This window comes from Kitasatospora sp. NBC_01266 (assembly GCF_036242395.1).
In the GTDB taxonomy this organism is placed as follows: Bacteria; Actinomycetota; Actinomycetes; order Streptomycetales; family Streptomycetaceae; genus Kitasatospora.
Window position 1 is genome coordinate 1,597,091 of the sequence record NZ_CP108458.1, and the last position, 57,671, is coordinate 1,654,761.

General features: G+C 74.5%; 38 protein-coding genes, 1 pseudogene and 1 riboswitch (2 of these 40 running past the window's edge). Of the genes and pseudogenes, 23 read left to right on the top strand and 16 right to left on the bottom strand.

Going from position 1 to position 57,671, the window contains the following annotated elements; translation table 11 throughout:
- The 3 genes from OG403_RS07090 to OG403_RS07100 form a co-directional block, all read right to left on the bottom strand.
- A protein-coding gene (locus tag OG403_RS07090; protein ID WP_329562350.1) for an MFS transporter crosses the window boundary here: on the bottom strand, positions 1-1,015 show its 5' portion. It extends 404 nt beyond the left edge of the window; 1,015 of the gene's 1,419 nt are visible here — the first part of the coding sequence; the start codon lies at positions 1,013-1,015; its stop codon lies off the left edge, out of view.
- Between the two features lie 128 nt (positions 1,016-1,143).
- Entirely contained in the window at positions 1,144-2,112 is a 969-nt protein-coding gene (locus OG403_RS07095) for a TIGR03619 family F420-dependent LLM class oxidoreductase (RefSeq protein ID WP_329562351.1), read from the bottom strand.
- Positions 2,113-2,117: 5 nt separating this feature from the next.
- A complete protein-coding gene (locus OG403_RS07100) occupies positions 2,118-2,999 on the bottom strand; it encodes a nuclear transport factor 2 family protein (RefSeq protein ID WP_329562352.1) in 882 nt (293 codons plus the stop codon).
- 296 nt (positions 3,000-3,295) lie between these two features.
- Here OG403_RS07100 and OG403_RS07105 point away from each other — a divergent pair, with 296 nt between their 5' ends.
- Positions 3,296-4,195, top strand: coding sequence for an alpha/beta hydrolase (locus OG403_RS07105; protein ID WP_329562353.1), 900 nt, complete (start codon positions 3,296-3,298; stop codon positions 4,193-4,195).
- Positions 4,192-4,641 (top strand): nuclear transport factor 2 family protein, encoded by a 450-nt coding sequence (locus OG403_RS07110; protein WP_329562355.1) that lies wholly within the window; start codon positions 4,192-4,194, stop codon positions 4,639-4,641. The genes OG403_RS07105 and OG403_RS07110 overlap by 4 nt, the downstream gene beginning before the upstream one ends.
- A 117-nt stretch (positions 4,642-4,758) precedes the next feature.
- Here the strand turns inward: OG403_RS07110 and OG403_RS07115 are convergent, their stop codons facing one another.
- Positions 4,759-5,328: a methyltransferase family protein gene (locus tag OG403_RS07115; protein ID WP_329562356.1), complete on the bottom strand. Its 570-nt coding sequence runs from the start codon at positions 5,326-5,328 to the stop codon at positions 4,759-4,761.
- Positions 5,329-6,132: 804 nt separating this feature from the next.
- On the opposite strand from OG403_RS07115, the gene OG403_RS07120 reads away from it, so the two are divergent.
- Positions 6,133-9,282 (top strand): non-ribosomal peptide synthetase, encoded by a 3,150-nt coding sequence (locus OG403_RS07120; protein ID WP_329562358.1) that lies wholly within the window; start codon positions 6,133-6,135, stop codon positions 9,280-9,282.
- The gene (locus tag OG403_RS07125) at positions 9,275-10,543 is read left to right on the top strand and encodes a cytochrome P450 (protein WP_329562360.1); all 1,269 of its coding nucleotides are present in this window, start codon (positions 9,275-9,277) and stop codon (positions 10,541-10,543) included. Before OG403_RS07120 ends, OG403_RS07125 begins: the two co-directional genes overlap by 8 nt.
- A 119-nt stretch (positions 10,544-10,662) precedes the next feature.
- Here the strand turns inward: OG403_RS07125 and OG403_RS07130 are convergent, their stop codons facing one another.
- From OG403_RS07130 to OG403_RS07150, 5 genes are all read right to left on the bottom strand, one after another.
- Positions 10,663-12,615 (bottom strand): hypothetical protein, encoded by a 1,953-nt coding sequence (locus OG403_RS07130; protein WP_329562362.1) that lies wholly within the window; start codon positions 12,613-12,615, stop codon positions 10,663-10,665.
- A complete protein-coding gene (locus OG403_RS07135) occupies positions 12,612-16,265 on the bottom strand; it encodes a DUF5682 family protein (protein WP_329562364.1) in 3,654 nt (1,217 codons plus the stop codon). Before OG403_RS07135 ends, OG403_RS07130 begins: the two co-directional genes overlap by 4 nt.
- Positions 16,262-17,434 carry an ATP-binding protein gene (locus OG403_RS07140; protein WP_329562366.1) on the bottom strand — a complete coding sequence of 391 codons (1,173 nt, stop codon included), beginning with the start codon at positions 17,432-17,434 and terminating at the stop codon, positions 16,262-16,264. The genes OG403_RS07135 and OG403_RS07140 overlap by 4 nt, the downstream gene beginning before the upstream one ends.
- A gap of 56 nt (positions 17,435-17,490) precedes the next feature.
- Complete coding sequence (locus OG403_RS07145) at positions 17,491-22,386, bottom strand: DNA-binding protein (protein ID WP_329572157.1); 4,896 nt, start codon at positions 22,384-22,386, stop codon at positions 17,491-17,493.
- Positions 22,387-22,448: 62 nt separating this feature from the next.
- Positions 22,449-23,315: a DUF4132 domain-containing protein gene (locus OG403_RS07150; protein WP_329562367.1), complete on the bottom strand. Its 867-nt coding sequence runs from the start codon at positions 23,313-23,315 to the stop codon at positions 22,449-22,451.
- 608 nt (positions 23,316-23,923) lie between these two features.
- On the opposite strand from OG403_RS07150, the gene OG403_RS07155 reads away from it, so the two are divergent.
- A complete protein-coding gene (locus tag OG403_RS07155; protein WP_329562369.1) occupies positions 23,924-24,307 on the top strand; it encodes a transglycosylase family protein in 384 nt (127 codons plus the stop codon).
- Between the two features lie 117 nt (positions 24,308-24,424).
- Positions 24,425-24,670: a hypothetical protein gene (locus OG403_RS07160; protein ID WP_329562370.1), complete on the top strand. Its 246-nt coding sequence runs from the start codon at positions 24,425-24,427 to the stop codon at positions 24,668-24,670.
- Positions 24,671-24,782: 112 nt separating this feature from the next.
- Here OG403_RS07160 and OG403_RS07165 read toward each other — a convergent pair whose 3' ends face one another.
- The 3 genes from OG403_RS07165 to OG403_RS07175 form a co-directional block, all read right to left on the bottom strand.
- The gene (locus OG403_RS07165; RefSeq protein ID WP_329562371.1) at positions 24,783-25,463 is read right to left on the bottom strand and encodes a DUF6629 family protein; all 681 of its coding nucleotides are present in this window, start codon (positions 25,461-25,463) and stop codon (positions 24,783-24,785) included.
- An 85-nt stretch (positions 25,464-25,548) separates the two neighbouring features.
- Positions 25,549-25,827, bottom strand: coding sequence for a DUF4873 domain-containing protein (locus OG403_RS07170; RefSeq protein WP_329562372.1), 279 nt, complete (start codon positions 25,825-25,827; stop codon positions 25,549-25,551).
- A 128-nt stretch (positions 25,828-25,955) separates the two neighbouring features.
- Positions 25,956-26,558, bottom strand: coding sequence for a superoxide dismutase (locus tag OG403_RS07175; RefSeq protein WP_329562374.1), 603 nt, complete (start codon positions 26,556-26,558; stop codon positions 25,956-25,958).
- A gap of 290 nt (positions 26,559-26,848) precedes the next feature.
- On the opposite strand from OG403_RS07175, the pseudogene OG403_RS07180 reads away from it, so the two are divergent.
- From OG403_RS07180 to OG403_RS07210, 7 genes and pseudogenes are all read left to right on the top strand, one after another.
- Positions 26,849-27,703 (top strand): annotated as a pseudogene (locus OG403_RS07180) (DUF6508 domain-containing protein); the annotation flags it as partial.
- Positions 27,701-28,747: an ADP-ribosylglycohydrolase family protein gene (locus OG403_RS07185; protein ID WP_329572159.1), complete on the top strand. Its 1,047-nt coding sequence runs from the start codon at positions 27,701-27,703 to the stop codon at positions 28,745-28,747. The pseudogene OG403_RS07180 and the gene OG403_RS07185, both read left to right, overlap by 3 nt.
- Before the next feature lie 98 nt (positions 28,748-28,845).
- Positions 28,846-29,024, top strand: a riboswitch (M-box (ykoK) riboswitch).
- A gap of 268 nt (positions 29,025-29,292) precedes the next feature.
- Positions 29,293-29,631 (top strand): hypothetical protein, encoded by a 339-nt coding sequence (locus OG403_RS07190; protein WP_329562375.1) that lies wholly within the window; start codon positions 29,293-29,295, stop codon positions 29,629-29,631.
- Between the two features lie 1,004 nt (positions 29,632-30,635).
- Entirely contained in the window at positions 30,636-32,804 is a 2,169-nt protein-coding gene (locus tag OG403_RS07195) for a glycoside hydrolase domain-containing protein (RefSeq protein WP_329562377.1), read from the top strand.
- A gap of 248 nt (positions 32,805-33,052) precedes the next feature.
- Positions 33,053-34,600, top strand: a complete 1,548-nt coding sequence (locus OG403_RS07200) for a HEAT repeat domain-containing protein (protein ID WP_329562379.1) — start codon at positions 33,053-33,055, stop codon at positions 34,598-34,600.
- Positions 34,594-35,247 (top strand): hypothetical protein, encoded by a 654-nt coding sequence (locus OG403_RS07205; RefSeq protein ID WP_329562381.1) that lies wholly within the window; start codon positions 34,594-34,596, stop codon positions 35,245-35,247. The genes OG403_RS07200 and OG403_RS07205 overlap by 7 nt, the downstream gene beginning before the upstream one ends.
- 240 nt (positions 35,248-35,487) lie before the next feature.
- Entirely contained in the window at positions 35,488-35,976 is a 489-nt protein-coding gene (locus tag OG403_RS07210; protein ID WP_329562383.1) for a glutathione peroxidase, read from the top strand.
- Between the two features lie 61 nt (positions 35,977-36,037).
- On the opposite strand, the gene OG403_RS07215 is transcribed toward OG403_RS07210, so the two are convergent.
- Complete coding sequence (locus OG403_RS07215; RefSeq protein WP_329562385.1) at positions 36,038-36,916, bottom strand: hypothetical protein; 879 nt, start codon at positions 36,914-36,916, stop codon at positions 36,038-36,040.
- 191 nt (positions 36,917-37,107) lie between these two features.
- Between OG403_RS07215 and OG403_RS07220 the strand changes: the two genes are divergently transcribed.
- Both OG403_RS07220 and OG403_RS07225 read left to right on the top strand, forming a co-directional pair.
- A complete protein-coding gene (locus tag OG403_RS07220) occupies positions 37,108-37,836 on the top strand; it encodes an ABC transporter ATP-binding protein (protein WP_329562387.1) in 729 nt (242 codons plus the stop codon).
- Positions 37,833-39,632 carry a hypothetical protein gene (locus OG403_RS07225; protein ID WP_329562388.1) on the top strand — a complete coding sequence of 600 codons (1,800 nt, stop codon included), beginning with the start codon at positions 37,833-37,835 and terminating at the stop codon, positions 39,630-39,632. The genes OG403_RS07220 and OG403_RS07225 overlap by 4 nt, the downstream gene beginning before the upstream one ends.
- Before the next feature lie 85 nt (positions 39,633-39,717).
- Here OG403_RS07225 and OG403_RS07230 read toward each other — a convergent pair whose 3' ends face one another.
- Positions 39,718-40,029 (bottom strand): cupin domain-containing protein, encoded by a 312-nt coding sequence (locus tag OG403_RS07230; protein ID WP_329562390.1) that lies wholly within the window; start codon positions 40,027-40,029, stop codon positions 39,718-39,720.
- Positions 40,030-40,360: 331 nt separating this feature from the next.
- Between OG403_RS07230 and OG403_RS07235 the strand changes: the two genes are divergently transcribed.
- The 7 genes from OG403_RS07235 (at position 40,361) to OG403_RS07265 (ending at position 53,205) form a co-directional block, all read left to right on the top strand.
- On the top strand, positions 40,361-42,433 hold the full coding sequence (locus OG403_RS07235; RefSeq protein WP_329562391.1) for a S53 family peptidase: 2,073 nt from the start codon (positions 40,361-40,363) through the stop codon (positions 42,431-42,433).
- A gap of 234 nt (positions 42,434-42,667) precedes the next feature.
- Positions 42,668-43,747 (top strand): zinc-binding alcohol dehydrogenase family protein, encoded by a 1,080-nt coding sequence (locus OG403_RS07240; protein WP_329562393.1) that lies wholly within the window; start codon positions 42,668-42,670, stop codon positions 43,745-43,747.
- A gap of 411 nt (positions 43,748-44,158) precedes the next feature.
- Positions 44,159-45,190, top strand: coding sequence for an AIR synthase-related protein (locus OG403_RS07245; RefSeq protein WP_329562394.1), 1,032 nt, complete (start codon positions 44,159-44,161; stop codon positions 45,188-45,190).
- Positions 45,191-45,424: 234 nt separating this feature from the next.
- A complete protein-coding gene (locus OG403_RS07250; protein ID WP_329562395.1) occupies positions 45,425-46,426 on the top strand; it encodes an AfsA-related hotdog domain-containing protein in 1,002 nt (333 codons plus the stop codon).
- A gap of 11 nt (positions 46,427-46,437) precedes the next feature.
- Positions 46,438-49,092, top strand: coding sequence for an AfsR/SARP family transcriptional regulator (locus OG403_RS07255; RefSeq protein ID WP_329562397.1), 2,655 nt, complete (start codon positions 46,438-46,440; stop codon positions 49,090-49,092).
- Positions 49,093-49,186: 94 nt separating this feature from the next.
- Positions 49,187-51,448: a helix-turn-helix transcriptional regulator gene (locus tag OG403_RS07260; RefSeq protein ID WP_329562399.1), complete on the top strand. Its 2,262-nt coding sequence runs from the start codon at positions 49,187-49,189 to the stop codon at positions 51,446-51,448.
- Entirely contained in the window at positions 51,448-53,205 is a 1,758-nt protein-coding gene (locus tag OG403_RS07265; RefSeq protein WP_329562400.1) for an AMP-binding protein, read from the top strand. Before OG403_RS07260 ends, OG403_RS07265 begins: the two co-directional genes overlap by 1 nt.
- Before the next feature lie 72 nt (positions 53,206-53,277).
- Here the strand turns inward: OG403_RS07265 and OG403_RS07270 are convergent, their stop codons facing one another.
- Both OG403_RS07270 and OG403_RS07275 read right to left on the bottom strand, forming a co-directional pair.
- The gene (locus OG403_RS07270) at positions 53,278-54,207 is read right to left on the bottom strand and encodes a polyprenyl synthetase family protein (RefSeq protein ID WP_329562402.1); all 930 of its coding nucleotides are present in this window, start codon (positions 54,205-54,207) and stop codon (positions 53,278-53,280) included.
- A gap of 227 nt (positions 54,208-54,434) precedes the next feature.
- Positions 54,435-57,146 (bottom strand): helix-turn-helix transcriptional regulator, encoded by a 2,712-nt coding sequence (locus tag OG403_RS07275; protein ID WP_329562404.1) that lies wholly within the window; start codon positions 57,144-57,146, stop codon positions 54,435-54,437.
- A 464-nt stretch (positions 57,147-57,610) separates the two neighbouring features.
- Between OG403_RS07275 and OG403_RS07280 the strand changes: the two genes are divergently transcribed.
- Positions 57,611-57,671: the 5' portion of a 4'-phosphopantetheinyl transferase family protein gene (locus OG403_RS07280; protein WP_329562406.1), read on the top strand. It continues 680 nt past the right edge of the window; the window shows 61 of its 741 coding nt (coding positions 1-61); it begins with the start codon at positions 57,611-57,613; the stop codon falls past the right edge of the window.

Here is a 57,671-nt window from a genome sequence, read left to right on the forward strand (position 1 = left end):
TCAGCCGGCCGGCCAGCAGGTTGATCACCGTGGTGAACGCGGTCATCGGCACGAACATCAGGCCGGCTGCCAGCGGCGAAGCCCCGCGCTGCTGCTGGAAGAAGAGCGTGAGCACGAAGACGAAGCCGTAGAAGCCGAAGTTGAGCACGAAACCGGTGCTGGTGGTGACCGCCACCGAGCGGTTGCGGAACAGCGACAGCGGCACGGCCGGGTGCGGCCGGGTGCGCTCGACGGTGACGAACGCGATCGCGCAGACCACGAAGAGCGCCAGCGCCACCAGGGTGCCGGTCGAACCGTAGCCGTGCGCACCGCCGTTGATCACGCCGAAGACCAGCGCCGCCAGCGCGGCCACCGCGGTGACCTGGCCGCCGAGGTCCAGCGAGGCCGGCCGCGGCTGCGACTTGGGCGCCCGCAGCAGGCCGACCAGCGCCGCGATGCCGACCGGCAGGTTGATGAAGAAGATCCAGCGCCAGCCCAGGCCGCTGGTCAGCGCGCCACCCACGGCCGGGCCGGCCGCGATCGCGACACCGCCGCCGGCCGTCCACAGCGCGATGCCCTTGGCCCGGCCGGCGGCGTCCGGGTAGGCCTGGCGGACCAACGAGAGCGAGGCGGGCAGCATGACGGCCGCCGCCGCGCCCTGCACCGCGCGGGCCGCCACCAGGGTGCCCATGGTCGGGGCGAAGCCGCAGAGCGCGGACATCACGGTGAAGAGCGAGAGCCCCACGCCGAAGGCCCGGGTGGCCCCGATCCGGTCGGCCACCGAACCCGCGGAGAGCAGCAGGGCGGCGAACACCAGGGTGTAGGCGTCCACCACCCACTGGAGTCCGGAGACCTGGCCGTTCCACTGGTGACCGATGTCCGGCAGCGCGACGTTGACCACCGTGGTGTCCAGGGTGGTGATGAAGAATCCCAGGCAGGCGACGGCGACCGTGATCCCGGCAGCCGCCGGGCGAGCGGCGACCAGGGGCGGCGCTGTCTCGGTCTGCTGCCTGCCTGACGTGGTACTGCGGTCCATGATGTCCTCTCGGCTGCCGGGATCGGCGGTCATGGTCGTGGTGAGTGCGGGGTGCCCGCCGGCGGCCTGAGGTCAGGCCGACCACGGACCGGCCTGAGCCGGGCCGCGGGCGGTGGGGCGAAGCGGTGTCAGTCCGCCCGGTCGGCCGCCGGGCCGGGAGCGAAGAACTCCAGGGCCTCCTCGACCTCGGCGACGGCGGTCTTGGCGTCGACGTCCGCGCCGACGATGCGCGGGTCGAAGTTGAAGTCGAGGAACACCTCGGTGGCGCCGGCGTCCCGGGCCTGCCGCAGGTCGGCGGCTATCTGTTCGGCGGAGCCGGTGAACAGGGCCCGCGACGAGTCGCCGGCCGCGCCGAGGAAGACGGTGGCCCGCACCACGATCCGGATCTCCTGCGGATCGCGGCCGGCCCGCCGGGCGGCGTCGCGCACCCCGGTGGCGGCGGTGGCGATCTCCTCGGCGCTGATGAAGCCGGGGCTGACCCAGCCCTGGGCGAGCCGGCCGGCCCGCTCGAAGGCGTGCTCGTTCGAGCCGCCGAGCAGCAGCGGGAAGGTGTCCTGCACCGGGCGGGGCCGGACCCGGGTGCGCGGCAGTTCGGTGAACTCGCCCTGGAACTCGGCCTGGTCGTTCTCCCACATGGCCTGGAGCACCTTGACGTACTCCAGGGTGCGGGCCACCCGCCGCTCCATCGGGATGCCGATCGCCCGGTACTCCTCCGCGGACCAGCCCTGGGCAATGCCCGCGTCGATCCGGCCGCCGGACACCCGGTCCAGCTGGATCAACTGCTTGCCGAGGACGGCGGGCGCCAGGAAGGGCGCGTTGATCACCGAGAAGCCGAGCCGGATCCGCTCGGTCACCCCCGCCAGGAAGGCCATCGTGACGATCGGCTCGGCGGCGCCGTGCGCGAACGCGGGCTCGAAGTCCGAGGTCCACTCGGCGTCGCCGCTGTTCAGCGGGAAGAGCAGGCGGCTGAAGGTCCACAGCGAGTGGTAGCCCAACTGCTCGGCGCGGCGGGCGATCCGCGCCTGGTTCTCGGCGGTCGCCCAGGCGCCCGAGGTGGGGACGCCGAAGCCGAGCTGGAGCCCGTCGGGAGCGGTCACCGCGGTCATCCTTCGTCCGAGGTGCGGAACATGGCGTGCCGGGCTTCCTCGGGGATCTGGGCCGCGAAGCGGTAGGTGTCGTAGAGCTCGCGGTAGACCTTGATCTTGCCGTCCACCACCCGGAACAGCCCGTGGTAGTGGTTGGTGTAGTCCTGCCCGTCGGGCTGGATCATCTTGCCGGTGTACTCGATCATCGCCCACTGCGGGTCGGCGAACGGCTGCGAGTCCACCACCGGCAGGTCGATGGACCGGACCGAGGTGACCACCCCGGTGTAGAGCCGGCGCAGCGCCGCGGCGCCCTCCAGCAGGGTCGGGCTACCGGGCGGGGCGAACGGCATCTCCATCCGGACGTCCTCGGCCAGGCAGTCGAAGGCGCCCTCCAGGTCCTTGGCACTGATCCGCTCCAGGAAGCGGCGGCCGACGGCCTGCGCGTCCTGACCGGGGCGGCCGGCCGGCGCGAGCACGGCCGGGTCGCCGCTGGTCCACACGATGGTGGGCAGCACTGCCGCGATCCGCCAGCCGTCGGCGCCGCGCGCCAGGTCGAAGCGGAAGTGGCCGGCGTTCTCCAGCTGCCCTTCGCGCACCGGCGAGACGGCGATGTGCCGGACCCGGAACTGGGCGGTGCAGGTGGCCCGGTCGCCGTCGAGCTCGACCAGATGGTCGGTGATCTGGTGCTGAGTGGACTGCAGCGAGGCCGTCTGGGCGGTCCAGGACGCGATCAGGTCGCGGGCCGGGACCTGCCGACGCTCGCCGTCGGCGGAGGTTCTTGTCGTCACCTGCTCGGTGAATATGCCGGCGAGCCGGTCCCAGTCCCGCTGGTCGTAATACCAGCCGAACTTTGTGCACAGCTCGATGATGTCGAGCCTGGCGTGCAGATCCTCGGTCATCTCTGCCCCCTTTAGTCGATCTCCAGTGCGAACCCGGTGGAGCCACGGGCCAGGGAACCCGCAGACGCCAGGTAAACAGTCACCTCGACTTCAAGTCAAGTAACGAGTCACAGACACCCCCGCCCGATCGCCCCGAGCGCCCCAGCAACCCCAAAACATCCCAGATCAACGCTATGTCCGCGAACTTGACACATCGTCAGATCCGGTGCTTATGCTGAGCTCGGATCCAGGACCGTCCAGACTCGGGGTACACCCGGCCCCGCTCCGCCGTCGAGATCATCCTTGAGGAGACGTTCATGCCGAACAGTGCAATTCCTGAAAAGATCAGCTTCACGAGCCACGGTGCCGAGCTGGTCGGAGACCTCTTCGTCCCGGCCGGCGGCGGCACTCCCGGCCCGGCCGTGGTGGTCACTGGTTCGTGGACCACCGTAAAGGAGCAGATGGCCGGCCGATACGCCCGCGGGCTCGCCGAAAACGGAATCACCGCATTTGCTTTCGATTTCCGCGGCTACGGGGAATCCGGCGGGGCGCCCCGCGATTTCGAGTCCCCCGAGCAGAAGAGCGAGGACATCCGGGCGGCCGTCGGGTACCTGCGCTCGCGGGCCGACGTGGACGGCGACCGGATCGGCGCGCTCGGCGTCTGCGCCGGGGCCGGCTACACGGCGGTGGCCGCCACCCTCGACAGCGACATCCGCTCGCTCGCCCTGGTGGCGCCCTGGCTGCACAACAGCGAGCTGGTGGCCGGCCTCTACGGCGGCCAGCAGCGGATCGGCGAACTCGTCGCGCTGGGCGAGGCGGCCGCCGAGCGGTACCAGGAGACCGGCACGGTCGAGTACGTCCCCGCGGTGAGCACCGAGGACCCGAACGCGGCGATGTACGGGCCGTTCGACTACTACCTCGACCCCGCGCGCGGCGCGATCCCGCAGTGGGGCAACCGGTTCGCGGTGATGGCCTGGCCCGGCTGGCTCACCTTCGACCCGATCGCCGCGGCGCCCGGCGTCTCGGTGCCCACCCTGCTGGTGCACAGCCACGCCGCGGCCATCCCCGAGGGGGCCGAGCGGTTCCACGCCGCGCTGCCCGCCGACAAGGAGCTGCGCTGGCTGCCGGCCGACAGCCAGTTCGACTTCTACGACCGGGAGGACACCGTCACCGCCGCACTCGACGCCGTGGCCGAGCACTTCGGGAAGACCCTGTGAACGCCTGCCAGGACCCGCGCATCGACGTCGTCGAGGCCACGGTCCGGATGTGCGACCACACGGACCGGCGCGAGTGGAAGGAACTCGCCGGGGTGTTCACCGAGCAGGTGACGGTGGACTACACCAGTCTGGTCGGCGGCGAACCGGCCACCGTGCCCCGGGACGGACTGATCGAGTCCTGGCGCCAACTGCTGGAGACCCTGGACGCCACCCAGCACCTGATCTCCAACCACGTGGTCGCCCTCGACGGCGACCAGGCGCACTGCACGGCACAGTTCCAGGCCGTGCACGTCCACCAACTGGCCCCTGGTGGCAGCACGTTCACCCTCGGCGGCCGGTACCGCTTCGCCCTGGCCCGGGAGCGGGAGGAGTGGCGGATCACCTCGGTCGTGATGACCGCGGTCTGGTCCGACGGCAACCGCGCGCTGCTCGGCGGCGGCGTGTAGCGCGACACCCCCACAGGGACCAGGCGCGCCGCTCCCGTCCGCGGACGGGAGCGGCGCGCCTCGGCGTCGACCACCGGACGGCCGCCAGGACGGTCGCCGGTACGGGCAGGACACCAGCTAGTACAGGTAGGGCACCAGCCGCTTGGAGTGGCGGCGGTACTCGACGTAGGCGGGGCCGAGGGTGGCCACCAGCAGCCGCTCCTCGGCGTTGATCCGCCAGGTGTAGGCGGCCGTCAGCAGCGCGGCCACGATCAGCGCCGCCGGCCAGCTGCCCAGGCCGAGCGAGGCGCCCGCCCAGACCAGCAGACTGCCGCAGTAGCCGGGGTGCCGGATCAGCCGGTAGGGGCCCTCCTGGACCACGCGCTGCTCCGCCACGGTGCGCAGGGTGCGGGTGTAGAAGCGGCCCAGGGTGCGCATCCCCCAGGCTCGCAGGGCGAGGCCGGCGACCAGCGTGGCGATGCCCAGCCAGCGGACCGCTGACGGCAGTTGGCCGAACGAGGCGAAGCCGAAGGCCACGTTCACCAGCACCGCCGCGAGGTAGCAGGCCATCAGCAGCCGGGTGGAGCCCTGGTCGCGGGTGTCGGCCCGCCAGCTGCCGGCCGCCGCGTCGTCGCGACGGCGCAGCAGCAGCTCGTAGCCGACCCAGCAGAGGACTCCGAGGTTCGAGAGAAGGTTCGGCAGGGCCACGGGAACGTCCCTTCCAGCGGTGATGTCCGACCAGCATCTCCGAGGCCGGCTCCCGGGGGCGAGCACCCGGGGGTGGAGTCCGGCTCCACCCCCGGGTGGAGCCGGATCAGGTACCGGATCGAGTAGCAGCCGGGTCGCCGGTGTGCAACCTTGGAGTGAAGGGGGCGGACGGATCGATCCGGCGAGAGGAGTGGCCATGTCATCGAAGCGGCGCCGCAAGAAGAAGGGCCGTTGCAAGCACAAGGCCAACCACGGCCGTCGGCCCCAGTGCTGAGTGCCGGGCCCGACCCGACACCCGGGCCCGACCCGACACTCCGACCTCGCGCGCCTCACCGACCTGCTGAACGCTCGCAGGTCAGGCGCGGTCCGACCGACGCGGCAGCGGCGGGTCCACCAACGCGGTGGGCCCGCCGCCGCCGTGTCCGGGGCACCTGTGCGCGTGCCACCGCCGACCTGCCAGAGTGCGTCTGAAACTCTCGGCACCAACAACACGGTTGACGCCCCATCAGCGGCTCCGCCGGGCCGGCCGCCGCCACCCGGCCGAGCCGCGTCCCACCCTCCTCGAACGCCTGTCGCACCGGCACTGGCCTCGACAATGGCACCGCTGTCCACGGTCATCTCAGCTCATGCCGCCGGCCCCGGCGCGCTGCCGCACCGTCCCGCCCCGGCTCCTCGGCAGGCGCCCGAACCCGCGTCCGCGGCGCCGCGTGGCGTCGCTTCCGGTCAGTACGATCGCGTCGTTCCGGAGCGAGGCCTGATCAGCCGGTAGCGGAGTAGGTCCAGGGAGCGAAGGAGTACAGGCCGATGAGCGTGGACAGTGCGGTGCGAACGACCGCGGCAACCGCGGATCCCTACGAGCAGTCACTGGCCGAGCTGTTCGCGATACAGGTTCGACGGCACCCGGACCGGCCGGCGACGGCCGGTCCGCAGGAGCACTACAGCTACGCCGAACTCGGCGCGCTCGCCGAGCAGTTCGCGCGCGGGCTGCGGCACCTCGGAGTGCCGGCCGGCGCGATCCTCGCGGTGGCCGGGCAGCGCGGCGCCCAGGCCTGCGTGGCGCTGCTGGGCGCCGCCTTCGGAGGTGTCGGCTACCTTCCGCTGGACGCCTCGCTGCCGGCCGAGCGGATCGCCGGGATGCTGGCGGACGGCGACGCGGCCGCGGTCGTCCGGCTGCCCGGCACGCGCGCGATCGAGGCTCCCGGCACGCCGGTGCTGGAGTTCGCCGAGGTGCTCGCAGCCGGCCTGCTGAACGCCGAGGCCGAGCTGGTCCTGCCCGGGCCGGCCGAGGCGGCCGCCACCGCGGCCTACGTGATGTTCACCTCCGGCACCACCGGGCGGCCCAAGGCGGTGGCGGTGCCGCAACGCGGCGTGGCCCGACTCGCGATCGACAACGGCTTCCTGGAGATCGGCCCCACCGACCGGGTGCTGCACGCCTCGACGCTCTCCTTCGACGCCTCGGTGCTGGAGATCTGGCCGACCCTGCTGAACGGCGCCTGCCTGGTGCCGGTCGGCTCCGACCTGCTGCTCTCGCCGCCCGCCCTGGACGCCTTCCTGCGGGAGGAGCGGATCACCGTCCTCTTCCTGACCACCAGCATCTTCCACCACATGGCCCGCGAACGGCCGCAGCTGTTCGCCGGGCTGCGCTACGTGATGACCGGCGGCGAGGCGCTACGGCCCGACGCGGCCCGCCGGGTACTCGAGTTGGGCCGGCCCGAGCACCTGGTCAACGCCTACGGACCGACCGAGGCGGCCTGCGTGGCCGCCGCGCACGAGATCACCGAGGTGCCCGAGGACGCGACCGGGGTGCCGATCGGCCTTCCGATCGCCGACACCCACTGCCACGTCCTGCGCGCGGACGGCAGCGTGGCCGACATCGATGAGGAGGGCGAACTCTGCATCGGCGGCGGCGGGTTGGCCGGCGGCTACCTCAACGCACCCGAGCAGAGCACCGAGCGCTTCGTCACGCTGGCCCTGGGACCGGACGCCGTGCCGCACCAGGTCTACCGCAGCGGTGACTTCGCCCGCCGACGGGCCGACGGGGTGCTGGAGTTCTGCGGCCGCCGCGACGACCAGGTCAAGGTCCGGGGCTTCCGGGTCGAGCCGGCCGGGATCCGCACCGCGCTGACCGGCCACCCCGGCGTCGCGGACGCCGCCGTGCTGACCCGCGAGGACGGCACCACCCGCTACCTGACCGCCTACGCGGCGACCGGGGGCGCCCCCGGGCCCACGCCCGGCTCCCAGGAGTTGCTGGCCTACCTGCGCGAACGGCTGCCCGCCTACCAGGTGCCCGCCACCGTCACGGTGCTGGAGCGGCTGCCGCTGACGGCGAGCGGAAAGCTGGACCGCGCCGCCCTGCCGACGCCCGCCCAGGCCCTGGCCGCCGGCGCCCCGACCGCCGCAGCCGGCGCCGACCGCGCCGAGCCCGCCGCACCGGGCTCGGCGGCCGCCACGGTGGCCTCGGCCTGGGCCGCCATCCTGCCCACCGGCCAGGCCGAGCCGACCGACGACTTCTTCGACTCCGGCGGCAACTCCCTGCTGGCCGTCCAGCTCGTCGCCCGGGTCCAGGAGGAGTTGGAGATCGACGACGAGCAGAACTACCTGCTGATCACCCAGTTGCTGAACGAGCCGACGGTCGCCGCCTTCACCGCGTTCGTCGAGCAGATCCTGCACACCGGCGGGACGGCGGCCGACGGCCCCGAGTCGGACGCACCGGCCGGTCCGGTCGACCGCTGGCGTCCCGATCTGCGGTGGGAGGTCCCCCGGATCGCCCACGCGCAGCCGCGCCCGGACTGGCGCACGCCGCGGCAGGTCTTCCTCACCGGCGCCACCGGGTTCCTCGGCGCCTACCTGCTGCGCGAACTGCTGGACCGCACCGACGCCCAGGTCCACGCGCTGGTCCGGGCCCGCGACACCGCGCACGCCCACGAGCGGCTCGCCCAGGCGCAGCGCCGCTACGGGATCGGCACGCCGCTGCCCCTCGACCGGGTGCGCCCGGTGATCGGCGACCTCGCCCGCCCCCGGCTGGGCCTGACCGAGCAGGACTGGGAGCGGCAGGCCGCCGGCGCCGATGTGATCCACCACTGCGGTGCCGAGGTCAACTTCCTCTACCCGTACGAGAAGCTGCGGGTGGCCAACGTGTACGGCACCCAGGAAGTGCTCCGGCTGGCGGCCCGCCGCGCGATCCCGGTGCACCACGTCTCCACCCTGGCCGTGGTGCACGGCATGGGCGCGGCCGGTCTGCGGCACGTCACCGAGGAGACCCCGCTGGAGCATGTCGAGCTGCTCTCGATGGGCTACCCGGAGAGCAAGTGGGTCGCGGAGGGGGTGGTGCGCAGCGCCGCTCGGGCGGGTCTGCCGGTGGCGATCCACCGGCCGTACGACATCTGCGGCGACACCACGAGCCACACCTGGAACAGCGATGCGGCACTCTGCGAACTCTTCCGGCTGATCACCGAGATGGAGCTGGCCCCCGACCTGGACCTCGCGCTGAACCTGGTGCCGGTCGACTTCGTGGCCCGCGCGATCGTCCACCTCTCGCTGCACCGGCCCGCCGAGGGCCAGACCTACCACCAGGTCAACCCGCGCGAGGCACTGCTCGGCGACCTGGTGGAGCGGCTGCGCGCGCACGGCCACCGGATCCGCACCGTCGACTACCCGACCTGGATCGAGGAGATGCTGGCCTACCTGGCCAAGCGGCCCGAGCACCCCTTCACCCCGCTCAAGCAGCTGTACACCAAGCGGATCACCCCGGGTGGCATCACCCTCCAGGAGCTGGCCGCCGCGCGGATCTGCCCGCAGCTGGACCGGTCCCGACTGGAGGCGGACCTGGCCGGCAGCGGCATCGACTGCCCGCCGGTGGACCAGGAACTGCTGGACCACTACATCGAGTACTTCCACTCCTGCGGCTTCATCCCCGCCCCGGCCGCCGCGTCGCAGGGAGCCCACCATGCCTGAACTGAGCACGCCCGCAACGACGGTGCGCGGCACGACGGCGCCGGACCCGACCATCCCCGATCTGACCGACCCGCGCTCCTTCCTGCCCGAGCCGCCCTACCACGTGTGGGCCGCGCTGCGGCGCAGCGGTGGCCTGTACTACCAGGAACGCCAGGGCGCACCGGGGTTCCACTCGGTCACCCGCTACCGGGACATCGACGCGGTCTTCCGCGACTCGGACGGCTTCAGCTCCGAGTGGGGCATGACCCTGGACACCGCACTCGGGGTCCACGACCCGGCCGCCGGGAAGATGATCGAGCTCACCGATCCGCCCCGCCACCGGCGGCTGCGCACCCTGGTCAGCGGCGGGTTGAACCGCTCGGTGGCCCGGACCATGGACGGCGTGCTGCGCGACCGGGTGGACGCCTGGGTCGCGCAGGCCGTCGCGGCCGGTGAGACGGACTTCGTGGACGCGGTGAGCGAGCGGGTGCCCTCCGCCGCGACGGGGCTGCTGCTCGGCCTGCCCGAGCGGGAGTGGGCCAAGCTCGCGGACCGGGCCAGCCGCGCGGTCTGCGGCTCACTCGCCCTGGACGACCCGCGGGTCGGCGACCTGACGGCCCGCCGGCACTCCACCGCCACCGCCAACGGGCAGTTGATGGTGCACCTGGCCGGTCTGCTCGACCACGCCGAGCTGGCCGAGGACGGGCTGATCCGGCGGCTGCTGGACGCCGAGATCGACGGCGACCGGTTGACCCGCGAGGAGGTGCTGCTGAACTGCCTAAACCTGGCGATCGCCGGCAACGAGACCACCAAGAACGCCACCACCGGTGGCCTGGTGGCCTTCGCCCGGCATCCCGAGCAGTGGCACCTGCTGCGCCGCCAACCCGAGTTGCTGGATCAGGCGGTGGAGGAGATCCTGCGGTACTGCACACCCCCGCAGCACTTCACCCGCACCGTCATCGAGCCCAGGACGGTGGCCGGCACGCCGCTGCGACCGGGCGAGCTGCTCTGCCTCTGGATGCCGTCGGCCAACCGGGACGAGGAGGTCTTCACCGACCCCGACGCGTTCCGGATCGACCGCCACCCCAACCCGCACCTGGCCTTCACCAGCGGCAAGCACTTCTGCCTGGGCGCCTCGCTGGCCCGGCTGGAGATCCGGCTGGTCTTCGAGTCCCTGCTGCGCCGCGTCGAGTCGATCCACCTGCTGGGCGCGCCCACCCGCAAGCCCACCAACCTGGTGCTGGCCTACGCGGGGTTGCCGGTGGCGTTCCGCGTGGGCTGAGCCGGCCACCTGGACCCGCGGCTGTGCCGGCGGCCCCGCCGGGCGCCGGCACAGCTGTCAGTCGGCACAACCCTCAGTCGCACAGCCCTCAGTCGCACAGCCCTCAGTCGGCACGGCTCTCAGTCGGCCCCGCCGGGGCGGGCGGACCAGGTCGCCCGGACCAGCTCCCGCTCGGCGGCGGTGAGATGGAGCGCGGCGGCCAGCCAGGCCGAGGCGTACTGGTCCGCACCCGGGTCGCCGAGCCGGCCGAAGACGTCCCGGGTGCGCCGGTCGGCCTCGGTGACCAGGGCGCGGGTCAGCGCCGCCGCGCCGGCAAAGCCGGTGCGGCGCAGCGCCGCCGCGTCGGTGCGCGGGTCGCCGCTGCGGGCGGACTCCGCGGCGGCGCGACGGCCACCGGCGACGGCGAGTTCGACCAGCCGGCGCACCCGCCAGAGCGGCGAGTCGGCCAGCGGGTCGGGACCGCCGGTGGGGGCCGCCGCAGCGGAAACGGAACCGGAGTCGGCTGCGGCGCCGGTGTCGGTATCGGTGTCGGCTGCGGCGCCGGTGTCGGTATCGGTGTCGGCCGGTGGGAAGTGCGCGCCCTGGAGCCGGTCGTAGCCGAGATCGGCGCGGTCCTGCCAGCTCGGCGGCAGGCGCAGCGTCCGGTCCGCGCCGGGCACCGGGCCCACCGCCAGCGGTCGCAGGGTGGTGGCGCGGTCCGGATCGACCCGGCCCAGCACCCGGACCAGGACGCCCGGGTGCGCGGCGAGTTGGGCGAGATTGGGCTGGTAGCCGAGATCGGGGTGGGCGAGCGCGGCGCGCAGTCGGATCGGTGGACCGTCGAGCGGTGCGCCGCTCGGATCGACCTCGCGGGCCAGCACGCAGTCGGCGCGCGCACCGAGGACCACCAGATCGCAGCCCACCAGGCCGCGCAGCCGCCCGGTCCGCTCCGGGTCGGCGAGCGGACCGTCGGCCAGCCGCTCGGCGACGGCCTCGGCGAGCGGGCGGGCGAAGAGCCCGGCCAGCGCGCCGGTGGACCAGTGCGCCCCGGCCAGCGGGGTGGCCCGCACGCCCCGGCCCGCACCGAGCCGGCCGTCCTCGGAGACGGTCGCGCCGGAGACCAGCAGGCCGCCTCGGCCGAGCTGGGCGTGGTCGATCCCGACACCGCCGAGCGCCACCGGCGCCGTCCCGGCGCCGCGGGCCCGGCCCAGACCGCCCGGTTTGACGTCGGCGACCGAGAACCACCGGCCGTCCTCGGTCACCAGGTGGGTGACCACCCCGCCGTAGCCGGTCGCGGTGAGCACCGGCTCGCGGCAGACGCCGTGCACCCGCAGCGACCCGCCCGGCCGGTAGCCGCGCCGGGCGCTGCCGAGCAGTGCGGCGTCCACCCGGGGACCGTCGACCCCGTCCGACGGCACGCTCAACGAGGCGGTGATGAGCAGGAGTTCACGGAGCGCCGCGACCAGGTCGGCCAGCCGGTGACCGCCGCGCCGGGCCCGCGCGCCGCGCAGGCCGGCCACCACCCGCAGCGCGGCGGCCTCGGCCCGGTGCAGCTCGGCCAGCCGCGCGGTGTGCGCGGCGCGCAGCAGTTCGGCCTGGAGCACCGCCCCGGCCGCGGGCACACCCGCGGCGAGGACGGCCGCGGCGGCCGACCAGAGGCCGCGGGCGGCCCGGGTCTGGGCCTCGGTCAGCGCGGTGAGGGCCACCGGCTCGGCCGGCTCGACGGATGGCTCGATGACCGGCTCAACGTCGGCGACAGGGCCATTCTCTGACGTCTCGTCACTTTCGGCGATCGGACAGGCGCTGAGCAGTGCGGCGCGGTGCAGGCAGCGCGGGGCCAGCAGGCAGCTGCAACTGGCCTGCCCCGCTTCGGTGATGGTGCCACCGGGGCCGGGCCGCAGGGTGAGCTCGGCGTCCTCGCCGCAGCGCACCAGCAGGCCGCCGTCCGGTGCGGCGGCGAGCGGCAGGGCGGCGTACTGCGCGACGGCCGCGTCCAGCTTCCGGCGCAGCCTGGAGGTCAGTCCCTCGACCGCTTCGGCGACCAGTTCCGGTGCGACCGGCGGGAGTTGGGAGGTAGCGAGGTCAGCTGTCATCGGTTCTCTCCGCGGAGGCGTTCGCCCACCCAGCGGGCGAGGGCGAGGGGGCTGAGTGCGGCCACCGGCATGCCGGCGGCCACGAGTTGCCGGGCCACCGGCACCGAGTAGCGCGGGGTGCCGGTGTCGTCCAGCGCGGCGCAGCCCATCAGGTGCACGCCGGCCGAAGCGAGTGAGCGCACCTCGCCGAGCAGGCCGCCCAGCGGGTACCCCTCCTCGAAGTCGCTGACCACCACCACCAGCGTGCGGCTGGGCACGCTCACCAGGGAGCGGGCGTGGGCCAGGGCGGCCGCGATGTGGGTGCCACCGCCGACCCGGACCTCCAGCAGCAGCGAGAGCGGGTCGCTGACCCGCTCGGTCAGGTCGAGCACCTGGGTCGAGAACGCCAGGAAGTGCGTGGACAGCGTCGGCACCCCGCCCAGCACGGCGGCGGTCAGGGCCGACCAGATGACCGAGGCCTCCATCGAGCCGGACACGTCGACCACCAGGATCAGCCGCCAGTCCGCCTCCCGGCGCGCCCGGGTGCTGAACACCGGCTGCTCGGGGACGACGACGGTGCGCCCGTCCTCGAGCCGCCGGGTGTGCGCCAGATTGGCCCGCAGGGTGCGCGGCAGGTCGAGCCGACCGCCGGGGCGCCGGGTCGGCCGAGGAGTGGCCAGGCCGGTCAGGGCCGGGCGCAGCCGGGTCGCCAGCTCGCGGGCCAGCTCGTCCACCAGTCGGCGCACCAGCGGGCGGAGCTTGGCCAGGTGCTGCTCCGGCAGCCCGCCGGCCAGGTTCAGCACGGAGGTGAGCAGCTCCACCGAGGGGCGCACCGCGGCCGGGTCGAGCTGGGCGAGCACGTCGGTGCGCCCGGCCTCGGCGGCGCGGCCGAGCACCTCTTCGCGGACGTCGGCGCCGAACAGGGCGTCGAGTTCCGCCGCCCACTCGCGCGCGCTCGGGAAGGACGCCTGCTGCCCGCCGCCGTCTCCGGCGCCGCCCGCCAGGTCATCGGCACCCTCACCGCGCCCGGTGCCGTACAGCTCGTCCAGCGCGTGCGCGTAGCGGCAGGCGCCGGCGGGCAGCCGCTGCGGTTCGCGGCCGAGCAGCAGGCGCCAGCGGTCGGCGGCCGTCAGTCGGTCGCCGGGGGCGCCGGGGGCGGGTGCCTCGGGAGCGGGTGCGGCGGGAGCGGGTGCGGCGAGGGCTTCGGGCACGGCCGGCTCGGGCGCCGGCGTCTCCCCCGGCAGGCCAGGCAGGCCCGGCAGTCGCAGCGCGCCGAGGGCCGCGACGGCTGCCGCGTCGGCCGCGCTCCACAGCGCGATCAGCTCGGGCGCGGCGGCGAGCGTCAGGTCGAGGCGTTCGCCCAGCCGCTCGGTGACGGTCTGCAACAGCCGGTCCCGGGCGGCCGGGGCGAGCGTGTCGAACCCGGCGCGCAGGGCCGGCAGCCGGTCCAGGAAGCCACGGTCGGGCAGCCGTTCGACCCGCTCCAGCAGCGGGTCCAGGGCCGCCGGAGCGCCCTGGAGCAGCGGACCGCCGGCGGTGAGCAGGCCGGTCAGCAGCCGGGCGAGCCGGCGGCGCCCGTCCGGGCCGGTCGCGGTGTCGAGCCAGCCGGCGACCCGGCTGCCCAGCGCGTCGGCGGCGTCGAGGTCGAGCAGCACCCGGGCGGCCAGGGCCGCCCCCTGGATCAGCGGTGCGCCGGTGCGGGCCAGGGTGACCAGCGCGTCGTCCAGCCGCAGGCCGAGCCGCTGGTCGCCGGCTCGGGTGGCGAGGGCGACCAGCGCGGTCGCGTCCTGCGGGTCGTCGCTGCCGGCCAGGCCGGGCAGGCCGCGCACCGCCGCGTCCAGCAGGGTGACGGCGAGGTCGCCGGCCTGCTCGCGGCCCGCCGGGGTGGTGCCCGGCAGGTGGCCGCGCCGCAGCGAGTCCACCAGGTCGAGCGCGGTGAGGAGTTCGGGCAGCGTGGCGGCGGCGGGCAGCAGCCGGTCGGCCTCGGCGAGCCGCTCGGCGACCAGCGTGGGCAGGTCGCAGTGAGCGGCGGCGCGCAGCCCGTCCAGGAGTTGGGCGCAGCTGGGTCCGCCCTCGGCGGCCTCGCGGCGGGCGAGTTCGCGCAGCGTGCCGGTGGCGGCGAGTTCGGGGGTCACGCCCCGGATGCCCGCGAGGTCGAGCCGGGCGCCGACGGCGGGTGTCCAGGCCACCCGCCACCGGGTGGTGAGGGCGGTCGAGTCACCGGTCGCGGTGACCTCGCCCGACTCGCCGTAGCCGGCGCCGCAGATCCGCAGGCGCTGCAGCAGCACCTCGCCGCGCGCGTCCAGCGCGGAGCGCAGCGGGTCCAGGCGCAGCTCGCGGGCCTCGGGCTGGTCGGGTCCGGGCAGTCGCAGGGCGTCGAGTTCCGCCTCCACGGCGGGGCCGAGCCCCGAACGCGGGGTGCCCGGGGCCGTGCGGCCCCGTTCGGTGCCGACCAGCACGCTCTCCAGGGCGCGGGCCAGCGCCCGGCCACGGCCGAGCGGCTCGCCCTGGCCGAGCACCGTGGTCACCGCTTCGAGCAGTTCGCCGCGCCCGGGGGCGGGCAGGGCGCGCAGCCGGGCCAGGTCGCAGGCCAGCCGCAGGGTCTCGGCCGCCTCGCCGGTGCCGGCGGTGTGGCCGGCGGCGCGCAGTTCCCGGCACAGCTCGGTGATCGCCCGCGCGGCGGCGTCGCGCACCCGTTCCGGGTCGCCCTGCGCGGCGAGGACGGCCTGCTGCCACCTCGGGTCGCGGATCCCGGCGGGGTAGCCGGAGCGGGAGTCGAGCAGGCCGAAGGTGTAGGGCACCAGCGAGGTGGTGACCGGGGCGGCGGGCGACCGCTCGGCGCGGGCCGGAGTCTGATCAGCCAGTTCGGCCGGTTCAACGGGTTCGGCTGGTTCGGATGCGGGCGGGCCGAGTGCGGGCCCGTGGAAGGCGCCGACCACCGCCGCCACCCGCCGACCGCCCGCCGCCGCCTCGGCGATCACCGCGCGCATGTGCGCCTCGCGGGCCAAGTCGACGCCGGGCACACCGCCGCGTGCCGCCGCGTCGCGGCGCAGCGCCCAGCCGACCGCGAGCGCGGCCCGCCGCACGGCTTCCGGGGTGCTGCCCGGCGCCCGGACCTCGACCGACCGGTCCCACAGGTCGTCGCCCTCGCGCCCGGTGCCCGCGGCGGTCAGCGCGTCGCCGAAGCCGGGCCCGGCGGTGGCCGGCCCGGCCGTGGCCGGCCCAGCGGTGGCCGGCCCAGCGGTGGCGGGTGCCGGCTCCGCGCCGGTGGCGAGGAAGGCCGAGGCGTCGCGGCCGGCCATCGGCAGGTCGCAGCAGCGCACCTCGACGCCCCGCCGGTGGGCCCAGCGGATCGCGGCCAGCTCGGGCGAGAAGTCGGCGAACGGGTAGAAGCCCAGCCGCCCGCTCTCGTCCGTCCCGGCCAGCGCCACCGGCGCCAGCGTCCCCGGGTCGGCCAGGTGCGGAAGCCAGTGCTGGAAGTCGGTCGGCAGCTCGACGCAGAGCACCTGCGGGTCGGCCGCGTCGAGCAGCGCCGGCACGACCGCCGCCAGCGCCGGGCTGTGGTGCCGCACGCCGATCAGGTAGGGCCGCACCGAGGCGGCCAAATCGGCCACCTCCTCGCGCGGGTCGGCAGCGGTGGGAGCAGTGATGGGGGCGGGGGCGGCGGTCAACGGAGGTTCTCCCGCAGGTCCCAGAGCCGGCGCCAGAGCGCGGAGCCGTCCTCGGCCCGGCGCCGCACCGGGCCGTCCCAGTAGCCCAGCAGCCGGCCGTGGTCGGCCGGGTCGTCCTTGTGGACGGCGCCGAGCAGGTGTCCGGGCACCAGGTCCAGCACATCGGCGCCGGCGAAGTAGGCGCCGGCCACGCCGAGCGAGGAGGCGACGTGCACGGCCTCGGCGGTGGACATCACGGTGCCGGGCCGCTCGACGTCCCAGCCCTCGGCGGAGCGTCCGGTGCGCAGGTCGCGGAAGACGGTGACCAGCACGTCGAGGACCGCGTCGTCCACCGCGAAGGCCGCGCCGGCCCGCTGCACGGCGGCGGTGGCCTGGCCGCGGACCAGCGACAGCTCGGCGTCGGCGTCGGCGATCGGGTGGACGGTCTCGAAGTTGAACCGGCGCTTGAGCGCGGCGGACATCTCCGACACGCCCCGGTCGCGCAGGTTCGCGGTGGCGATCACCGTGAAGCCGGGCACGGCCGCCGCCGAAGCGTCCGAAGTCCCGGCCAGCTCGGGGATGTTGAGACGACGGTCGGAGAGGATCGACACCAGCGCGTCCTGCACCTCCGGCAGGCAGCGGGTGATCTCCTCGATCCGGGCCACCCGGCCGGTCCGCATGGCCGTCATCACCGGTGAGGCGACCAGCGCCTGGGGCGTGGGCCCCTGGGCGAGCAGCAGCGCGTAGTTCCAGCCGTAGCGGAAAGCGTCCTCCGTGGTGCCGGCGGTGCCCTGCACGGTGAGGTCGCTGGTGCCGCTGACGGCGGCGGCGAGCAGTTCGGAGAGCATCGACTTGGCGGTGCCGGGCTCGCCGACCAGCAGCAGCCCGCGCTCGCCGGCCAGCGTCACCACGCAGCGCTCCACCAGGGCGCGCTCGCCGACGAACTTCGGCGCGACCACCAGCTTGGCCGGCAGCTCACCGTCCTTGCGGCGGCGCGGCGGCAGGGTGAGCGCCTGGCCCTGGCTGCCGCAGATGAAGGTCACCACCGCGCTCGGCGTGAGCACCCAGCCGGGCGGCCGGGGGCCCTCGTCGTGGGCGGCGAGGAAGGCGAGTTCGGCGGCGTGGCGCTCCTCGGCGGGCAGGATCTGGCGGGACTGAATGGTCGTCAGCTCTTCTTTGACAGACGGCATTTGGGTTCCTCTGAAGTCAACTGAAGTCAACGTGGTCGGGATGCGGGCGCAGTTGGTCAGCGACGCCGGCCGCGCGGCGCCCGCAGCTCCTCGAAACGCGGCAGATCGCCGTCGAGCAGGCGCTGCCAGGCCCGGCGGTAGAGCGCCTGGGCCGGCTCGACGGGCACCAGCACACCGAGCGGTGCGCTCTGCCCGCCCAGCGCCTCCAGCATCGGCAACTTCCAGGTCTCCAGCGGCAGCTGGGGCGAGCGCAGCTCCGCCCAGCCGCCCGGCAGGAAGAGCGAGCGCCCCGCCCGGCTGCGGGTGGCCGCCACCACCAGGTCGGTGCCGGCCAGTTCGGCCCGGGCGGCCTTGAGCCGGGCCGGGCGCCAGCCGGTCCAGCGGGCGGTGTTGCGGTCGGTCGGGTCGGGCATCCCCAGCAGGATCAGGTAGAGGGCAGCGGCGTCCGGGCCGAGGCCGTGCCGCTGCGACACCGCCGCGACCAGGTCCGGCACCGAGCGGGACGGATCCTGCGGCCACCAGGTGCCGTCCGCGCCGCGCCCGCCCGCCGCCGGCTCCCCCGGCTCGGCCAGCTGCGCCGCGAACGACGCCGCGCGGGCCAGCCGCAGCGCGGCCTCGGCGGGGAACGGCACCGCGCCGTCGAGCCGCAGCGCCGGCAGGTACGGGTCCTCCCCCGCCGCGTCCAGCAGCGCCGTGCGGATGCCGGGGGCGGGCTGGGTGTCCTTGGTCGCCATGATGACCGCGCCGTAGCGCTCGAAGCCCTCGCCGACCTCGGTCGGCGGGCCGGCCACCCGCTGGAACGCGGGCAGGCTGACGAACCGGCCGAGGTCCAGGATCAGCTCGGGGTTGGCCAGCCGGGCCCGCACCGCCTCCAGTGCCGCCGGGAGCCCGGCCCGCAGCGGGTCGCCGGCCGGCAGCCGGTGGGCCAGCCAGGCCGTCATGGCCACCGCGCCGACCAGGATGTCGGCGGTGAACCCCGTGGCACCCTGCTCGACGGGCACGCAGCGGTCGCCGCGCACCGTCCAGGCCAGGTCGGTGCTCAGCGCGGCGGCCCCGGCCGGGTCGAGCACGGCGGCCAGCGCGCGGCTCGCGGCCCAGTTGGTGCGGACCGCTCGGGCGGCCTCCGCGAGCAGCGCCTCGGGCACCGCGATCCGGCGGCCGAGTTCCGCGTTCCACAGCTCGGCGGCGGCGTCCACGTCCGGCCCCTGCGACCAGAGCCGGGCCGGCTCGGCGGGCAGCAGGGACGCCACCAGCCGGCGCCGGAACTGCCCGTCGAGCAGGCGCAGTTCGTCCCTCGCCACGGCGGCGTCGGCCATCTTGAGACCGAGCAGGGCCCGGGTGTCGGCCGACAGGAAGTTCCGCTCGTAGCTGTCGATCTGCGGCAGGCCGGCGACCACCAGGGCCGCCATGGTGCTGGTGACGCCGGTGAGCGCGGCAAAGCGCTCGGCCGCCTCGGGGAACCACGGCGCCGATTCGGCCTCGGTCGGCTCAGGTGCCAGCGCCAATCGGTCCAACTCGGCCGCCAGGAGCGCCGCCCGGTCGTCGGTCGGCCCGTCGACCGGCGCGGAGGAGAGCACGGTGTACGGCGCCGGGACCTCGAAGCGCCCGGCCGGGTCGTGGTGGAGCACCGTGGAGTGGATGTCCCCGCCGCCGACCCTGATGGAGTCGGCGAAGAGCAGGAACGCACCGCCGCCCAGCGCGAGCAGCGCGTCCCGCAGGCCCAGACGCACGGTGCCGTCGGCGCCGCACAGGTGACGCACCGTCAGTTCCAGCCGGTGGGTGCGCCAGTGGGCCGCCCCCGCCGCGCCGGTCAGGCCGAGCCCGGCCAGCTCGCCCAGCAGGTGCCGCAGGGTCTCGTACTCCGTCTGGTCCTCGGCGGTGGCCGCCCGCAGCGCCACCGCGGGGGCCAGCGAGGGCAGCGTCGACCAGATCAGGCGGGAGAGCGGCAGGGCCGTGCCGTCGACGTGCAGCGCCCCCGGGCCGGACGGTGCGGCGTCCGCGCGGCGGGCGGTGGCGAGGAACGCCAGCTGCTCGGCGACATGGCGGCTGGTCGAGTCGCCGTACCAGTCACTGAGGCAGCCCAGGCCACTCAGCGCCGTCCGCAGCTGCTGGTCGGTGGGCCCGGTCGGCTCGGCGGGTTCGCCGACGCCGGCCAGCTTGTCGGCGAGCCGCCGCGCCACCGTGTCCAGCACCTGCTGCTGGACGGCGGCGAACCGCAGCACGCCGATGATGCCGGCCAGCAGCGCGTGGTCACCGACCTCGGGCAGCAGCGCGCGGACCGCCGCCGTCAGCTCCTCGGGCCTCTTCTCGTCCACCGCGCCGGCGGCCTTGAGCAGCGCGACGGCGGTGGCGTCCGGGAGCCCGCGCAGGGCGGCCGAGCCCTGCGGGTCGCGCGGCCGCAGGCAGGCCCAGTACCGCACCGGGGGCAGGATCAGGCTGCCCGCGGCGAACGAGCCGGGGGCGTTGTCGGTACGGGCGGTCGCGGTGACCACGCCGTCCTGGTCGACCAGCCGGACCCGGTAGCCGTCCCGGACGACGGCCTGCGGGCGCTCGGTACCGGGGAAGAGCAGCAGCGCGGTCGGCACGCCCGCGCCCTCGGACAGGGTGACGGAGTTCCCGGCCAGGTCCTCGCCCCGCACCGTCCCGTCGGGCCGGCGCACGGTGCGCCAGCCGAGCAGCCCGTCCACCGGGGCCCCGCACGGGGTGGGGTCGGCGATCGGGGCGGGCCGCAGCCAGCCGGAGCCGAAGGTGCTGCCGGTGGGCGCCTCGCGCAGGCCGTCCGCGAAGAAGCCGGGCAGCGCGGCGCGGCCGAGCGCACCGGTGGCGGGGTCGTACTCGTGCCAGGCCGACCTGTCGTCACCCGGTGCCACGGCCCAGACCCAGAACGAGGTGCCGTCGCCGATCACCGGGCGCTCGCCCGGCAGCGTGGTGTCCCCGACCTGCAGGACGCCCTCACCGGTGGTCCGCCCGCCGCCCGGCAGCGGCAGGCCGTAGGTCCGCAGCGGGCCGAGGAAGGTCATCCGGGTGCCGCGGGTGCGGGTGTGGTCGGTCAGCGTGAAGACCCGGTCGGCGGCGGTGTGCCAGTAGCCGACGGCCTGGCCCTGCCGGCGCGAGTACCACTGGACCAGCAGCGAACCGTCCACGTAGTGCAGGCCGGCGTCCCGGCCGAGGTCGCCGGCCGGGATCCGCAGGTCGTGGGTCAGCACGGTGCCCTCGGCGCCGATCACCCGGGCCTGCTGGGGGCCGGCCACCAGCAGGTGCGGCCAGGCGTCCGCGACCACGATGTGGTCCACGTCCTTGCGGGGCACCAGCGCGGCCACCGCCTCCTCCCAGGCCGGCCAGCCCAGTTCGTCCAGCAGGCCGCCGCGCAGGGTGCGGGCGAGCAGCGCCGGGATGTCCAGGCCGACCGCGGCCCGCACCTCGGGCTCCGCCAGCGCCAGGACCTCGCCCGGCAGCCGGCCCAGCCGGTGCAGCGCGGCCGGCAGGCCGGGCAGCCCGGCCGCCGTGGACTCGCGGGCCACCTGGGCCATCCAGCGGGCCAGCATCGGCCGGCCGCCGGGCGAGCGGACCAGCACCGCCAGCGCCGCGCGGTCGTCGTTGAGGCGCCGCGCGCCTTGGTCGAAGGCCCGGCGGAACCGGGCGTCGGCGGCCAGCGCGAGCAGGTCGCGCCGCTCGTCCTGCTCCGCCCAGTCACCGAGGCTGAGCGAGGCCCCGTCATCGGGGTCGGCGACCGGGATCCGCTGGGCCAGCAGCTGATCCAGCAGGTCGACATCGCTGTCGGTGATCCGCGCCGTGCCGCCGGAGGCGGCGAGTTCGGCCCGCAGGCGGTCGGCCATCCGGTCGACCAGCGCGTGGAGCGCCGGGATCGAGTCGCACCGCCACGAGCCGCGCCAGGCGAGGAACCGGTCGAACCAGCCGGCCGCACCGTCGGCGGGCCGCTCGGCCTGCGGCACCCCGGCGTCGTGGAGCCCGGCCACCGCCCCGGACTCGGTCAGGATCTCCAGCCACAGGGCGGGCAGTTCCAGGTCGTCGGCGCTGGGCATCAGGTTCAGCAGGGTGCCGCGCACGGCGGGCTCGCGCCGGGCCAGCGCGACCAGGGCCGGTCGGTGACCCTTCCACCAGCCGGCGGCCGCCCGCAGCGTGGCCGGCAGCGCGAGCAGCTCCACCAGGTAGGCGCCCTCGGCGAGTTCCGGATCGGCGCCGGCCGCCCGGGCCAACCGGCGCAGGTCGGCGGCCATCTGGGCGGACGGCGGCAGGCCGCCGGCCGTCCGGCGCACGCAGAGCCGACCGAACCGCTCGAAGGCCTGCGCGGCCGGCACCCGGGCGGCGAGCTCCTTGGCGTAGCCGGAGAGCACCTTGACCGGCAGCGCGCCGGCCAGCGCGAACTCCAGGAACACCGCGTCCAGCCGCTCCTCGTCCAGCGGCAGGCCGTGCTCGGCCTCGGCCCGGCGGGCCCGGGTGAACAGCTGGGCGGCGTAGCTGTGGTTCTCCAGCGCCAGGAAGACCCGGCCGGCCTGCTCGTAGAAGGTGGGCAGGAAGTGCGGTACGGAGGTGCTGAGTTGGGCGGCCAGCGCCTGGTAGGCGTCCAGCGCGGCCTTCGGCTTGGACTTCGCCTGCCGGGCCAGGCGCTCCAACTCGGGCATCAGGCCCAGCGCATGGTGGCCGTCCTGCGGGTGGTGCGCCAGCACCCACTCCGGGAAGCCGAGCGCCTGGCGCAGGCCCAGGCCCACCTCGACCGGCTCGGCGGCCGGCTCCAGGCCGAGGTAGCCGGCGGCCACATCCTCACCCCGGCCCAGCTCACCGGCCACCAGCCGCACCACGACCCGGTCGTCCAGCCCCGGGTGGCGGTAGCTGCGCGCGGTCAGCGGCACCGCCCGCTCGCCCGCGCCCTCGGTCCCGAGCGGCAGCACCCCGCCCGCCTGCAGCAGTTCGGCAGCGTGCCGCTCGGTCATCGCCTTCTCCACGGTCGTCAGTCGATTGGTGGTCAGCTGATTGATCGTCAGTTCCTGGCTGCTCATGCGCCCTTGCCCTCCTCGACGGTGCGGCCCGCGTACAGCGCGGCGGCCATCCGCATCCCCTCCGACCACGCCACCGGCGGGACTTCGGGCAGCGCGATGGCCCGGCCGTCCAGGTCGCGCCAGCCGAGACCGCCGGTCTGCGAGTCACCGTCCCAGTACGGCTCGCCGATCCAGACCGCCGCCTCGGTGGTGCGTTCGGTGTCCCGGACCCGGCAGGTGGCATAGCCGCCGGACACCCGGTAGCCGAGCGAGGAGGCCCGCGCGGCGAGGCCGAACCGGGAGGGGAACGTGCCGCCGGCGAAGTCCCGCACCTCGGTGGCCTTGGCGGCAAGCCGCTGCGGCTTGAGCCAGACCGCGCGGTGGATCTGGTCGACCGCCTGCACGACGCCTAGTTCGGCGGCGAACTCCCGCAACTCCGCCAGGTCGGGAAGGAGTACGGGATGCGGCAGCGTCACCGTCACGGGCGAGATCCGCACCGTCTCCCCGTCGAGGTTCACCAGCCGCAACTCCCCCTCGGCGGTGGCGTCCCGCAGGAATCCGACCTCCTCGGGGTCGTCGCCCACCACGGCCAGATCGCGCAGCGCCGCCTGCCAGGCCGCGTCCGGCCAGACCTGGGCCAGCAGCGCGGTCGGCACCGGCAGCGAGGAGACCATCCAGGCGTCGACCTGCGCGGCGCAGGACGCCGCGTGCCGCTCCAGCCACTGCCCGAGCCGGCGCAGCCGGTCCACCTCGGGATGCTCCCGCAGTGCCTTCGGCAAGGTCTTCAACTGGCGCCCGGCGGCCCGCCCCGCGGTCGACCGCGCGGTCACCCGGCCCTCCACCAGGGCCACTTCATAGCCCTCACCCGCTGCAAGCCAACCCATCGGTCCCCACCTCGCGCGTTGCCGTTGTCATCGTCGTCATCGGTCGTCATCGTCGGAAAGTCGCAGTGCAAAGAGAGCCGCAGTGACCGAGGGGCTGCGGACACCTCGGTGCGGCGATGACGGGAACGCTAGCGGGACACTCCGACAAGTGATCGGGAAGGGCCCGGGCTGTCCGGCGCCACGGGGTTCACCCGCCGGCTCCGGCGCCGGAGCCGGAGCCGGAGCCGGCCGGCCCGGTGTGACCTGGACCATCCGGCGACCGCTTTCGGGTCGCGCCGGCGTGGGCGCTGGGTCAGGGGCCGCTCACCACGGGTCGACAATGTGCGCGGCCTCACGCGGCACCACCGGTGACGGCCACCACATCCACCCCGCCACCGACACCCACGACCCCGCGCCCACCGCGCCCCCGACCCCCACCTACCCCCGGTAACCAGCCCCTGACCAGCCACTTCCCCACAAACCCTTGTTGCCCACCCGCACCCCCCGTAGCTTCGAAACCAGCGCGGCAAGCACCACCCACCGCACCACCCACCGCGCCCCCCACACCACCACCAGGCCCCCACCGGCCTGGTTCCGCCTGCCCCGGCACGCCGACCGAGAGGAACCGCATGACCGTCCGCAACGCGACCACGAACGACACCACCGCCCGCAAGCGCAACCGCCGACGCATGGCCGTCCTCGGCGGCGCCCTGGCCACCCTGCCGATCGCCGGTCTCGTCACGGCCACCGCCTCCTCCGCCGCCACCACCAGCACCTGGGACAACGTCGCCCAGTGCGAAGCCAGCGGCAACTGGTCCATCAACTCCGGCAACGGCTTCTACGGCGGCCTCCAGTTCACCTCCTCCACCTGGGCCGCCTTCGGCGGCACCCAGTACGCCCCCCAGGCCAACCAGGCCACCCGCGCCCAGCAGATCACCATCGGCGAAAAGGTCCTCGCCGCCCAGGGCCCCGGCGCCTGGCCCATCTGCTCCGTCAAGGCCGGCCTCTCCTGACCCACCCGGCCCGCACCAGGCACCGGTGGCGGACAGTGACCCCGGAATAGCCCGACCGGCGACCCCGTTCCCCTGTACACCTGCCGGGGCAACATCGGGGAAGGGCTGAGGAGCATCATGTCGTCGCTTGAGGAACCGTCTCGACCGCAGCCGTTGGTGACCGCGTGCGGTCGCCGCATCGAGGTCGGAGCGCTGCGGGTCGTTGTCCCCGGTCGACCGATCGACCGGATCACCTTGAACGTCGGCCCCGAACGCGGCGGCCGTTCGAAGGTCTGGGCCGGCCTGAGCCCGGCCGAGGCACGCGACCTGGCCCACCGGCTGCTCGCCCAGGTGGCGCACGCCGAGCACAGCGCGTCGGACTGACGGCGGCGCTGCCGACCGCCCGCTGACAGCGCGCCTGACGGTATGTCGGTTCGGCCACGGACCGTCAGCGGGCGCTCGGCAGCGGGGTTTCGTCCGTGCCACCGACCGGGCACTACCTGCGCTGCGCCGCCGGAACCGCGCTGCCCGCCCGCGAACCCACCCAGCGCAGCAGTACCACGCTGACCAGCGCGGCCAGGGCGCACCAGGTCGAGACGAAGGCCAGCCGCCAGAGCAGGGCGCACACCACGGCCGCCGCGCCGGCCAGCCAGCCGAGCAGCCGCAGCAGCCGGTCGCCGCCGGCCACCAGCGCGCCCACGGTCGCCAGCAGGTAGCCGGTCACCAGCACCGGGGCGTACGGGATCCCGGTCCCGTACGCCAGCAGATGGTGGTGCACCTGGACGGTCACCGGGTGCGCCAGCAGGGCCGCCAGCAGCAGGACGGCGACCGTCACGCCGAGCAGCGCGAAGCCGGCCCGCCGCCGCTGTCCGGCGGCCGAGCGGCCCGCCGCGCCGGGCGGGCCCATGGCGCACCAGACACCCACCGAGACCAGGGCCGGCAGCAGCGGCAGCGCGATCACCGCCCACGCGGTGCGCGCCCAGAGCGCGGGGGCGGCACCGATCCGGCCGTCCACGCCGAGCCAGACCGCGGCCTCGGTCAGCTGATGGACGCCGAGCAGCAACGGGACGGCCGCCAGCGGCAGATCGCGCGGCCGCCGGACCCGCGCCAAGCAGAGCAGCCCGAGCCCGGCCACCGCGGTGCCCGCGACCAGGTCCGCCTCGGCACTCCAGCACATCCCGGCCTCCCGAAGCTCCCTGACGGCGGCTCAGCAGCCCGGCGACCGGACCAGCTCAGCCGCCCAGTTGCTCAGCCGCAGCCGCTCAGAACGGCGCCGGTCCGCTGCCGGCGATGGACAGGCCGCCGGAACCCACTTCGTTGTCGTCCCCGGCGAAGTCCGCCTCGGTGCCGTCCGGCAACCGCAGCCGCCCGTCGCCGACCCTCGCCATCAGCTCGAAGTCCTCCTCCCGGTCCGCCTGGAGGTGCCCACCCCAGCCCTGGCCGCCGTCCGGCGAGCGGCGGACGGCCAGGTCCGCGTGGACCACGATCTCGAAACCCCGGTCGATCAGGGTCGCCCATCCTCGATACACGTCATCGGTCACGCCGCCAGTCTCGGCTCTGCACGCCCCGGTCGCACGCCGGGCAGCGCGCTCCGGCTGCCGATGCGGCCGATGCGGCGGGTGCGAGCGCCCGCGCCCGCCGCACCGGCAGCCGGCCCACCGGCGCCGCGTCAGGCCGCGGCGGCCTCGGCGAAGCGGGCGGCGACGTCGTTCCAGTTGACGACGTCCCAGAGCTTCTCGACGTAGTCGGGGCGGACGTTGCGGTACTGCAGGTAGTAGGCGTGCTCCCAGGCGTCGAAGGCCAGCAGCGGGGTGGTGCCCTGGCCGACGTTGCCGTGGTGGTCGTAGACCTGCTCGACGACCAGGCTGCGGCTCAGCGGCTCCCAGGCCAGCAGGCCCCAGCCCGAGCCCTGGACGCCGACGGTGGCGGCGGTGAGCTGCCCCCGGAACGCCTCGAAGCCGCCGAAGTGCTGCTCGATCGCGGTGCCGAGCGCGCCGTCGGGGCGGTCGCCGCCGTCCGGGGAGAGGTTCTCCCAGAAGAGCGAGTGCAGCACGTGGCCCGAGAGGTGGAAGGCGTGCGTCTTCTGCAGGCCGACCAGGCTGCCGAACTGCTCCTTGGCGCGCGCCTCGGCCAGCTGCTCCAGGGTGTCGTTGGCGCCCTTGACGTAGGCCGCGTGGTGCTTGGAGTGGTGCAGCTCCAGGATCTCGGCGCTCATCGCGCGCTCCAGTGCCGAGTAGTCGTACGGCAGGTCGGGAAGCGAGTAGGTGCCCATCAGGACACGGCCCCTTTCAGAGGTGATGATCATGCCTGGAAACACTATTGCGTAAGAGTTGCAATAGCGTCCAGCATGCATCAGCATGTTGAACGCGGAGTCGGCCCCCGTCAGCCGTGGACAGCACTCCCCGTGGGCGCGGGTCCTTCCTGACTGACGATCGTCTTCCCAACCGGCGCCCGCCGGGACGCACGGGCCGGCTCCGCACCAGCAGGTCCACCGTCCGGTCGGCCCCCGGCCCGCCCCCGGTCCGTCCCGGTCGGCAAAAGTGGCGGTAGTACAGTGCGCTGATGGTCTTTCTGAGTCTGGCCGAGGTCGAAGCGGTGGCCCGGCGCGCGCACGCCGGACAGCTGGACAAGGCGGGTCGGCCGTACGCCGAGCACCTGGCCGCCGTGGCGGCACGGGTGACTCGCTCCCAGGGCAGCGAGGAGCAGATCGCCGCCGCCTGGCTGCACGACGCGATCGAGGACGCCGCGCTGTCGCCGCAGTGGCTGGCCTCGGCGCCGCTCTCCGCACACACCAAGGAGCTGGTCCTGGCGCTGACCAAGCGCCCCGGGGAGGACCCGCGCGAGTACGCGGCGCGGATCAGGTCGACCCCCGGCGCGGTCGCGATCAAGGAAGCCGACCTCGCGCACAACTCGAACCCCGAGCGCCTCGCGGCGCTGGACCCGGCGACCCGGATCCGGCTTCGGCTGAAGTACGCCCGGATGCACCGGCTGCTCCGCCCCGCGCCCCCGCGCCCGGAGCCGGCCGACCCCGCCTGGGACCCGGGGGACGCGGCGCTGCTCGCCCGGCTGCGACGCCACCGGGCCGACGCCTGGCTGCGGCTCGCTGCGGCGGTGCGCGACTGGACGGTCGAGGACGACGACGTCCGCTGGACGGCGCCGGCCGGCGGATTCCCCTACCCCGCCTACGGGGAGCGGGTGAACCTGCTCACCGGGCTGCTGTCGACCGTGGGAGCGGTCACGCCCAGCTATGCCTGGATCAACTTCCCCCTGCCGCAACTGAGCTGGGAGGAGACCTACACCCCGGGCGACGCGGTGCGCGCCGCGACCGCGGTGGTGCGCGGCGAGCGTTTCAGCGACGGCACCATCGCCACCGCGTACCTGGACGGCACGCTGTATGCGATCGCCGCCGCCCTGGTGGCCTGGTACGAGGCCGGCCCCGCGCCCCGGGCGGTGCGCAGGCCCGCGACCGGGGCACTGCTCGGGCTGGCGATCGGGGACGCCCTGGGGAAGCCCACCGAGTTCAAGACCGTCGAGCTGATCGAGGCACACTGGCCCCACTGGCGCGAACTTCCGCTGCCGAAGCACGCATTGATCACCGACGACACCCAGATGACGCTGGCCCTGGCACGCGGCCTGCGCACCGCGCTCGACCGCGGGACGCTCGCCCCGCTGCGCCTGGAGCGGCCGGTGCGTGAGGAGTTCGTCGACTGGTCGAAGTCGCCCGACAACAACCGCGCCCCAGGCCAGACCTGTCTGACGGCCTGCTGGCTGCTGGCCAAGCCCGACCGCCGCTGGCAGGAGGCCAGCCAGATCGACTCCAAGGGGTGCGGCGCCAACATGCGGGTCGCCCCGATCGGACTGGTGCCGAATCTGACGCAGCGTCAGCGATCCGGCGCCGCACAGCTCCAGGCGGCGCTGAGCCACGGCCACCCCACCGCGCTGGCGGCGAGCGACCTCACCGCGCACGCGGTGTGGCTGCTGGCCGAAGGCGCGGCGCCGGCCGAACTGCCCGGTCTGCTGCGCAGCTACGCGAACCTCAACCGGACCGGGTACGACGACCTCTGGCTCGGCGACCTGGTGGCGCGGGCATCCGACCCCTCGGCCCAGGCGTTCATCGCCCGGGGCTGGGACGACTGCCTCGCGGTGCTCGACCGGCTGGACGCCGCGCTGGCGGCTCCCGACCTGGAGGCCGACCCCTGCCTGGCCACCGGCGCGGGGTGGGTCGCCGAGGAGGCCCTGGCCGGCGGTCTGCTCTGCTTCCTGCTGCTGCCCGACGACCCGGTGGCGGCGGTGCGCCGGGCCGCGTACTCCTCCGGCGACTCCGACTCGATCGCCTGCCTGACCGGCGCGTTCGCCGGTGCGTATCTCGGCGCGGACGCCTGGCCGCAGGAGTGGGTGCGGCGGATCGAGCACCGCGACGAGCTGCTCTCCTTCGGCGCGCTCTGGGACGGGAGCCGTTAGGCGCTGTCCGGCGGGCAGCGCGTCAGGAAGTCGCTCGGAAGTCGCTCGGCCGGCTCGCGTGTCCACTTCGGCGGTCTATAGTGGCGGAAGTTGTGCAGAAGGCACCTCGTTCGGTGAGGCGTCTTCACGGACACAGGCCACTGACCCCACGACGTCGAGAGACGCCCAGGGTCAGGACAGATCTTCCCGACCTAAGGGTTGATCCCAAGTGGCTTCCGACTCCCGCGAGTCGGATCACGCCGTGAAGTGCTGAAGCTCTGACGAGTTGGGGTGTGCCGGCGGCTCGTGCGCGCCGGTCCGCTCCTTGCCGTGTCGATCAGGCGCACCAGTTCGCGCACCGGCCGGAAGGAGGCGACAGCGATGGATTCGAGCAGTAGTAGTCCGGGTCACAGTAGGCCCCGCACCCGCCTGTCCGCTTTCCGCACCGGCACGCGCTGACCCCTTCCCGCACTCCGGCCCCCGGCTGCGCCCCGCGCGCTTCACGGCAGCCCGCCGGCTCCGCGCGTGCCCTCCAACAGCCCTTGAGCCTCCGGAGGTTGACACCCATGACCACCCTGATGTCCAGCCGTCCCACCCGCCGCTCCGGCGCCACGGCCGCCACGCCCGCCCCGTCCGGCACCGTACGCGGCTGCCTGCGGCTGACCCTGCGCGACGGAGTACCGCAGCTGTACCTGCTCGACCCCAACGACTTCGCGACCACCACCTCGACCGAAGTCGCCTACGACGTACGGGTGCAGACCGCCTACCTGCTCTCCCTCCAGGGCCACCGCCCCGACTGGCTCGCCCAGCACCTCGACCTCCCCACCGCCGCCGCCCGCACGATCGCCGAGCACGCCGAACTGTCGGGCCCGGCCGGCCCCGGGGTCATGCCGCCCCGCAGCTGAGGGGCGGTGGGCTCATCCGTGCCACCGGGCGGGGTGAGCAGCGGCGGCAGATCGGTCAGCGGTCGTCCGAGGCAGGCGAAGAACGGGCCGTCCGTGTCCTCTTCGAAGCGGTGCGCGGTCAGCGCGGCCACCAGGTGTGTCTCGTGCGCGCCGATCGTCACGCTGGGCCGGGCGGAGCCGGTGGCCCGGCGTGCCCAGGCCAGCACCTGGTCGGCGAGGTCCGGATGAGCCGGGTCGACTTGCATGGTCAGCTCTCCGGGCGACTCCAGCCAGCCCCAGGCCACGGTCATATCGCCGGTGGACCAGACTGCGGTGGGGCGGGTGTCGGGAGCGGAATCCGCGCAGGCGGCCGCCCACGCGAGGTCGCCGGAGTGCCGCCAGCCGGCCTCCGGGAACACCCGGCCGGCCAGGCTCTGCATCGCACGCAACGCCATCGGCCCCACGTATTCGTTTCGGCGCACAGTCCGCGACTGTGCCGGGTCGGACGGCGATCGACAACTGGATTACCCGGGCGCGGGACCGCGCGGTGAGTCGCGGCCGGAGCGTCCCCGGTTCCCTCTCGCCGGAGCCCGGGGGGAGGTTCGGATCGTGACGACCGCCCCGGCTACTGTGTTCCGCATCGATCACGAGAGCTGATCGATGGCACAGGGGGATGAGGAACGTTGAGAAGGACTGTTCGCCTGGCGGTCTCCGTACCGCTCGGGGGGTTCCAGATGTCGGTGGACTTCCGTGATCAGCAACCGATCTGACTGACCAGAAGCAGCCGCGGGCCGAGCGCACCTGTCGGCCGGCGGCCGCCACGACCGCTCGGGCAGGCCGATTCGGCGGGTGCCGTCACGACATGTCCGAGCGTCGCACTAGCATCCTGAGTAACTGTCGTGCCGACGATTCGATCGGATGGTCGGTCCGCCAGTCCGTAACCGCCGCCGGCCGCTGCGCCGGTGGCGTCCGCCGGCCCGCCGCACCCCGGCGGGACGACCGTCACCACTGTCAGAGAGACCCGTGTGAATTCTCGCCTCACTACCGGACGACGCCGCTACGCGGTCGCCGCGACAGCCGCGCTCGTCGCGTCGCTGACCGCCGTCGGATCAGCGCAGGCCGCATCCGGCACCTCGGACACCAAGGCCGTGTCCTACCAGAACCACGTGTTCCACGTTCCCTCCGGATGGACGGTGGTGGATCTGACGGCCGATCCGCACGCGTGCGTCCGGTTCGACCAGCACACCATCTACCTCGGGCAGCCGGGCACCGAGCAGAACTGCCCGGCGCATCTGATCGGCCGCACCGAGGCCCTGCTCGTCGAACCTACCGTCAGCGGTACGCCGGTCGGCACGAAGGTCGACGCGACCGGCCACGAGATCGACGCGGCCGACGCCACGGTTCAGGTGACCGGTACGTACGACACCGACGAGCAGTCGATCCGTCAGATCATCGCCGGCGCCGGGCTGCCCACCACGGCGCCGAGCGGCCGGTCCGCCAAGGCCGCCGCGCCCCGGATGCTGGCGGCCGCGCCCAGGAGCGCCGCCGCTTCCAGCCTGTCCGCCGCCGCCACCGTGCCGGCCTCCGCCACCAGCTACACCGGTCAGGGCTTCGACGCCTGCCAGGCGCCGAGCAGCGACACCATGAACGCCTGGATGTCCGCCTCCCCGTACCGGGCGATCGGCATCTACATCGGCGGCTCGAACCGCGCCTGCAGCCAGACGAACCTGACGGCCTCCTGGGTCCAGCAGCAACAGAGCAGCGGCTGGCACTTCATGCCGCTGTACGTCGGCGTGCAGGCCAGCGGGATCACCAATCCGGCGACCCAGGGCGCCAACGCCGCGGACGACGCGGTGCAGCAGGCCACGACGCTCGGGTTCGCCCCCGGCAGCGTGCTGTACTACGACATGGAGAGCTACCAGTCGACGTACACCGGCTCGGTGCTCGCCTTCCTCACCGCCTGGACCAACGAGCTGCACGCCTACGGTTTCAACTCCGGCGTCTACAGCAGCTCCAACTCCGGCATGAAGGACCTGGTCGCCAACGCCGGGAACAGCGGCTACACCATGCCCGACGTGGTGTTCGACGCCAACTGGAACGGCGTGGCCGACACCAACGACTCGGCCATTCCGGCCGGTTACTGGGCCAACCACCAGCGCGTCCACCAGTACGCCTCGCCGTCCGCAGACCAGACCTACGGCGGCTACTCGATCGGGATCGACCAGGACTACCTGGACGTGCAGGTCACCAACGTGCCGCCGTCCCAGTCCTCCGAGTTCTTCCTCGGCACCCGGACCAGCTCCGGCAACTGGCCCGGCTTCACCCCCATGTCGGGTGTCGGCGGGGTCGGCGTGTTCAAGGGTAGCGAGGCGGCGATCGCCGGGATGCCGGACGGCACCTCGCAGGAGCTGGGCATCGGCACGGACGGGAACCTGTACCACGGGATCCGGTCCACCAGCGGCACGCTGAGCGGCTTCGCGGCCCTGAGCGGCGTCGGCTCGCCGAACATGGCGGCGCGCAAGGCGGGTATCGCGGGGATGCCCAACGGCTCCTCCCAGGTGCTGGCGATCGGCAACGACGGCAACGTCTACCACAACATCCGCTCCGCCAACGGCAACTGGAGCGGCTTCGCCGCGCTGCCCGGGATCGGCACGCCGAACATGGCGGCCGGCGACGTGGCGATCGCGGGGATGCCGGACGGCTCCTCCCAGGTGCTGGCGATCGGCAACGACGGCAACGTCTACCACGAGATCCGCTTCGCCAACGGCAACTGGAGCGGCTTCGCCGCGCTGCCCGGGATCGGCACGCCGAACATGGCGGCCAAGCGGGTGGCGATCGCGGGGATGCCCGACGGCTCCTCCCAGGTCCTGGTGATCGGCAACGACGGCAACGTCTACCACGAGATCCGCTTCGCCAACGGCAACTGGAGCGGCTTCGCCCCGCTGCCCAGCGCCGGCTCGTCCACCATGGCCGCGAGCGCGGTGGCGATCGCGGGGATGCCCGACGGCTCCTCCCAGGTGCTGGCGATCGGCAACGACGGCAACGTCTACCACAACATCCGCCTCGCCAACGGCAACTGGAGCGGCTTCGGCGCCGTCCCGGGGCCGTACGGGTCGAACACCTTCCCCGCTCAGCGGGTGGGTATCGCGGGCATGCCCGACGGTTCCAGCCAGATCCTGGCGACCCGGAGCTGACCGACTCTCCGGTCGTGACGGCGGTGCTTCTCCCCTCTGCGGCGGGGGGAAGCACCGCCTGCTGTTTTCGGGGCCCGGACCGGTACGACTGCGCGGATGATCAACGGCGCTCGCCGGATCGTCGTCGTCCAGCGGGTTGCCGCTGGGGGCACGATCAAACAGGGTCCGCGTGTGCCGATCCAGCGCCGCAAGCACCTTGTCGGAGATCGCTGACACCCTGACCCTCGATCGGCGGAAGGATCAGTCCCGTGGAGATGGAAAGCTTGATCAACGAGGCGTGGCGGCCGACTACCACCACGCCTCGATTGCGTGAACTAGCGGCCGAGGACCCGAGGCTGGCTCGGATCGTGGCCGGCCGAATAGGCCTGTCCGCCGAGTTCGCCGAGGAATTGGCCGCCTGGGCGGACAGTGCCGACGCGCATGGTGCCGTCACGGACGGCGCCGACACGGGCCTCGCTGAAGCGAACCTCAACCGGATCGGCATGGTCCGAGCCCTGGCAGCGCAACCAGCGACCTCGCCTGAGCGGCTGGCACTGTACGCAGGACACCCGGACGAACAGGTACGCCACTTCGTCGCCCTGCACCGAGGTACGCCGAAAGCAGCCCTCGAGATGCTGGCCGCCGACGACTCCCCGGCCGTGCGCTGGGCCCTCGCGGCCCGGGAGGAGCTGCCGGAGAAGATCGCCGACAAGCTGCTCACCGACTCCGCAGCCGATGTACGGCTGGCTCTGATCCAACGCAGCGTCGTCCAAGAAGCGCACTTGCAGGCGCTCGCCACGGACCCCGATCCGCGCATCCGCCGAGTGGTGGCCGAACTGGGCTACGCCGGAGACGCCGACCTGCTCGACGAGGATCCGCGGGTGCGCCAGGTCGCTGTGCGGAGCCGCGACCTCGATGCGCTGGCCGCACACCTGGAGCGGCTGGTCCGAGACCCGGACCAGCTTGTGCGTGAACTGTGCGCCTCGAGTGAGCGCAACCGTGACGGCGCCCTTCTGGCCGTGCTCGCCACCGACTCGGTTCCGGCGGTCCGCAAAGAGGTGGCCGCGAACTGGCACACCCCCGTCGAGTCCCTGATCGCCCTGGCCGGCGACGAGTGCCAAGAGGTCCTGGAAGTCCTCAGCAAGAATCCGTTCGCCCCGCCGCAGGCCCTCTCCGTGATCCTCGAGACCGTTCCACAGGATTTCGACTCCTTGGACCATTCCATCACGCGATTCATCATCTACAACCTGCTCCGCAATCCGGCCATCAGCTGCGAGACGATGCGGGCGTTGTACGCGAAGAACCCGTTCCAGCACGTCAAGGTGGCTGCCCTGTCCGAACCCAACTGCCCCCCGGACGTGGCCCTCCGATTCGCGGTGGATTATTACGCGCACCTGGCGGGCAACGACGAGGCGCGGCGCAGTTTCGCCGATGTGGAGGCGGCACTGCGCGACGGACGACCCCTCGGCCCGGTCCTGGCCGAACTCCTGTCCAGCCCGGACCACTACCTGCGCGGAGTCGCGGCCGCCAACCGGCACACTCCACCGGAAGCGCTGGCGCACTACGCACACACCACCGACCCCAAGTTGGGGGACTACAGCCTCAACGACGTGGCGAAGAATCCTGCCACACCGCTCGAGATCCTCGAGGACTGGGCCCGCGCCGACGAGCGGCAGTCCAAGATGCTGGGAAACCCTTATCTACCCGAGTCCGTGTTCGAGATCATCGCGACCGGCGAGGACGAGCGCCGTGCACGCGTCGCGCGCCGGATACTGGCGGTTCGGACGCACCGGGCCGGAACGGAGCACACATGCTGAAGCTGTCGTCGTGGAGCGCTCGCTTCGCACCGCTGACCGACATCGACGATGTGTCGGGTTGGGTCGGCCCGATGACGAGAAACTACCTGGAGGACGAGGACCTCGACTGGCGGCTGCACCGCGGTGACCTGATCGTCCCCGAGAACGTCGATCAGGACCTCGCGCTCGTCGTCGACGGCAACATGATCGTGCACGGATTCCTCGACGACTACGTCTCCGACATCGGCCTGCTCGTCGTCCTCGGAGATCTGGTCGTACACGACCTGGTCTCCTGGGGCGCGGTCTCCGTCGGCGGGGACCTGCGCGCCGAGGGAGTGGTCTACGCGTACTACAACGACTACACCTTCGAGGTGGGCGGCAAGGTCCACGCCCGGGCGCTGGTGCTGGCCGACAAGTCGGGCGGCTACAGCACCGGCGAGGTGGAGGCGGAGATCGACTCCTACATGCCGACCAAGAAGCAGTACCGCGCCGCCCGGGACATCTTCGTTCACCAGGTGTACGCCGACGGCGAAGAACGCGCCCAGAAGGGCAAGCCGCCGAAGCTGGACAGGCCGAGCTACCACCGGGTCTGCTCGAGGCTGCACGGCGGCGAGCCGCTGTTCAAGACGCCCGCCCCCGCACACGAGGCCCACACGGTGAAATCCTGACCTGCCCCCCGGTGTTCCCGCGCCAGGACGCGGACCAGAGGACCTGGGCGCGACGGACCACCGCTCCCGCCACTCGGCGCCGATCCTGCCGGATCGTCATTGTTGGGCGGGCGGTGACGGTCTTGCGGGGTCAGCGGCCTCGGCAGCGGCCCGGAGTACCGCTGCTCCCCGGCCCAGGGGCCCGCTGGTAGAAAGGACCTCCAGCACCTCTCACGCGCCTGACCCCCGGAGGATCCCGTCATGCCCCTCGCCGACATCCCCCTGCAGACCCTGGCCGGACAGCCCACCTCCCTCGCCGAGTTCGCCGGCAAGGCCGTCCTGCTCGTCAACGTGGCCTCGAAGTGCGGCCTGACGCCGCAGTACACGGGGCTGGAGGAGCTGCAGAAGCATTACGCGGAGCGCGGGTTCACGGTGCTCGGGGTGCCGTGCAACCAGTTCGGCGGGCAGGAGCCGGGCAGCGCGGAGGAGATCCAGACCTTCTGCGCGGTCAACTACGGCGTCTCGTTCCCGCTGCTGGCGAAGATCGAGGTGAACGGTGACGGCCGGCACCCGCTGTACCAGGAGCTGACCGGGCTCGCCGACGGCTCCGGTGAGGCCGGGGACGTGCAGTGGAACTTCGAGAAGTTCCTGATCTCGCCCGCCGGCACCGCCGTGGGCCGGTTCCGGCCGCGCACCACGCCGGACGACGCGGAGCTGGTCGCCGCGATCGAGGCCCAGCTGCCGGCCTGAGCCGTGCGCCGGGCACCTCGCGGCCGCCACCGGGCCGCCATCGGGCCGCGAGGTGCACCGCTCAGCCCAGCAATGCGCTGACCATCATCCCGGGAACGAAGAGCAGGCCGATGAGCCCCAGCCCCAGTGCCAGGGCGCTGAGCACCGGCACGGCGATCACCGGCCAGACGAAGGCCCCGAGCGCCGAATACGGGTCGTCCCGACCGGGCACCAGCAGCAGGGTCAGCACCGGCTTGGGCTTCCAATCCGCGTAGAACAGGGTGTGCTTGTGCACCACGCGGGCGCCGTTCGGCGCGATGTACCAGTACTCGTGGGTGCCCAGCCCCGCGCTGCGGTCGTAACGGGCCTCCACCCGAACGCCCTTGGTCACCGCCCGCCAGAAGGTGGTGACCAGCCTCCGGACTTTCCGGCCCGACTCGAACGACCACCCCAGCGGCAGCACCCCGATCCAGCAGTACCCCGCGGCGGCGGGCTGCCCGACCGCGAAGAACACCGCGCTCTGCACCCCACAGCACCCGACCACCGCCATCCACACCAACGCGCGACCGCTGAACCGCCCCCGCAGCGTCCGCCGCGGCCGAGGCGGCGCCTGCTCGGCCCGCTCCGTGGTGACCGGCGGCGTGTCCGTCACCCCGAGCTTCCGCACCCGCTCGACCTGCTCGCTGACGGCCACCGCGAGCGCTGCGGCCTCCGCCGCCCGGCACCGCAGCTCGAACACCGTCTCCGAGCCGCGCAGCTCCACCCGCACGCGGCCCCGCAGCGACCCGCCACCCAGTGCGACCGCCGCCCCGACCGCCCCGTACGGAATCCGCGTCACCATACCCCCGCGCTCCCACAGCACCGCCGCCTCACCGACCCGCACCGTGGTGCTCCCGGCCCGCACGATCAGCGACGGCGGCGCCGCCACCGACGCGCCTGTGGTCCCCAGTCCTGACGCCATTTCCTGCTCCCCCTCCGAGACGACCCTTGATCATCCCGTTCGGGGCGCCCGCTGCCAAGCGGGTTCCCCGACCGCTCGCCGGTCCGCGGCCGCTCCGCGGCGGACATCGGGCCGGCGGCCACGGGCCCGGTGATCCCCAAGACGGGGTCGCTAGGCTGGCCGGACGCATACCTCGAGAGGACCCCGTCCGGATGGCCAAGAATTCCGCCGCAGCGCGTGCCAAGACGCGCCCGGCCCTGCTGAAACTGACCGGGGTGAGCCGCTCCTACGGCGACCGTGAGGTGCTGCACCCGGTGGACCTGGCGCTGGCGGCCGGCGAGTGCGTCGCGCTGCTCGGCCACAACGGCTCGGGCAAGTCGACCCTGCTGCGGGTCGCGGCCGGGCGTGACCTGCCGACCAAGGGCACGGTCCGCTTCGACGGGCTGCCGATGGACGAGAACGATCCGCGGATCCGGGCCCGGGTCGCGGTGGTCGGCGACACGGTCGCGCACTATCCCGACCTCACGGTGCGCGAGCACCTGCTGCTGGTCGCGGTGGCGCACGGGGTGGCCGACGCCCGGGCGTGGGTGCAGCAGGTGCTGGACGACCGGATGCTCACCGAGCGGGCCGACGCCCTGCCCTCGGCGCTCTCCTCCGGGCAGTTGCAGGCTCTGCTGCTGGCCTGCGCGCTGGTCCGGCCGCGCGATCTGCTGCTGCTCGACGAGCCGGAGCAGCGGCTGGATCCGCAGGCCCGGCGGCGGCTCGCCGAGCTGCTGCGGGCCGAGCTGGCGGACGGCGTGGCGGTCCTGCTGGTGACCCACCACACCGACCTCGCGCGCGAGCTGGCGGACCGGGTGGTGGTGCTGGAGGACGGCCGGATCGTCGCCCAGGGCGCGCCGGGCAGGGTGCTGGGCCAGGGCGACACGGTGGGTGCCAGGTGACCGCCGACTCGCCGGCGGCCGCGCGGGAGACGAGGCCGGCGGACGCGAGTCCCGGGGAGATAGCGCCCGAGGACGACCTGGTCCAGGACCCGGCGCAGCTCGACCCGGAGCACCTCGACCCGGAGCCCGCCGGCGACGGGTGGGGCGACGAGGACGACTGGACCGACGAGACGCTCGTCCTGCTGCGCACGCTGCGCGCACCGCACCGGCTGAACCGGGCCAAGCAGGTCGGCTTCGCGCTCTACTGCGTCCTGCTCATCCTGATCATCTGGGGCGGGGTGCCGAGCCTCGGGCTCTTCCTGCAGGCCTCGATGGGCGCCGACTACACCGGCCACGGCGGCGACCTGCTCGCCGCCATGCCCAGCGGCATCGCCGCCGCCGGGCTGGCCTTCGTGCTGCTCGCGGTCCGCGACGGACTGTGGCGCGGTCCGGTGGTGCCGCCCCGGGCGGCGACCGACTGGCTGCTCGCCCATCCGGTGCGCCCGCGCCCGGTGCTGCGGCCGTGGTTCTGGCTCTCCTGCGGCCTCGCGGTCTTCCCCGGCCTGGTGACGGCGGTGGGCGCGATGGTGGCGCTGGGGCTGATGCTGCGGGTCGGGCTGCCGGCCGCGCTCGGCTGGTGCCTGCTGGGCGGGGCCTGCCTGCCGCTGCTGGCCACCTGCGCCGGGCTGCTGGTGGAGCGCAGCGACACCGCCGCCCGCTGGGTGCGGCGGCTGACCCCGCTGGTGACCGTGCTGGTGCTGCTGCTCGCCGCGCAGAGCGCGCTGGCGGTGGCCGGGCACCGGGTGCACTGGCTGGAGCTGGTCGAGCTGTGGTCGGGCCCGTGGGGCTGGGCCGGGATCGCCGCTCTCGCGCCGACCCGGGGTGCGGTGCCGGGGGCCTGGGTGGCGGCCCTGCTGCTGTTCGGCGGCACCGCGACCGCCCTGTTCTTCGCCGACCGGGCCGCCGGGGCGGTGCCGCTGGGCCGGCTGCGGGAGCGGGCCAGGACCGCCGCCGGCGTGTTCGCCGCGCTGCGCACGGTCGAGCTGCGGGCGGCGCGGCTGGCGGTGACCGGCGCCTCGGGCACCACCCGGCGGCTCTGGATCCGGCTGCCGATGCCGCGCCACGCCTGGCTGGTGGTGCCCTGGCGGGACGCCACCGCGCTGCTCCGCTCCCCCGCCCGGCTCGGCCGCGCGGTGCTGCTCACCGCGCCGGCGGTGCTCTGCGCCGCGCTGGCGCACGGGATCGGCAGCAAGCCGTCGGTGCCGACCACGGCCGTCGCACTGGTCTTCGGCTACCTGGCCGTCGCCCAGCTGCTGGAGCCGGCCCGGATCGAGACGGACGACGTGCGCCGGGCCGCCTGGTCGCCCTACCCGTTCGCCGACCTGATGCTGCGCCACGCGATCGTGCCCGCCCTGGCCGGCGTGCTGATCGCGCTGGTCGGCGCCGGGGCGGCGGTGCTGGCCGGGGCGGGCCCGGCGGTCTGGCTGGCACCCGCCGTGGTGCCGGCCCTGGTGGGCGCCGGGCTGGTGAACACCTGCCGGGGCGTGATGCGGCGCGACCTGATGTACAAGGCGCCGTCCTCCGGTTCCGGCCTTGGCCTCTTCCTCTTCGCCGCCTGGTACGCGGCGGGCCCGGCGGCGGCGGTGCTCGCGCTGACCCTGCCGTTCGCGCAGGCGCTGCGCGCGGACAGCGCGACGACCTGCGGCCAAGCGCTCGGGGTGGGCGTGATGGTGGCGGTGGTGCTGCTCTGGTGGGCGCGGACCCGGGCATCGGAGCTGACCGGACTGTCCCGACCGGCGGCGCAGCAGGACCGCTAGCAGCAGGACCGTCAGCGGCAGGACGGCCGGACCCGGCGGGGTCCGAGGGCGGCGGGGCCCCGGGTTTCGGGCGCCGCCGCCCTCCTCAGTCGGCCACCTCCAGCAGCACCAGCGTGCCCTCGCTGCCGGCCCGCACGGCGTGTCGAGTGCCGGCCGGCACGCAGACCAGCTCTCCCTGACCCACCGTCACCTCCCGGTCCCCCAGTAGGAGTTCCAACCGGCCGTCGAGCACCAGCAGCGCCTCGGCACCGGCGTGCGTCTCCTCCTCGAGGGGCAGCTCGTCCATCCGCAGCACTTTCAGCCGGGCCGTCCCCACCTGCCCCAGCAGCTGGGACCGCCAGGCCTGCGGCAGTGCGGCGGCGGTGTCGGACAGGTTGACGATGTCGTTCAGGTCCATGGACGGCGAAACTACCCACGCGGCGGCGCCCGTTGGTCGACCGTTCGGCAAAATCTCGCGCTGCGCCAGGATGGGGCCGTGATCACCCCGCTGCTCGCACGGCTCGATCGGACGCGGACTTCGCCGCCCTGGACGCCTGGCTCCGCGGCGCGGGTCGGTAGGACCGCTCCGACGGGCCCGGCGGCGGGTGTCACCGAACCGGCGGCCCGACACGTCCCTAGCTGCTGAACGGCCGCGCGTGCGTGCTCCGTATGTCCGTACGTGCGTATGCCCGTACGTGCGTATGCCCGCGCGTGGCCGCCAGTTGTCGACGTCGATGGAGTGTGACACCTTGCCCCAGCAGCATCCCTCCCCAACTCCGCAGCGCCCCCGGGGCCGCACGGTGAGCACCGTCGCGGCGGCCGCCGCCGCGGCGCTGGTGGTGGCCGGCGTGGTGGCACCGGCCGCCGAGGCCGCCGACCAGGGGCGGACCGCCCTGCCGTCCGTCATCCCGAGCTGGCCGACCGACCCGCAGGCGCCCACCGACAACGGTGCCGCCCCGGGCAGTTGGAACCTGTCGTTCCGGGTCTACCTGGCCGGGCAGAACGCGGCGGGCCTGGCCCGGGCCGCCAAGGCCGTCTCCGACCCGGCCGGCCGGAGCTACGCGCACTACCTGACGCCCGCTCAGTTCGCCCAGCACTACGGGCCCACCGCGGCCCAGACGGCGAAGGTCAGCGACTGGCTCGGCGGGCTCGGCATGCACGTCACGGGCAGCAACGCGCACTACCTGTCGGTCAACGGCACCGTGGCCGAGGTGGAGCAGGCGTTCGCCACCTCGCTGCACAGCTACTCCCGCTGGCCGGGCGCCCTCGGGTACGCACCGGTGAGCGGGGTGTCGGTGCCGGCCGCGCTCGGGCACGACATCAGCACGGTGCTCGGCCTCGACAATCCGCTCGACTCCGCTCTGCCCGCCCCGTCCACGGCGGCGGCGGCGGGCAGCACCGCCGCTGCCGCCAAGCCCGTCACCCGCGCCATCACCCGCCCCACCACCCGCGCCCAGGACACCGGTTCCGCCCCGGCCACCGGCGTCACCGACCCCAACGCCGAGCCGTGCTCGCAGTGGTGGGGCCAGAACAGCTCCGCCATCCCCGCGTACAACGGGCAGACCACCGCCATCGACCAGGTCTGCGGCTACACCCCGCAACAGCTGCGCGCCGCCTACGGCGTGACCGACAGCCCGTACACCGGCAAGGGCCGCACGGTCGCCGTGGTGCTGAACGGCGCGCTGCCCACCATGGCGGCCGACGCCAACCGCTTCTTCGCCGCCCACAACGTGCCCGGCTTCGCCCCCGGCCAGTACAGCGAGAACTTCGGCCCGAACTTCGCCGCCACCTGCCGCGGGGAGTCCGACGCGCCCGAGGAGCCGCTGGACGTGGAGTCGATCCACATCGCCGCCCCGGACGCCAAGGTGGTCTACGTCGGCGCCGACTGCGACACCGGGGACGGCGGCTCGCTGGCCTACCTCGACGCGCACACCCGGATCGTCGACCAGCACCTCGCGGACGTGGTGACCGACTCGTTCTCGACGGCCGAGAGCACCAACACGCTGGCGAACATCGCGGCCTGGGACCAGATGTTCGAGCAGGGCGCCCTGGAGGGCATCGGCTTCGACTACGCCTCGGGCGACTACGGCGACGGCGCGACCGGGGTCAACGCGGGCGAGCAGGCGGCGGTCATCTTCCCCGCCTCCGACCAGTGGGCGACCTCCGTCGGCGGCACCACGCTGGAGATCGGCAAGAACAACGAGGTGCTCGACGAACTCGGCTGGGGCAACGACTCGGCGCAGATCAACCCGCAGGGCACCGGCTACCTGTCGCCGCCGCCCGGGCCGTTCATGATGGGCTCGACCGGCGGCCGCAGCGCCCTGATCAACGAGCCGTGGTACCAGAAGGGGGTCGTCCCCGACGCCCTGACGACCGCCGGCGGCACCGCCCCCGCCCACCGCGAGCAGCCGGACATCTCCGCCGACGGCGACCGCGCCACCGGCTGGCTGGTCGGCTACACCACCCCGAACGGCGCCTACCACGAGGAGTTGGGCGCCGGCACCAGCGGCTCCTCGCCGTTGATCGCCGGCCTGGAGGCCGACGCGGCCCAGGCCAGTGGCCACGCCCTCGGCTTCGCGAACCCGCTGCTCTACGCCATGCGCAACACGCCGGCCATCCGCGACATCGTCCCGGCCCCGGCCGGCCAGGCGCCGCTGGCGGTCACCTACATCCCCGACCCGTGGTCGACCCCGCCCTCCGTCGCCAGCTACCTGACCCTGTTCGACCAGGACGGTGCCCTGAAGGCCGCCCCGGGCTACGACGACGTCACCGGCGTCGGCTCGGCCACGGCCGACTTCGTGCGCTTGTTCGCCCGACGCTGACAGCTCACCCCAACAGCTCGCCCTGACAGCCCCGGTGGCCACCATGACGGACGGCCACCGGGGCTGTGACGTGCGGCGTGCACACACCGAAACGACTGCCGCAACCACATGACTGATCGTCACCTGACTGGAAAACAGCCTGCCTTGACGATGAGAACGCCTATCCTTACCCCGCTACGCAGGCGATCTTTTTCCCTCCCCCGCCGAAGCCGGGGGTATCCACGGAGGCATCAGATGAAAGCGGCGTTACTCAAGGCATTCGGCTCCGATCTGTCCGTCGAGACCCTGCCCGACCCGGTCCCGGGCACCGGGGAGACAGTGGTCGACGTCGTGGCGACCGGCGTACTGCCTTACTCGAACGAGGTGTTCAGCGGCGAGCGGCAGTACCTGCTCGACCTGCCGGCGGTGCCGGGGACCGGGGCGGTCGGCCAGGTGCACGCCGTTGGGCCCGACGCCACCCGGCTGGCAGTCGGCGACTGGGTCTACTGCGACCCCACCCTGCGCTCGCGTGACGGCGCGCCGACCCCCGACATCGCGCTGCACGGGCTGATCGCTCGCGGTGACGGTGGCCTGCGCCTGCAGCGGCACTACCGCCAAGGCGGTTTCGCCGAACGGATGTTGATCCCGACCGAGAACGCCGTGCCGCTCGGGCCCCTCGACCCGGCGGACGCCGGGCGGTGGTGTGCGCTCGGCGTGCTGCTGGTGCCGTACGGCGGCCTGCTGGCGGCGGAGCTGCGGGCGGGTGAGACGCTGCTGGTCAGCGGGGCGACCGGGCACTTCGGCAGCGCTGCCGTCGCGGTCGCGCTGGCGATGGGGGCGGGGTGCGTGGTCGCGCCGGGCCGCAACGAACGGGTGCTGGCGGACCTGGTGCGCCGGTTCGGCCCGCGCGTTCGCACCGTGCGGATCACCGGCGACGAGGACACGGACCGCGCGCTGATGCGGCGGGCCGCGCCCGGCCCGATCGACTGCGTGATCGATCTGCTGCCACCCGCCGCCGGGGCGGCCCCGGTGCGGACCGCCGCGATGACCGTGCGCGAGTTCGGCCGCGTCGTCCTGATGGGCGGGGTCGGCATGGCGGGGGACGACGACCTGCGGCTGCCGTACCCGTGGCTGATGCGCAACAGCATCACCGTGCGCGGGCAGTGGATGTACCCGCCCTCGGCCGGCGCGCGTCTGGTCGGGCTGGTCAGGTCCGGGCTGCTGGACCTGACCGAGTTCGACGTCACGGAGTTCGACCTGGACGATGTGAACGACGCCGTCGCGCACGCGGCGACCGCCGGCGGCCCGTTCGAGCAGACGGTGGTCCGCCCTTGAGGTGGCGAGTCGGTGCGGTGGCCGGCGGAAAGGGCCGACGCGACAGGCGAGTTCGAGGATGCCCACAGCTCATAAACTGATGTGGATTTGAATGCTGGCTACATCAGCAGCTGTTGATTTGACTGTGGGGACATGCCAGGCTCACACGGGTCCGCTCCGCCCTCCCGGCGGGCGGCACCCTGCCATGTTCGGCCTCCCACTCTTCAAGGGGCATCGCCTGCGTTTTCGACTTCCGCTGGCCATCGCTGCCGCCGCGGCCGCCGCGCCCTCGCCACCGGGCCCGCTCAGGCCGCCACCCCCGAGCACGACCCCCACCCCCGTACCGGATCGCCCCCTAACCGGCCCCCGGCCTCGCCCCTGAAGAAGCGTCGGGGCACTGCGGGTCGGGCCAGCTGGGCGGCAGGATGCTCCGTGTTCACACCCCGGGTGCCCGACCGGGAGGCCGGAGAGGAGTCCGCCGTGCAACAGGTGGCGCTCGGCTCCGGCGCGCAGGCGCTGGTGCGGGCCGGGCTGGACTGCGCCGGACCGCCGGTCGGCGGGCAGGGCGACGGGCTGGGTAGCGGGTCGGGCGACGGCTCGAGCGGCGGGCAACTGGCGCTGCGGACCGGGGTCTTCGTGGTCGACCCGCCGTTCTTCGGCAACGGCGACGTGGGCCGGGCCGCGGTCTGCGGGGTGGTCAACGAGCTGGCGGCCACCGGGGCCGAGCCGCTGCGGGTCGCCCTGGGCGTGATCGTCGAGGCTGGGCTGCCGGTCAGGCTGCTCCGGCGGCTGGTCCGCTCGATCCGGGAGGCCGCCCGGGAGGCGGGTGTGGCGATCGCCGCGGTGGACACCGAGGTGGTCCGGGCCGGCGAGGCCGACCAGGTCTTCGTCACCGCCACCGCCTTCGGCCTCCACCGGCGCCCCGCACCGCGCCCCACCGCACTGCGGCCGGGCGACCGGATCGTGGTCACCGGCCCGCTCGGCGACCACGCGGCCCACCTGCTGACGCTGCGCGGCGCCCCCGGCCTGGAGCAGTACGTGGACAGCGACTGCGCCCCCCTGGGCGGGCTGCTGGCCACCGTGCTGCCGCGGCCGAGGTACGCCGCGGCGATCGGCGGCGGCGGGCTCGCGGCGGTGCTGGACTCCTGCGCGGCGGCCCGCGGCCTGACCCTGCGGATCACCCGGGCGGCGCTGCCGGTCCGCCACCAGACCCGGATCGCGCTCGGCCTGCAGGGCCTGGACCCGCTGCGCGCCGGGTGTGCGGGCAGCCTGTGCCTCTTCGTGCCGCCCGAGCACGTGACGGCCGTGCTGCGCCGGCTGCGGGCCCATCCGCAGGGCCGGCTGGCCGCCGACATCGGCGAGGTGACCGACCGTCCGCTGCCGGCGGTGGAGTTGCTCGGCGCCGACGGCGCGGTGCACCCGCTGGACCGCCCGCGGGCGCCGGGGCCGGTGCGGCTGCGGTAGGGGCGGGTCGGGTCGGGGTCGGGGCGGACTGGGGTCGGATCGGGGCAGTTCGGGGCCACCCCGTCCCTGACAGGGGTTCCCCGCGCCCGGCCGGGAGGTTCCGTTCGTATTCCGAGCGCCGCTCTGTCAAGCGGCACCAGTGGCACAAGTTGCCACGCAGCTAGTTGCCGCCGTCACCGGCTGGCCACCCGTCCACCGGCCCGCCCACCATGGAGCGGGACAAGGAGATGCCACATGACAGTGCACAGTGAGACCACACCGGTCCGCCGGCCGCATGACGAGGGCGCCCGGCATCTGATCCACTGTCCCTCCTCGTGGGAGCACTACCTGTTGGACGCCCCGAGCCTGGGCGCCGAGCACTTCGTGCTGGTCGGCGACCTGCCGGTGCGCCACCCGCTGTTCAACGACGGGCCCGGGTACTTCCACGACGCCCAGCTCGCCACCGAGGCGGTCACCGAGATCGGCGCCTTCGTGGGCCACCGCTACTTCGGCGTGCCCGAGGACCGCACCGGCCTGTTCCACCGGTTCGCCCTGGAGCTCACCGAACTCACCGCCTGGCGCGCGCTGTCCGGCGGGTTCGGCGACGGCGCCGCGCGGATCGCCACCGAGATCACCGCGGTGCCGACCAACATCATGAACGAGGTGCCGCGCTGCCTGGAGCTGCGCCTGGAGATCCGGATCGACGACATCCTGTGCGGGCGCGGCTCGGCCGGGCTGATCTTCCTGATGCCCAAGCTCTACCGCAACCACCTGGCCACCAGCCGCCGGGTGTTCGGTGAGACGCCCGAGCTGGCCGACCGTCCGGACGGCCGCCCCTGCCCGGCCCGGCCCGTCGAGGTGGGCCGCACCCGGCCGGAGAACGTGGTGGTCAGCGAGCCCGTCGCGGATGCCCGGGGCCGGTTCTGCAACTGGCTGCTGACCGAGGGCGTCAGCCCCGTGGTGCGTGGCCTGCAAGGGGAGTTGACGGGGCTGCACCTGCTGGAGGCGCTGCGCCAGTCGGCCGTGCTCGCGGCCGGACGGAGCGCCGGACTCGACCCGGCCCGCTGCACCCTGGCCGGCTCCGAGGTCGACTTCCGCGCGCAGGCCGCGCTCGACCTGCCGCTGCGCTGCGTCGCGGTGCCCGGCACCCGGACCCACGACGGACACGGGCGCCCGGCCGTGCCCGTCACCCTGACGGTGACCCAGCACCGGCGCGCCGTGGCCGAGGCGCGGCTCACCGTCGTGCAGGACCTCTGAGCGGCGAGCCGATGCGGTTCCGGATCCTTGGCCCGCTGGAGCTGCTGGCCGGCCCTGGCGCCGAGCCGGTGGCCCCCAGCGCCACGAAGCTGCGGGTGGTGCTCGGCACCCTGCTGGTGCGCGCCAACCAGGTCGTCTCGGCGGAGGACCTGATCGACGAACTCTGGCCCACCGCGCCGCCGCGCACGGCCACCACCACGCTCCAGGTGTACATTTCGCAGCTGCGCAAGCTGCTGCACAGCGTCGACCCGGTGGCCGGGCGCGGCCTGCTGGAGACCCGGGCGCCCGGGTACGCGCTGCGGGCCACGGCGCGGACCCTCGACGCGCTGCACTTCGAGGAGCTGCTGACGCAAGGTCAGTACGCTTCTGTGACTGGCGACTTCGAGGCGGCGGCGGAGCTGTGCGGGCAGGCCTCGGGGCTGTGGCGCGGCTCGCTGCTGGCCGACCTGCCGCCCGGCCTGCTGCTGGAACGGGCCGCGCGGCGGCTGTCCGAGCTGCGGGCCACCGCGCTGGACGAGCGGGTGCGCGCCGAGCTGCGACTGGGCCGGCACCGCGACCTGGTCGCCGAGTTGCAGTCACTGGTGGCCGAGCACCCGCTGCGCGAGGAGTTCCACGGCCACCTGATGACGGCCTACTACCGCTGCGGGCGGCAGGCCGAGGCGCTGCGCGTGTTCGCGCTGCTGCGGGCCTCGCTGGTGGCCGAGTTGGGCGTCGAGCCGGGCCCCGGACTGCGCGAGCTGCATCTGCGGATCCTGCGCGGCGACGCGGCCCTGCTGCGGGCCGACGGCGGACGGGAGGCGGCCACCGGCACCAGCACCGGCACCGGCACCAGCACCAGCACCAGCACCAGCACCAGCACCGATACCGCCACCGGCGAGCTGCCAGTGCCCACCGGAGCGCCTGCCCGGTCGCGCCCGCTCGGCACCCGACTGCCGCCCGCCGACCCGCTCTTCACCGGACGGACCGCCGAACTCGCCGAGCTGGAACGGCTGCTGCGCCCCGAGAGCGGAAGCGGGGCCGCCGTGGCGGTGTGCGGGCAGGCCGGGGCCGGCAAGACCGCGCTGGCGATCGCGGCGGCGCACCGGCTCGCCGATGCCTTCCCGGACGGGCGGGTGCTGCTGGCGGCCGGTTCGACCCCGGCCGGCGCGGCGCAGGCGGCGGACCTGCCGGAGCGGCTGGCCGGGCAGCGGGTCCTGGTGCTGCTGGACGACGCGGTCGGCGCCGAGCAGGTCCGGGCGCTGCTGCCGGTCCCGCCGGGCTGCGCCGTGCTGGTCACCAGCCGCCGTCGGCTCACCGGGCTGCCGGGCCTGCGCAGCCTGACCCTGGGCGGCTTCACCCCGGGCGAGTCGCAGCAACTGCTCACCGGGGCGGGCGAACCCGCCGGGACCGCCCGGTCCACCGACCCCGGCGAGCCGGCCGAGCCCGCCGAACTCGCCGAACTCGCCGAGCTGTGCGGACACCTCCCGCTGGCCGTGCGGATCGTGGCCGATCTGCTGGCCGACCGGCCGCACTGGAGCCCGGACTGGCTGGCCCGGCAGCTGCGCGCCGAGTCGGAGCGGCTCGACTGGCTGCGGATCGGCGAGCTCGACGTACGGGAGCGATTGCTGACGGCCCATCAGCTCGTCGGCGCGGCCGAGCGCCGGGCCCTGGGTCTGCTCGGCCTGCTGCCGCCCGGCGGCTTCGACCTGCCCGTCGCCGTCGCGCTGCTCGACTCCGACCGTCCGGCGGCGCTGCGGACGCTGGAGGAACTGGTGGGCGCCGGCCTGCTGGAGGCGTACCGGACGCCGTCCGGGGTGGCCTACCGGCTGCCCGAGCTGCCTCGGCTGCTCGCCGCCGAGCAGGTGGCCGCGCAGCTGACGCCCGGTGAGCTGCGGTCCGCCACCGAGCGGATGTGCCTGGCCTTCGCCTCGGCCGCCGAGGCCGGGGCGGGGTCCGGGGCGGGGCTGGGAACGGGGTCCGAGGCGGAGTCCGGGGCGCGGCGGGCGACGCTGGTGCGGGTCGCCAGGACGGCGCACGAGCACGGGCTGTGGGAGCTGACCGTCCGGCTCGCCGAGGCGCTCACGCCCCGGCTGGAGCGGGAGGCCGCCTGGACGGACTGGTCCCAGACCCACACCCTGGCCCTGGACGCCGCCGAACGCTGCGCCGACCTGGCCGCCCAGGCCCGGCTGCTGCGCTCGCTGGGCGACCTGGCCTGGCAGCGCCGCCAGGCCGCGCGGGCCCGCGAGTGCTACCAGCGGGCCGGCACGGCCGCGCGGGCCGTGGGCGACCAGGAGGAGTACGCGCTGGCGCTCGTCGGGCTGGCCCAACTCCACCTGGACGAGGGCACCCTGGCCGAAGCCGGGGAACTGCTCGAACCCGCGCTGGCCGCGCTCGGCGGTCCGGCCCACGGCCGGGGCCGCTACGAGGCGAACCGGGCGCTGGCGCTGCTCGCGCTGGCCCGCGACGCACCGGCCGCGGCCGCCGGCTACTTCTCCGAGTGCCTGGAACTCGCGGGCACCCTGCGGGACCGGCGGCTGGAGGCGTACGCCCGCCGCTCGCTGCGGGCACTGGCCAGCGGCACGGACCCACCGGGCATCGAACTGCGCCCGGGAGTCTGGCGGTTGGCGCCGCACTCGGTCATCCGAGCGGACCCGCGCGGCCGTCCGGTGCCGGTCGGCCACCGCTGACCCGTCGGCGCCGGACGAACGGCGGGCCGGCCCAGCACACCCGGGGCCGCGCGGCCCGAGGATCGGAAAGACCATCGACAGACAGGGGGACCGGATGTCCGGCACACAGCGGCAGGGCCAGGTACCGCCGAGCGGCGGCGCGCTGGTCGGGCGGGAGTTGGAGCTGATCCAGCTCGCGGCCCGGCTGCAGGACCCGACCGTCCGGCTGCTCACCCTGACCGGGCCCGCCGGAGTGGGCAAGAGCGCGCTGGCGGCCCGGGTGCTGCCACGGGTCGCGGCCGACTTCACCGAGGTGCGCTGGGTCGAGCCGGCCGCCGGTGTCCCGCTGCTCGCGACCGAGGGACTGGCGGGGCTGAGCGCCGACACCGCCATCGGTAGCGCCGACGGCCGGACCCTGCTGGTGCTCGACGGCTGCGACCACCTGGCCCGGCCGTCCGCCGCCGACCTCACCCGGCTGCTCGCCGAGCTGCCCGGCCTGGTGGTGCTGGCGACCTGCCTGGAACCGCTGCGGGTCTACCAGGAGCGGCTGGTGCCGGTGCGCCCGCTGCCGGTGCCCGAGCCCGGCGAGGCTGATCCCCAGGCGCTCGGCCGGCTGCCGTCGGTCGCGCTCTTCGTCCGCCGGGCCCGGGACGCCGCGCCCGGGTTCGACCTGACCGCCGAGAACGCGGGCGCCGTCGGGCAGCTCTGCGCCCGGCTCGGCGGGCTGCCACTGGCGGTGGAGCTGGCCGCCGAGCGGCTGCGGCTCTTCCCCGTGCAGCTGCTGGCGGCCCGGCTGAGCGAGCGCACCACGGGCCTGACCGGCGGACCCGCCACCGCGCCCGAGCGGCACCGCTCGCTCGCCGCACTGGCCGCCTGGAGCTGCCAGGGACTGGCCGCCGAGACCCGCGCCCTGCTGGACGAAGTCGCCGTCCACCAGGGCGGCTTCGGGCTCGCGACGGTGGGCCGCAGCAAGGAGGGCGCGCTGGAGGCGCTGATCGACCGGAACCTGGTCGAGGTCACCGAGCAGCAGCAGGGCGAGCCGAGGTTCGCCGTGCCGGAGCCCGTCCGCTCCTACCTGCTGGACGACCTGGCCGACAGCGGCCGCCTGGCGGCGGTCCAGGACACCCACGCCGAGCGGTTCCGCAGGCTGCTGGCGAGCGTCGAGCCACGGCTGGCCGGCACCGAACAGGCGCTCTGGCTGCGCGCCCTGGCCGCCGAGACGGCCAACATCGAGGCGGCGCTGGACCGGCTGGCGGAGCGCGGCGAGCGCGAGGCCGCCGCGGCGCTGCTGCTCGCCTGCCGGCTGCCCTGGCTGGTGCAGGGCAGGCTGCGCGAGGGGCTCGACTGGTGCGACCGGCTGGCCGGCGAGGACGGGCCGGCGCTGCCGACCGCGCTGCGGGTGCGGCTGGTCGACCTGGCGGGGTGCTTCGCCGCCGCGCTCGGTGACTCGGCCGACGCGGTGCTGCGGCACCGCCGGGCCCTGGCGCTCGGCAAGGAGCTGGGCGACCGGCGCCAGTCCGCGCTCTGCTCGGCCCATCTGGGCGAGGCGCTGCTGGCGGCCGGCGACCTGGTGGGCGCGCAGAGCGTGCTGGTGACGGCGCTGGCCACGCTGGAGTCGGTGGGCGCGGCCGGTCCGGCGGCCGAGGCGGCCACCGCGCTGGCCCGGGTGCTGCGCGCGCAGGGTGACCGGCGCAAGGCGCGCGAGCTGCTGGACCGGGCCGAGGAGAGCTGCCGGCGCCGCCGGGACGGCCGGGGCCTGGCCCAGGCGCTGCGCGAGGCGGCGGCCTTCGCCGTCGAGGAGGGCGAGCCGCTGCTGGCCGACCGGGCGCTGCGCGAGTGCCTGCGGCTGGCCGAGGCGACCGGCGAGCGCAGTGAACTTCCGCTGTTCCTCGACGATTTCGCACTGAACCTGGGCCGTCTGCGGCTGGAGCAGCAGCCGCGCGCGGTGCGGCTGCTGACCGCCGCGGCGACCCTGCGCGGCGCGCTCGGCAGCCGGCTCAGCCAGCCGCGCGCAGCCGTGCTGGCCGAGGAACTGGCGGGCCTGGAGACCCGGTTGACCTGGCACGCGTATGCCACCGCGGGCGCCGAGGGGCGGCGGCTGACCCCGGCCGGCATGCTGGCCGAGGCGCTCGCGACGCCCGTGCCGACCGTGGACCCGAGCGGCGCGCAGCCGCCGGGCGAGAACGACGGGGTGACCTTGACGCCACGTCAGATCCAGGTCGCGATGCTGATCTCGGAAGGTCTGACGAACCGTCAGATCGCGGCTCGCCTGGAGATCTCGGAGTGGACGGTGGTCAACCACGTGCGCCAGGTGATGCGCCGGCTGAACTGCACCTCACGGGTGCAGGTGGCCTGGTCGGCGGGGCGGTGGACGTGATGGCCGCGACGCAGTCGAAGGAGCTGTCCGGGGTGGCCGCGCGGCTGCGGGTGCCGACGGCGGTCGCGGACCGGTTCCGCGCCGCCGGGTGGTGGCGCGAGGAGACCTTCCTGCACGACCTCTACCGCACCGCGGCGCTCGACCCGGCCAGGCCCGCGATCGTCGCGGACCGCTCCCAGCGCCCCGAGGGCAGCCGTCGGATCACCCTGAGCTATGCCCAACTCGCCGGGTATGTGGACCGGTTCGCCGCCGCACTGGCCTCGCTCGGGATCACCGCCGGCGACCCGGTGGCCTACCAGCTGCCCAACTGGTGGGAGACCGCCGCGCTCACCCTGGCCTGCCTGCGGCTGGGCGCGCTGGCCGTGCCGGTGCTGCCCACCGTCCGGACGCACGGCCTGAACCGGATCCTGACCGCCAGCCGGGCCCGCCTCTGCGTGGTGCCGGACGTCTGGGACGGCTTCCCGCACGCCGAGGCGCTGGCCGGCCTGGCGCCCGCGCTGCCCTGGCTGCGGCACCGGGTGGTGCTCGGCACGGCGGGCCCCGGCGGTGCGGCGGGCCACGGTGGAACGGTGGGCCACGGAACGGTGGGCTCCAGTGGTGCGGTGGACTTCGAGCGGTACTTCCTGCGCAGCCCGCACGAGCGGCGCACCGCGCTGCCCGACCTGACCGCCGCGCCCGGCCAGGGCGACGCCTCGCCGGCCGACCGGGCCGGACTGCTGGTCACGGTGATGGGCCTGCCCGACTCGTTCAGCTCGCTGCTGCACTCCCCCAACACCCTCTACGCGAACGCGAGCACCCAACTCGACCCGCAGGGGCCCGGGATGCGGCCCGGCGAGGCCTTCTACTGCCCGCTGCCGCTCACTTCGCTGGCCTCACTGATCTACACCGTGTACTGGCCGCTGGCGGTCGGCGGCACGGGGGTCTACCAGGACGTCTGGGACCCGGTGCGCTGCCTGGAGTTGCTGGCCGCCGCCCGGGTCGACCAGGTGTACGCGGCGCCGGTCTACTGGGCCGAGCTGCTGACCGCCCAGCGCCACACACCCAGCACGCTGGACGCGCTGCGGCTGATCCTGTGCGGCGGGCGCACCAGCACACCGCCCGAACTGCCGGGCGAGCTGGCGGCGGCGTTCGGGGTGCCGGTGCGAACCGTCTGGGGAGCACCGGAGTTGGGGATGGGCACCCTGGCGGACCCGGTGGCCGGGCAGGGCGCGCTGCTGCCGGCCGGGCTGGAGCTGGCGCTGGGCGGCGAACCGTCCCGGCTGCTGGCGCGCGGCCCGCAACTCTGCCTGGCCCGCTGGCCGCACGGCGATCCGGCGCCCGAGGTGACCTGGCAGCAGCACGACGGCTGGCTGGACACCGGGGACAGCGCCGCGGCGGACGGGCACGGCGGACTGCGGGTGGTGGCGCACGCGGGCGAGCGGACCGGGAGCATCTTCATGGTGCCGGTCGCCGAGGTCGAGGAGGGGCTGCTGGCCCACCCGCTGGTCCAGGACGCCGCCGTGGTCTCCTACACCGACGCCGAGTACGGCGAACTGCCGTGCGCGGTGGTGATTCCGGTCGCCCAGGCCACTCCGCCGGGGCTGGTCGCGCTGCGCGAGCACCTGGCTGCCCGGGGCCTGGCCGAGGCCTTCCGGCCGACCCGGCTGGAGCTGGTCGGTTCGCTGCCGTACGACGCGCACGGCGCCGTCCGCAAGGACGTGCTGCGCGGCTGGCTCGAACGGTTGCGCCCGGGGGTGCCGCGCTCGGCGCCGAGCTGAACGGTCGGCCGAGCTGAGCAGGCCTTCCAGGTAGTCGGCCGGGCTGGCTGGCCAGCTGGCTGCCGGGTGCGCTCAGCAGCCGGCCACCGCCTCGGCCAGCTCGGCGAGTTCGGCGTGCCAGCCGTCGGCGAGCGGGACGTCCTTGATGCTCTCCACGGCGCGGGCGACCAGTTCGGCGATCGCCTGCTCGGCCGCTCGGCGGCCCTGGTCGCCGAAGACCACCTCGCGCAGGAACTGGGCGTCGGCGTCATAGCCGGGGCCGCCGTCCAGGAAGCCGCGCAGCCGCCAGGCGGCGTGCAGCGCGCCGGCGTACTGCTGATAGGCCGTCACCAGGTCCGGGCGGCCGGCCAGCGCGGCGCCGATCAGCAGCGGGTGGTGCAGCGCGTACCAGCCGGCGCCGCAGCCGCGCGCGCAGCCTTCGATGCAGCGGCCCGGCCACGGGTCGCCCAGGTACTCGGTGGCGGCGGCGGCCTCGGCCTGCGCGCCGATGATCCGGTCGGTGCGGAACTCCGCCCACAGGTCGGCGACCTCGGCCGGCAGGCCGACCGCCAGCCGGTCGCCGAAGGCCAGCGCGAGGTCGCCGACCAGCACCGCCGTGCCCTCGCCGAAGCGGCGGGACTCGCCGCGCCAGCCGTTGCGCTCGTGCTCGGCGGCGTGGCTCACGTGCAGGGTCGGCATGCTGCGCCGCAGCACCGCGTTGTCCCGCACGTCCTCGCGGATCACCTGGCAGGTGTCCAGCAGTTCCAGGGCGGCGGCGGCGTGCAGCACGGCCGTGTCCTGCGGGTCGCCGCCGGCCGCCAGGTACCCGGTCAGGCAGATCACCGGGCGGACCCGGTCGCTCCTGGCCTCCAGCAGCTCGCTCAGCCCACCGACCAGGGTGGCCGCCTGCGGTTCGGCCGCCCGGCGGCCGCGCTCGCGGGTGACCAGGTCCGTCAGCAGCCCGTCGACCCGCTCGAGCATCCGATCGCGCGTCTGCCGCAGCGCCACGGAGGGCCTGGACATGGGGCTTGTGGTCATCATGGACCCTCCATCGGTCGGCTCGGCTACTGGTACCGAGCCTTCCAGGCAGCTTGGTCCGGGTCCAGAGCACCGGGCCCGACGGACCCGAACGACCCCTGCGCGGACCGGCCGACTGCCAGTGGCCTGCCATCTTGGAGGACGTTCCGGCCAGGGGTTGCTATGCGCTTGTCATAGCCGTATCGGCCCCGGGCGGCCCGGCCGACCGGCCACTAGACCGCTTCCGGCAGGCCGAGCTGCAGGTCCATCGGCAGCGACTGCCGACCGGCGATGTTGAGCTTGCGGTAGACCCTGGTCAGGTGCTGCTCGACCGTGCTGACGGTGATGTAGAGCTTGACCGCGATCTCCCGGTTGGTGTGCCCGTGCACCGCGAGCGTCGCGACCCGCCGCTCGGACTCGCTCAGGCTGGCCAGCAGGTCGGGCTGGATGCCGGCCGGCGCCTGCACCGGCGCGGCGGGCTCCTCCACGTAGCCCGGCAGGATCCGCTCGCGCAGCGCGTCGGCGCCGCACAGCTGGGCCAGGTGCCAGGCCCGGCGGTTCACCATGGCGGACCGGCCCGGGTCGCCGGTCTCCTTCAGGACCTGACCGAAGTCGGCCAGCGCGAGCGCCAGTTCGTAGCGGTCCCCGGACTTGTGCAGTTCCTCGATGGCCTTGCCGAGCAGCGCGTGCCGCTCCTTGGGCTCGCGCAGCTGGGCCCGGATCCGCAGCGAACTGCCCCGCACCCACGGGTCCTTGCCGTCGCAGCCGGCCAGCTGGTCGGCGATGAACCGCTCGGCCTGGTGGGTCTCGCCCAGCCGCAGCAGCGCCTCGGCCGCGTCGGTGCGCCAGGGCAGCACCCGGGGCCGGTCCAGGCCCCAGCGCTTGAGCTGGCGGCCGACGTCCAGGAAGTCGCCGAGCGCGGCGTGGAAGCGGCTGGTGAGCAGGAAGTAGCGGCCCCGGGCGCGCAGTCGGCCCAGCCCGTGCACGCTGCCGGTCAGCTCGTCGGGCACCAGGCGGCTCAGCACGGCGGCGGCCTCCTCGGGGCGGCCGATCGCGGTGTGCGCGCGGATCAGGGTGCCGGCGATGCCGCTGAGCAGCATGCTGTCGCTCCACTGCGGCATCCCGGCCAGCACCGAGCCGGCCCGCTCAGCCGCGCCGGTGAGGTCGCCCATCCGCAGCAGCCCCTCGGCGTGCAGCCCCGCCAGCGCGGCGTGCCAGCCCGGTGCGCCGCGCCTCGCGGCCTGCTCGGCGAAGGCGGCGCAGAACGGCACGGCCTGCTGCGGGCCGCCCAGGTAGAGCAGGGTGCGCAGGGCCTGCAGCACGGGTTCGACGGTGCCCTCGGTGAGCGAGGCGCCGCGCAGGAAGAGTTCGGTGCTCTGCGCGATGGCGGCCTCGTCGCCGTGCTCGGGCAGCGCCCAGAGTGCGGCGGGGTCGCAGCGCGGGGTGGCCGGCCGGCGCGCGATGCCCGGGACGGTGCCCGGCTCGGCGGCGGGCTGGCCCGCTCGGGCGGCGGCCCAGTGCGGGAAGGCGGAGAGGCCGTCCAGCGGGTCGGCGCGGCGCTCGTCGCGGCCGGCCGTCAGCCGGCCGGGCCCGGTCGACTCGGCGGGTTCCACGGTGATCTTGGCAAGCGCCTCGGCGGCCTCCTGGATCCGGCCCTGGGCTACCAGCAGCCGGGCCAGCGGGGCGAGTTGGGCGGTGGGCAGCCGGTCCTCGCGCAGCGCGGCGAGCGGCTGGGCGAGCTGGCGCTCGGCGGCGCCCGGGTCGAGCGGCCAGGCCACTTCGGCCAACCGGATCCGCAGCGCGGTGCGCTGGGCCGGGTCGGCGCAGGCCTGGTGGGCGAGTTCCAGGCAGGCGGTGGCACGGGCGGGCTCGCCGTCGGCGAGGAACTGGTCGGCGGCGGCACGCAGCACCGGCAGCGCCCACTCCTCCTCGGTGTGCCGGGCCGCGAGCAGCTGCTCGGCGATCACCAGCACGGACAGGTCGTGCCGCCGGGCCAACCGGGCGGCGCGCTGGTGCAGTTGCTGGCGGGCCGTCGGGTCCATCCGGTCGAGCACCGCCGTGCGGGCCGCCGGGTGGCGCAGCCGCAGCCCGTCCACCAGGCCGGCCGCGCGCAGCGCGCCGATCCCCTGGCACACGGCGGCGGTGCTCATGCCGAGCAGTTCGCCGATCGGACCGGGCTCGCAGGCGCCGTCCAGCACGGCCAGCCCTTCGGCGAGTTCGAGGGTGGCGGGACCGCAGCGGTAGAAGCTGGCGAGCACCGCCTGGGCGTAGGGGCCGCCGGCCTCGGTGCCCGGGTCCTGGAGAAGTGCCCGCAGCAGCAGCGGGTTTCCGCCGCTCGCCTGGTAGAAGCGGTCCGCCTCGGCCTGTCCGTGCCCGATCAGCAGTTGGCTGACCGCCGCGTGGTCGAGGCGTTCGAGCCGGACCCTGGTGAAGTTGGGCTGGCGCAGCAGTTCCGTGCCGAACAGCGGATCGTCGCCGCGCTCGTGCAGCGACTCGGCGAGGACCAGCAGCACCGGCATCGAGCGGGTGTGGCGGGCCAGGTGGAGCAGGTAGCGGCCGGACAGCTCGTCCAGCTGGTGGCTGTCGTCGACGCAGATCACCACCGGCGCCTGGGCGCTGAGCCGGCCGACGGCGCGGGCGAAAGCGTGCATGGCCTCCACCCCGCCGGGCTGCGGCGCCTGGGCCGGGTCGGGCAGCGTGCCGCCGGGCGCCCCGGCCACCAGCTGGCTCACCACGCCCAGCGGCAGGGCGCGCTCGATGGCGGTACCGATCGCGCGCAGCACCAGATGGCCGCGCTCGGCCGCCCGGCTGCTGACGATCTCCAGGAACTCGCTCTTGCCGCAGCCGACGGCGCCCTCGATCAGGACCAGAGTCGCATTTCCGTCCACGCAGCCGTCGAGCGCGGATTCCAACTGGGCGAGTTTTGCCTCACGCTGAACCAGCACCGCTGGTACCCCCGTTGCTGATTTTCCCGGCCCTCGGCTATTGGCCTGGCACAAGGAAGGAAATTACGTAAAAACCGCATCAATCTCGTTCTCCAGAGCGAGTCTAGTGGGGCTCGAGCGATCCTCCCGGTGTCCTCAAGTTGCATGGCAGTCAGTCACCCTGGGGCGCCGGGGGCGGGTGTGGCGCGGGGCGCGGGGCGGGGGTGGCGTAGCAAGGGCATGGCAAGCCGACCGCCTGCGGGCGCAGCAGGCCGGCAAGCGCGTGGGCGGGTGGACGCAAGGCGGCGGCAGGCGGGCGGGCGGCGGGGCGCCGGATGGCAGCGGGCAGGGAGAGAACCAGCCCTCACCTGGGCTACTTGCGCGCCCGGGGGCGTTCGGCGCTGGCTCGGGCGGCGGGGCTCGGGGAGCGTGGCAGGTACCCGGGAACCACGGGTGACCGATCCCCCAGAGAGGTGGGTGACCCCATGCTCGCTGACCTGCTGCCCGCCGGCGTGGCCACGGCCGAGGCCCTGAACGACCCGCAGT

What these genes read in the sequence shown, in the direction of transcription:
- OG403_RS07175 (WP_329562374.1), bottom strand. Translation starts at nt 26,558, where the DNA reads ATGGGCACCTACTCGCTTCCCGACCTGCCGTACGACTACTCGGCACTG.
- OG403_RS07145 (WP_329572157.1), bottom strand. Translation starts at nt 22,386, where the DNA reads ATGACCGAGCGGCACGCTGCCGAACTGCTGCAGGCGGGCGGGGTGCTG.
- OG403_RS07140 (WP_329562366.1), bottom strand. Translation starts at nt 17,434, where the DNA reads ATGCCGTCTGTCAAAGAAGAGCTGACGACCATTCAGTCCCGCCAGATC.
- OG403_RS07205 (WP_329562381.1), top strand. Translation starts at nt 34,594, where the DNA reads ATGCTGAAGCTGTCGTCGTGGAGCGCTCGCTTCGCACCGCTGACCGAC.
- OG403_RS07230 (WP_329562390.1), bottom strand. Translation starts at nt 40,029, where the DNA reads ATGGACCTGAACGACATCGTCAACCTGTCCGACACCGCCGCCGCACTG.
- OG403_RS07265 (WP_329562400.1), top strand. Translation starts at nt 51,448, where the DNA reads ATGGCCGCGACGCAGTCGAAGGAGCTGTCCGGGGTGGCCGCGCGGCTG.
- OG403_RS07260 (WP_329562399.1), top strand. Translation starts at nt 49,187, where the DNA reads ATGTCCGGCACACAGCGGCAGGGCCAGGTACCGCCGAGCGGCGGCGCG.
- OG403_RS07165 (WP_329562371.1), bottom strand. Translation starts at nt 25,463, where the DNA reads ATGTGCTGGAGTGCCGAGGCGGACCTGGTCGCGGGCACCGCGGTGGCC.
- OG403_RS07150 (WP_329562367.1), bottom strand. Translation starts at nt 23,315, where the DNA reads ATGGGTTGGCTTGCAGCGGGTGAGGGCTATGAAGTGGCCCTGGTGGAG.
- OG403_RS07240 (WP_329562393.1), top strand. Translation starts at nt 42,668, where the DNA reads ATGAAAGCGGCGTTACTCAAGGCATTCGGCTCCGATCTGTCCGTCGAG.
- OG403_RS07190 (WP_329562375.1), top strand. Translation starts at nt 29,293, where the DNA reads ATGACCACCCTGATGTCCAGCCGTCCCACCCGCCGCTCCGGCGCCACG.
- OG403_RS07125 (WP_329562360.1), top strand. Translation starts at nt 9,275, where the DNA reads ATGCCTGAACTGAGCACGCCCGCAACGACGGTGCGCGGCACGACGGCG.
- OG403_RS07155 (WP_329562369.1), top strand. Translation starts at nt 23,924, where the DNA reads ATGACCGTCCGCAACGCGACCACGAACGACACCACCGCCCGCAAGCGC.
- OG403_RS07215 (WP_329562385.1), bottom strand. Translation starts at nt 36,916, where the DNA reads ATGGCGTCAGGACTGGGGACCACAGGCGCGTCGGTGGCGGCGCCGCCG.
- OG403_RS07210 (WP_329562383.1), top strand. Translation starts at nt 35,488, where the DNA reads ATGCCCCTCGCCGACATCCCCCTGCAGACCCTGGCCGGACAGCCCACC.
- OG403_RS07105 (WP_329562353.1), top strand. Translation starts at nt 3,296, where the DNA reads ATGCCGAACAGTGCAATTCCTGAAAAGATCAGCTTCACGAGCCACGGT.
- OG403_RS07120 (WP_329562358.1), top strand. Translation starts at nt 6,133, where the DNA reads ATGAGCGTGGACAGTGCGGTGCGAACGACCGCGGCAACCGCGGATCCC.
- OG403_RS07250 (WP_329562395.1), top strand. Translation starts at nt 45,425, where the DNA reads ATGACAGTGCACAGTGAGACCACACCGGTCCGCCGGCCGCATGACGAG.
- OG403_RS07100 (WP_329562352.1), bottom strand. Translation starts at nt 2,999, where the DNA reads ATGACCGAGGATCTGCACGCCAGGCTCGACATCATCGAGCTGTGCACA.
- OG403_RS07160 (WP_329562370.1), top strand. Translation starts at nt 24,425, where the DNA reads ATGTCGTCGCTTGAGGAACCGTCTCGACCGCAGCCGTTGGTGACCGCG.
- OG403_RS07220 (WP_329562387.1), top strand. Translation starts at nt 37,108, where the DNA reads ATGGCCAAGAATTCCGCCGCAGCGCGTGCCAAGACGCGCCCGGCCCTG.
- OG403_RS07130 (WP_329562362.1), bottom strand. Translation starts at nt 12,615, where the DNA reads ATGACAGCTGACCTCGCTACCTCCCAACTCCCGCCGGTCGCACCGGAA.
- OG403_RS07255 (WP_329562397.1), top strand. Translation starts at nt 46,438, where the DNA reads ATGCGGTTCCGGATCCTTGGCCCGCTGGAGCTGCTGGCCGGCCCTGGC.
- OG403_RS07270 (WP_329562402.1), bottom strand. Translation starts at nt 54,207, where the DNA reads ATGTCCAGGCCCTCCGTGGCGCTGCGGCAGACGCGCGATCGGATGCTC.